49 protein-coding genes, 3 pseudogenes and 1 riboswitch (2 of these 53 cut by a window edge) are annotated in these 56,332 nt (G+C 73.0%); of the genes and pseudogenes, 28 read left to right on the top strand and 24 right to left on the bottom strand.

The features are described from left to right. Positions 1 to 1,062 carry the 3' portion of a glucose-6-phosphate isomerase gene (pgi, locus tag OHA81_RS08590; RefSeq protein WP_329202102.1) on the top strand. The gene continues 597 nt to the left of window position 1, outside the view, so 1,062 of the gene's 1,659 nt are visible here — the last part of the coding sequence; its start codon lies beyond the left edge, outside the window; its stop codon occupies positions 1,060 to 1,062. A 76-nt stretch (positions 1,063 to 1,138) separates the two neighbouring features. Here pgi and pgl read toward each other — a convergent pair whose 3' ends face one another. From pgl to tkt, 5 genes are all read right to left on the bottom strand, one after another. Next, positions 1,139 to 1,915 carry a 6-phosphogluconolactonase gene (pgl, locus tag OHA81_RS08585; protein ID WP_329194286.1) on the bottom strand — a complete coding sequence of 259 codons (777 nt, stop codon included), beginning with the start codon at positions 1,913 to 1,915 and terminating at the stop codon, positions 1,139 to 1,141. Positions 1,916 to 2,030: 115 nt separating this feature from the next. After that, positions 2,031 to 3,080: a glucose-6-phosphate dehydrogenase assembly protein OpcA gene (opcA, locus tag OHA81_RS08580; protein ID WP_329194284.1), complete on the bottom strand. Its 1,050-nt coding sequence runs from the start codon at positions 3,078 to 3,080 to the stop codon at positions 2,031 to 2,033. Continuing rightward, a complete protein-coding gene (gene zwf, locus OHA81_RS08575; RefSeq protein ID WP_329202100.1) occupies positions 3,077 to 4,606 on the bottom strand; it encodes a glucose-6-phosphate dehydrogenase in 1,530 nt (509 codons plus the stop codon). Before zwf ends, opcA begins: the two co-directional genes overlap by 4 nt. Positions 4,607 to 4,608: 2 nt before the next feature. Then, positions 4,609 to 5,727 (bottom strand): transaldolase, encoded by a 1,119-nt coding sequence (gene tal, locus OHA81_RS08570; protein WP_329194282.1) that lies wholly within the window; start codon positions 5,725 to 5,727, stop codon positions 4,609 to 4,611. Positions 5,728 to 5,761: 34 nt separating this feature from the next. Next, positions 5,762 to 7,864 (bottom strand): transketolase, encoded by a 2,103-nt coding sequence (tkt, locus tag OHA81_RS08565; RefSeq protein ID WP_329194281.1) that lies wholly within the window; start codon positions 7,862 to 7,864, stop codon positions 5,762 to 5,764. Between the two features lie 276 nt (positions 7,865 to 8,140). Here tkt and OHA81_RS08560 point away from each other — a divergent pair, with 276 nt between their 5' ends. The 3 genes from OHA81_RS08560 (at position 8,141) to OHA81_RS08550 (ending at position 10,706) form a co-directional block, all read left to right on the top strand. Continuing rightward, positions 8,141 to 9,082, top strand: coding sequence for a heme o synthase (locus OHA81_RS08560; RefSeq protein ID WP_329194279.1), 942 nt, complete (start codon positions 8,141 to 8,143; stop codon positions 9,080 to 9,082). 39 nt (positions 9,083 to 9,121) lie between these two features. Continuing rightward, complete coding sequence (locus tag OHA81_RS08555) at positions 9,122 to 9,436, top strand: hypothetical protein (RefSeq protein ID WP_329194277.1); 315 nt, start codon at positions 9,122 to 9,124, stop codon at positions 9,434 to 9,436. Positions 9,437 to 9,584: 148 nt separating this feature from the next. Then, positions 9,585 to 10,706, top strand: a complete 1,122-nt coding sequence (locus OHA81_RS08550; protein ID WP_329194275.1) for an amidohydrolase family protein — start codon at positions 9,585 to 9,587, stop codon at positions 10,704 to 10,706. 11 nt (positions 10,707 to 10,717) lie between these two features. Here the strand turns inward: OHA81_RS08550 and OHA81_RS08545 are convergent, their stop codons facing one another. The 4 genes from OHA81_RS08545 to OHA81_RS08530 form a co-directional block, all read right to left on the bottom strand. After that, positions 10,718 to 11,707, bottom strand: a complete 990-nt coding sequence (locus OHA81_RS08545) for a COX15/CtaA family protein (protein ID WP_329194273.1) — start codon at positions 11,705 to 11,707, stop codon at positions 10,718 to 10,720. A 4-nt stretch (positions 11,708 to 11,711) separates the two neighbouring features. Next, positions 11,712 to 12,848: a hypothetical protein gene (locus tag OHA81_RS08540; RefSeq protein ID WP_329194271.1), complete on the bottom strand. Its 1,137-nt coding sequence runs from the start codon at positions 12,846 to 12,848 to the stop codon at positions 11,712 to 11,714. A gap of 84 nt (positions 12,849 to 12,932) precedes the next feature. Then, a complete protein-coding gene (locus OHA81_RS08535; RefSeq protein WP_329194269.1) occupies positions 12,933 to 13,700 on the bottom strand; it encodes an ABC transporter permease in 768 nt (255 codons plus the stop codon). Beyond that, positions 13,697 to 14,623, bottom strand: coding sequence for an ABC transporter ATP-binding protein (locus tag OHA81_RS08530; protein ID WP_329194267.1), 927 nt, complete (start codon positions 14,621 to 14,623; stop codon positions 13,697 to 13,699). Before OHA81_RS08530 ends, OHA81_RS08535 begins: the two co-directional genes overlap by 4 nt. A 204-nt stretch (positions 14,624 to 14,827) precedes the next feature. On the opposite strand from OHA81_RS08530, the gene OHA81_RS08525 reads away from it, so the two are divergent. The 9 genes from OHA81_RS08525 to OHA81_RS08485 all read left to right on the top strand — a co-directional run bounded on the left by OHA81_RS08525 (position 14,828) and on the right by OHA81_RS08485 (position 23,020). Next, complete coding sequence (locus OHA81_RS08525) at positions 14,828 to 15,586, top strand: helix-turn-helix transcriptional regulator (protein WP_329194266.1); 759 nt, start codon at positions 14,828 to 14,830, stop codon at positions 15,584 to 15,586. Further along, positions 15,583 to 16,998 (top strand): Fe-S cluster assembly protein SufB, encoded by a 1,416-nt coding sequence (gene sufB, locus OHA81_RS08520; RefSeq protein ID WP_329194265.1) that lies wholly within the window; start codon positions 15,583 to 15,585, stop codon positions 16,996 to 16,998. The genes OHA81_RS08525 and sufB overlap by 4 nt, the downstream gene beginning before the upstream one ends. A gap of 80 nt (positions 16,999 to 17,078) precedes the next feature. Beyond that, positions 17,079 to 18,257, top strand: coding sequence for a Fe-S cluster assembly protein SufD (sufD, locus tag OHA81_RS08515; protein WP_329194263.1), 1,179 nt, complete (start codon positions 17,079 to 17,081; stop codon positions 18,255 to 18,257). Beyond that, a complete protein-coding gene (locus OHA81_RS08510; RefSeq protein WP_329194261.1) occupies positions 18,257 to 18,574 on the top strand; it encodes a bifunctional 3-phenylpropionate/cinnamic acid dioxygenase ferredoxin subunit in 318 nt (105 codons plus the stop codon). The genes sufD and OHA81_RS08510 overlap by 1 nt, the downstream gene beginning before the upstream one ends. 7 nt (positions 18,575 to 18,581) lie before the next feature. Further along, positions 18,582 to 19,346, top strand: a complete 765-nt coding sequence (gene sufC, locus OHA81_RS08505; protein ID WP_329194259.1) for a Fe-S cluster assembly ATPase SufC — start codon at positions 18,582 to 18,584, stop codon at positions 19,344 to 19,346. Continuing rightward, positions 19,343 to 20,614 carry a cysteine desulfurase gene (locus tag OHA81_RS08500; RefSeq protein WP_329194258.1) on the top strand — a complete coding sequence of 424 codons (1,272 nt, stop codon included), beginning with the start codon at positions 19,343 to 19,345 and terminating at the stop codon, positions 20,612 to 20,614. Before sufC ends, OHA81_RS08500 begins: the two co-directional genes overlap by 4 nt. 52 nt (positions 20,615 to 20,666) lie before the next feature. Then, positions 20,667 to 21,128: a Fe-S cluster assembly sulfur transfer protein SufU gene (gene sufU, locus OHA81_RS08495; protein ID WP_329194256.1), complete on the top strand. Its 462-nt coding sequence runs from the start codon at positions 20,667 to 20,669 to the stop codon at positions 21,126 to 21,128. Further along, on the top strand, positions 21,125 to 21,469 hold the full coding sequence (locus OHA81_RS08490; protein ID WP_030388904.1) for a metal-sulfur cluster assembly factor: 345 nt from the start codon (positions 21,125 to 21,127) through the stop codon (positions 21,467 to 21,469). Before sufU ends, OHA81_RS08490 begins: the two co-directional genes overlap by 4 nt. A gap of 186 nt (positions 21,470 to 21,655) precedes the next feature. Then, positions 21,656 to 23,020 (top strand): hypothetical protein, encoded by a 1,365-nt coding sequence (locus OHA81_RS08485; protein WP_329194254.1) that lies wholly within the window; start codon positions 21,656 to 21,658, stop codon positions 23,018 to 23,020. 37 nt (positions 23,021 to 23,057) lie between these two features. On the opposite strand, the gene OHA81_RS08480 is transcribed toward OHA81_RS08485, so the two are convergent. Next, positions 23,058 to 23,945 (bottom strand): winged helix-turn-helix transcriptional regulator, encoded by an 888-nt coding sequence (locus OHA81_RS08480; protein ID WP_329194252.1) that lies wholly within the window; start codon positions 23,943 to 23,945, stop codon positions 23,058 to 23,060. Positions 23,946 to 24,036: 91 nt separating this feature from the next. Between OHA81_RS08480 and OHA81_RS08475 the strand changes: the two genes are divergently transcribed. Then, on the top strand, positions 24,037 to 25,299 hold the full coding sequence (locus OHA81_RS08475) for an MFS transporter (protein ID WP_329202098.1): 1,263 nt from the start codon (positions 24,037 to 24,039) through the stop codon (positions 25,297 to 25,299). 9 nt (positions 25,300 to 25,308) lie between these two features. Further along, a complete protein-coding gene (gene dapD, locus OHA81_RS08470) occupies positions 25,309 to 26,289 on the top strand; it encodes a 2,3,4,5-tetrahydropyridine-2,6-dicarboxylate N-succinyltransferase (RefSeq protein ID WP_329194250.1) in 981 nt (326 codons plus the stop codon). Positions 26,290 to 26,395: 106 nt separating this feature from the next. Here the strand turns inward: dapD and OHA81_RS08465 are convergent, their stop codons facing one another. Together OHA81_RS08465 and OHA81_RS08460 are read right to left on the bottom strand one after the other, a co-directional pair. Next, a complete protein-coding gene (locus OHA81_RS08465) occupies positions 26,396 to 26,650 on the bottom strand; it encodes a hypothetical protein (protein ID WP_329194248.1) in 255 nt (84 codons plus the stop codon). 307 nt (positions 26,651 to 26,957) lie between these two features. Next, positions 26,958 to 28,799: an endonuclease/exonuclease/phosphatase family protein gene (locus OHA81_RS08460; protein ID WP_329194246.1), complete on the bottom strand. Its 1,842-nt coding sequence runs from the start codon at positions 28,797 to 28,799 to the stop codon at positions 26,958 to 26,960. A gap of 271 nt (positions 28,800 to 29,070) precedes the next feature. On the opposite strand from OHA81_RS08460, the gene OHA81_RS08455 reads away from it, so the two are divergent. Both OHA81_RS08455 and OHA81_RS08450 read left to right on the top strand, forming a co-directional pair. Next, on the top strand, positions 29,071 to 30,558 hold the full coding sequence (locus OHA81_RS08455) for a hypothetical protein (protein ID WP_329194244.1): 1,488 nt from the start codon (positions 29,071 to 29,073) through the stop codon (positions 30,556 to 30,558). Between the two features lie 299 nt (positions 30,559 to 30,857). After that, complete coding sequence (locus tag OHA81_RS08450; protein WP_329194243.1) at positions 30,858 to 32,297, top strand: alkaline phosphatase PhoX; 1,440 nt, start codon at positions 30,858 to 30,860, stop codon at positions 32,295 to 32,297. Positions 32,298 to 32,371: 74 nt separating this feature from the next. Here OHA81_RS08450 and OHA81_RS08445 read toward each other — a convergent pair whose 3' ends face one another. The 4 genes from OHA81_RS08445 to OHA81_RS08430 form a co-directional block, all read right to left on the bottom strand. Further along, on the bottom strand, positions 32,372 to 32,548 hold the full coding sequence (locus tag OHA81_RS08445; protein WP_329194241.1) for a hypothetical protein: 177 nt from the start codon (positions 32,546 to 32,548) through the stop codon (positions 32,372 to 32,374). A gap of 102 nt (positions 32,549 to 32,650) precedes the next feature. Then, positions 32,651 to 33,865 carry a TerD family protein gene (locus OHA81_RS08440; protein WP_329194239.1) on the bottom strand — a complete coding sequence of 405 codons (1,215 nt, stop codon included), beginning with the start codon at positions 33,863 to 33,865 and terminating at the stop codon, positions 32,651 to 32,653. A gap of 52 nt (positions 33,866 to 33,917) precedes the next feature. Beyond that, a complete protein-coding gene (locus OHA81_RS08435; protein ID WP_329194237.1) occupies positions 33,918 to 34,136 on the bottom strand; it encodes a hypothetical protein in 219 nt (72 codons plus the stop codon). A gap of 52 nt (positions 34,137 to 34,188) precedes the next feature. Continuing rightward, entirely contained in the window at positions 34,189 to 35,712 is a 1,524-nt protein-coding gene (locus OHA81_RS08430) for an aldehyde dehydrogenase (NADP(+)) (RefSeq protein WP_329194235.1), read from the bottom strand. A gap of 154 nt (positions 35,713 to 35,866) precedes the next feature. Between OHA81_RS08430 and OHA81_RS08425 the strand changes: the two genes are divergently transcribed. The 5 genes from OHA81_RS08425 to OHA81_RS08405 all read left to right on the top strand — a co-directional run bounded on the left by OHA81_RS08425 (position 35,867) and on the right by OHA81_RS08405 (position 40,747). Beyond that, positions 35,867 to 36,679: an IclR family transcriptional regulator gene (locus OHA81_RS08425; RefSeq protein WP_329194232.1), complete on the top strand. Its 813-nt coding sequence runs from the start codon at positions 35,867 to 35,869 to the stop codon at positions 36,677 to 36,679. Positions 36,680 to 36,781: 102 nt separating this feature from the next. Continuing rightward, positions 36,782 to 38,230, top strand: a complete 1,449-nt coding sequence (locus OHA81_RS08420) for a peptidoglycan D,D-transpeptidase FtsI family protein (protein WP_329194230.1) — start codon at positions 36,782 to 36,784, stop codon at positions 38,228 to 38,230. A 62-nt stretch (positions 38,231 to 38,292) separates the two neighbouring features. Next, entirely contained in the window at positions 38,293 to 38,784 is a 492-nt protein-coding gene (locus tag OHA81_RS08415) for a GNAT family N-acetyltransferase (protein ID WP_329194228.1), read from the top strand. Between the two features lie 74 nt (positions 38,785 to 38,858). Beyond that, on the top strand, positions 38,859 to 39,569 hold the full coding sequence (locus OHA81_RS08410; RefSeq protein WP_329194226.1) for a DsbA family oxidoreductase: 711 nt from the start codon (positions 38,859 to 38,861) through the stop codon (positions 39,567 to 39,569). Between the two features lie 128 nt (positions 39,570 to 39,697). After that, positions 39,698 to 40,747 carry an aminotransferase class V-fold PLP-dependent enzyme gene (locus tag OHA81_RS08405; RefSeq protein ID WP_329194224.1) on the top strand — a complete coding sequence of 350 codons (1,050 nt, stop codon included), beginning with the start codon at positions 39,698 to 39,700 and terminating at the stop codon, positions 40,745 to 40,747. A 30-nt stretch (positions 40,748 to 40,777) separates the two neighbouring features. On the opposite strand, the gene OHA81_RS08400 is transcribed toward OHA81_RS08405, so the two are convergent. After that, positions 40,778 to 41,845, bottom strand: a complete 1,068-nt coding sequence (locus OHA81_RS08400) for a pyridoxal-phosphate-dependent aminotransferase family protein (protein WP_329202096.1) — start codon at positions 41,843 to 41,845, stop codon at positions 40,778 to 40,780. 64 nt (positions 41,846 to 41,909) lie between these two features. Between OHA81_RS08400 and OHA81_RS08395 the strand changes: the two genes are divergently transcribed. After that, the gene (locus OHA81_RS08395) at positions 41,910 to 43,046 is read left to right on the top strand and encodes an amidohydrolase family protein (RefSeq protein ID WP_329194222.1); all 1,137 of its coding nucleotides are present in this window, start codon (positions 41,910 to 41,912) and stop codon (positions 43,044 to 43,046) included. 209 nt (positions 43,047 to 43,255) lie between these two features. Continuing rightward, on the top strand, positions 43,256 to 44,155 hold the full coding sequence (locus tag OHA81_RS08390; protein ID WP_329194220.1) for an SCO1860 family LAETG-anchored protein: 900 nt from the start codon (positions 43,256 to 43,258) through the stop codon (positions 44,153 to 44,155). Between the two features lie 40 nt (positions 44,156 to 44,195). On the opposite strand, the gene OHA81_RS08385 is transcribed toward OHA81_RS08390, so the two are convergent. Then, entirely contained in the window at positions 44,196 to 45,413 is a 1,218-nt protein-coding gene (locus OHA81_RS08385; protein ID WP_329194218.1) for a CapA family protein, read from the bottom strand. Positions 45,414 to 46,040: 627 nt separating this feature from the next. Between OHA81_RS08385 and OHA81_RS08380 the strand changes: the two are divergent. The 3 pseudogenes from OHA81_RS08380 to OHA81_RS08375 all read left to right on the top strand — a co-directional run. Beyond that, positions 46,041 to 46,249 (top strand): annotated as a pseudogene (locus OHA81_RS08380) (diaminopimelate epimerase); the annotation flags it as partial. Further along, positions 46,250 to 46,435 (top strand): annotated as a pseudogene (locus OHA81_RS34590) (hypothetical protein); the annotation flags it as partial. Positions 46,436 to 46,668: 233 nt separating this feature from the next. Next, a pseudogene (locus OHA81_RS08375) lies at positions 46,669 to 46,882 on the top strand (tyrosine-type recombinase/integrase); the annotation flags it as partial. A gap of 6 nt (positions 46,883 to 46,888) precedes the next feature. Here the strand turns inward: OHA81_RS08375 and cobC are convergent. After that, entirely contained in the window at positions 46,889 to 48,343 is a 1,455-nt protein-coding gene (cobC, locus tag OHA81_RS08370; protein WP_443056474.1) for an Rv2231c family pyridoxal phosphate-dependent protein CobC, read from the bottom strand. An 86-nt stretch (positions 48,344 to 48,429) separates the two neighbouring features. Here cobC and OHA81_RS08365 point away from each other — a divergent pair, with 86 nt between their 5' ends. After that, positions 48,430 to 49,221 carry a ZIP family metal transporter gene (locus tag OHA81_RS08365; protein WP_329194215.1) on the top strand — a complete coding sequence of 264 codons (792 nt, stop codon included), beginning with the start codon at positions 48,430 to 48,432 and terminating at the stop codon, positions 49,219 to 49,221. Between the two features lie 2 nt (positions 49,222 to 49,223). On the opposite strand, the gene OHA81_RS08360 is transcribed toward OHA81_RS08365, so the two are convergent. The 5 genes from OHA81_RS08360 to OHA81_RS08340 all read right to left on the bottom strand — a co-directional run bounded on the left by OHA81_RS08360 (position 49,224) and on the right by OHA81_RS08340 (position 56,232). Continuing rightward, positions 49,224 to 50,618 carry a cobyrinate a,c-diamide synthase gene (locus OHA81_RS08360; RefSeq protein WP_329202094.1) on the bottom strand — a complete coding sequence of 465 codons (1,395 nt, stop codon included), beginning with the start codon at positions 50,616 to 50,618 and terminating at the stop codon, positions 49,224 to 49,226. Between the two features lie 11 nt (positions 50,619 to 50,629). Further along, complete coding sequence (cobO, locus tag OHA81_RS08355; RefSeq protein ID WP_329194214.1) at positions 50,630 to 51,229, bottom strand: cob(I)yrinic acid a,c-diamide adenosyltransferase; 600 nt, start codon at positions 51,227 to 51,229, stop codon at positions 50,630 to 50,632. After that, positions 51,229 to 53,343 carry a putative cobaltochelatase gene (locus OHA81_RS08350; RefSeq protein ID WP_329194212.1) on the bottom strand — a complete coding sequence of 705 codons (2,115 nt, stop codon included), beginning with the start codon at positions 53,341 to 53,343 and terminating at the stop codon, positions 51,229 to 51,231. The genes cobO and OHA81_RS08350 overlap by 1 nt, the downstream gene beginning before the upstream one ends. A gap of 394 nt (positions 53,344 to 53,737) precedes the next feature. Beyond that, positions 53,738 to 55,261: a cobyric acid synthase gene (locus tag OHA81_RS08345; RefSeq protein ID WP_329194211.1), complete on the bottom strand. Its 1,524-nt coding sequence runs from the start codon at positions 55,259 to 55,261 to the stop codon at positions 53,738 to 53,740. Then, the gene (locus tag OHA81_RS08340; RefSeq protein ID WP_329194209.1) at positions 55,258 to 56,232 is read right to left on the bottom strand and encodes a cobalamin biosynthesis protein; all 975 of its coding nucleotides are present in this window, start codon (positions 56,230 to 56,232) and stop codon (positions 55,258 to 55,260) included. Before OHA81_RS08340 ends, OHA81_RS08345 begins: the two co-directional genes overlap by 4 nt. A gap of 36 nt (positions 56,233 to 56,268) precedes the next feature. After that, positions 56,269 to 56,332: riboswitch (cobalamin riboswitch) on the bottom strand; it runs 70 nt beyond the window's last position.

Here is a 56,332-nt window from a genome sequence, read left to right as displayed (position 1 = left end):
CTGGACCCCGCCGAGACGCTGTTCATCATCGCCTCCAAGACGTTCACGACCATCGAGACCATCACCAACGCCACTTCGGCGCGGACCTGGCTGCTGGCCGGGCTGGGCGGTGACGACGCGGCGGTGGCCCGGCACTTCGTGGCGCTGTCGACCAACACCGGGAAGGTGGAGGAGTTCGGCATCGACCCGGCCAACATGTTCGGGTTCTGGGACTGGGTCGGCGGCCGCTACTCCTTCGACTCCGCCATCGGCCTCTCGCTGATGATCGCGATCGGCCCGGACGCCTTCCGGGAGATGCTGGGCGGTTTCCACACCGTGGACGAGCACTTCCGTACGGCGCCGCCGGAGGAGAACGCGCCGCTGCTGATGGGCTTGCTCGGCGTCTGGTACGTGGGCTTCTTCGACGCGCAGTCGCACGCCGTGCTCCCCTACAGCCACTACCTCTCGCGCTTCACGGCGTACCTGCAACAGCTGGACATGGAGTCCAACGGCAAGTCCGTGGACCGGGACGGACAGCCGGTGGACTGGGACACCGGCCCGGTGGTCTGGGGCACGCCCGGCACCAACGGGCAGCACGCGTACTACCAGTTGCTCCACCAGGGCACCCGGATGATCCCGGCGGACTTCATCGGCTTCGCCCGCCCGGTGGCGGAACTGGAACCCGAACTGGCGGCGCAGCACGACCTGCTGATGGCCAACTTCTTCGCGCAGACCCAGGCACTGGCCTTCGGCAAGACGGCGGAGGAAGTGCGGGCGGAAGGCGTCGCCGAGGAGTTGGTCCCGCACAAGACGTTCCGCGGCAACCACCCGACCACGACGATCCTCGCGGACGAGCTGACGCCGGCGGTACTGGGTCAGCTGATCGCCCTCTACGAGCACAAGGTGTTCGTCCAGGGCGCGGTGTGGAACATCGACTCCTTCGACCAGTGGGGCGTGGAACTGGGGAAGGTGCTGGCCAAGCAGCTCGAGCCGGCCCTGGTCGACGGCTCCCACATGGAGGACCTCGACCCTTCCACCCGGGAGCTGGTCTCCACCTACCGCACGCTGCGCGGCCGGTCCTGATCCGGCGGCGGGTGCGGGGGCCGCGACAGGCCCCCGCACCCGTCCCCACCCGTCCGCGGACCGGCGGGTAGAGCCGTCAGACCGGCGGGTAGAGGCCCGCGGGCAGCTTCGCCGCCGCCGGGCGGTCCAGCAGCCACAGGGTCCGGCTGCGCCCGTACGCGGCCGCCGCCGGGGCCTGCACATCGCCCGCGCCGCCGAGCGCGATGGCCACCGCGCCCGCCTTGTCCTCGCCCGCCGCCAGCAGCCAGACCTCGCGCGCCGCGCGGATCGCCGGGAGGGTCAGCGAGACCCGGGTCGGCGGCGGCTTCGGCGCCCCGTGCACCCCGACCACCGTGCGGTCGCTCTCGCGCGCCGCCGGGTGCTCCGGGAACAGGGAGGCGACGTGCGTGTCCGGGCCGACGCCCAGCATCAGCACGTCGAAGGTGGGGACCGGGCCGTGGTCCTCGGGCCCCGAGGCCTTGCGCAGCTCCTCGGCGTAGGCCGCCGCCGCCGCGTCGACGTCCGTCCCGTACGGGCCGTCCGACGCCGGCATCACGTGGACGCGCGCCGGGTCGACGGGGACGGCGTCCAGGAGCGCCTCCCGGGCCTGGACGTGGTTGCGCTCGGGGTCGTCGGCGGGGACGTAGCGCTCGTCGCCCCACCACAGGTCCAGCCGGGACCAGTCGATCGCGTCCCGGGCCGGGGCCGCGGCGAGCGCGGCCAGCAGCCCGTTGCCGTTGCGGCCCCCGGTCAGCACCACCGAGGCGCTGCCGCGGGCCGCCTGCGCGTCCACGACCTTCGTGATGAGCCGGGCCGCCGTGGCCTGGGCCATCAGTTCCTTGTCCCGGTGGACGACGACCTGGGGAGTCGTCATACCCATGTGCGTGCCGCCTTCTTGCTCGTGCCGGACCGGTCCGGCGCCTGAGGGAAAGGGAACGGCCGCCGGCCGGACCCCCTCGGGAGGGGGTCCGGCCGGCGGCCGAGAAACGTCACTGCTTGGCCGTGGCCTTCTTCGCCGCGGTCTTGGCGGCCGGCTTGGCCGCGGGGGCCTTCGCCGGGGCTTCCGCGGGAGCTTCCGCGGGGGCTTCCGCGGGAGCGGCGGCCGGGGCACCGGCCGCCTCCAGCCGGTCCACGCCGAACTTCAGCGAGGCCTCGTACGTGTTGTCCGGGTCCAGCCGGCGCAGCTCCTCCGCGAGCAGCTCGGCCGTCTCACGCCGCTTGAGGGCCACCGCCCGGTCGGGCTGACCGGGCATGCACAGCGTCGCCAGGGAGCCGTCCGCGCGGTCCAGGACGATCGTGCCGTCCTTGGTCTCCATGCGTACGGCGGTCAGGCCCGGGCCCTGGGACAGCGTGCGCGTCACCGGCACGCCGAGGCGGTCCGCCAGCCACATGGCCAGCAGCTCGCAGCTGGGGTTCTCGTCCTCGCCCTCGACGGTGGCGGAGATGACCGACACCCTCTGCTGGTCCAGCGCGGCGGCCAGCATCGAGCGCCAGGGCGTGATCCGGGTCCACGACAGGTCCGTGTCACCCGGTGCGTACGCCTGCGCCCGGGCGCCGAGCGCACCGACGGGCTCCTCCGAGGAGTAGGTGTCCGTGATCCGGCGCTGACCGAGCGCACCCAGCGGGTCGCCCGCCAGGTCCATCGGAGCCCCCTCCGGCCACCAGACGACCACGGGGGCGTCGGGCAGGAGGAGCGGGAGAACCACCGACTGGGCGTGGTGGACCAGTTCACCGTGCAGGCGCAGCACCACCGTCTCGCCGGTACCGGCGTCCGTCCCGACGCGGATCTCCGCGTCGAGCCGGGCGTCGCGACGGCTGCGGGGGGAGCGGCTGACCCGCCTGACCACGACGATGATCCGCGAAGGGTGTTCGTGGGACGCGTCGTTAGCCGATTTGAGCGCGTCGTACGCGTTCTCCTCGTCGGTCACGATCACCAGCGTGAGGACCATGCCGATGGCGGGCGTGCCGAGCTCCCGGCGTGCCTGCACCAACGCGGCGTTGATCTTGCTGGAGGTGGTCTCCGTAAGGTCGATCTTCATGGCCGGCGCCAGCTCCGTCCGTCTCGTGCGAGCATCTCGTCCGCCTCGACCGGCCCCCAGGTGCCCGCCGGGTACTGCGCGGGCTTCCCGTGCTTGTCCCAGTACTCCTCGATCGGGTCGAGGATGTTCCAGGACAGTTCGACCTCCTGGTGGCGCGGGAAGAGGTTCGCGTCACCCAGCAGGACATCGAGGATCAGCCGCTCGTACGCCTCGGGGCTGGACTCGGTGAAGGACTCGCCGTAGGCGAAGTCCATCGTCACGTCGCGGACCTCCATGGAGGTGCCCGGAACCTTCGAGCCGAAACGCACCGTGATGCCCTCGTCCGGCTGGACCCGGATGACCAGGGCGTTCTGCCCCAGCTCCTCGGTCGCGCCCGACTCGAACGGCAGGTACGGGGCCCGCTTGAAGACGACCGCGATCTCGGTCACCCGACGGCCCAGGCGCTTGCCGGTCCGCAGGTAGAACGGGACGCCCGCCCAACGGCGGTTGTTGATCTCCAGCTTGATGGCCGCGTAGGTGTCGGTCTTCGACTTGGGGTCGATGCCGTCCTCTTCGAGGTACCCGACGACCTTCTCGCCGCCCTGCCACGCCGCCGAGTACTGGCCGCGCACGGTGTGCTTGCCCAGGTCCTCCGGCAGCTCCACGGCGGTCAGCACCTTGAGCTTCTCGGCCACCAGCGCCTTGGGGTGGAAGGAGCCGGGCTCCTCCATCGCGGTCAGCGCCAGCAGCTGGAGCAGGTGGTTCTGGATGACGTCACGGGCCGCGCCGATGCCGTCGTAGTAACCGGCCCGGCCGCCGATGCCGATGTCCTCGGCCATCGTGATCTGCACGTGGTCGACGTACGACCGGTTCCAGATCGGCTCGAACATGGTGTTGGCGAAGCGGAGCGCCAGGATGTTCTGGACGGTCTCCTTGCCGAGGTAGTGGTCGATCCGGAAGACCTCGTCACGGGGGAAGACCTCGTGGACGACCTTGTTGAGTTCCTCGGCGCTCTTGAGGTCGTGGCCGAAGGGCTTCTCGATGACGGCGCGCCGCCAGGAACCCTCCTTCTGCGCCAGACCGTGGTCCTTGAGCTGCTGGACCACCTTGGGGAAGAACTTGGGCGGGACCGACAGGTAGAAGGCGAAGTTGCCGCCCGTGCCCTGCGCCTTGTCGAGCTCTTCGATCGTTGCCTTGAGGGTTTCGAAGGCCGCGTCGTCGTCGAACTCGCCCTGGACGAAGCGGCAGCCCTGGACCAGCTGCTGCCAGACCTCCTCGCGGAAGGGGGTGCGCGAGTGCTGCTTGACGGCCTCGTACACCTCCTGGGCGAAGTCCTCGTCGTGCCACTCGCGGCGGGCGAACCCGATCAGCGAGAAGCCCGGGGGCAGCAGGCCGCGGTTGGCGAGGTCGTAGACGGCGGGCATCAGCTTCTTGCGCGACAGGTCACCCGTAACGCCGAAAATGACCAGGCCGGACGGCCCCGCGATACGCGGGAGCCGCCGGTCCTGTGCGTCACGAAGCGGGTTCGCTCCGTTCACCGACAAAATACTCAGTCCTCCGCGGGGGCGAGGCGCTCGAGCTCCGCCTGGGTCGACTTCAGCAGGTCGTTCCACGACGCCTCGAACTTCTCGACGCCTTCGTCTTCGAGCAGCTGGACCACTTCGTCGTACGAGATGCCCAGCGCGGCGATCGCGTCGAGCTCGGCGCGCGCCTGCGCGTACGTGCCGTGAATGGTGTCGCCGGTGACCTCACCGTGGTCGGCGGTGGCGTCCAGGGTGGCTTCCGGCATGGTGTTGACGGTGCCGGGGGCGACCAGGTCCACCACGTACAGGGTGTCCTTGTACGCCGGGTCCTTCACGCCGGTCGAGGCCCACAGCGGGCGCTGCTTGTTGGCGTGCGCCTTGTCCAGGGCGGCCCAGCGCTCGGAGGAGAAGACCTCCTCGTACGCCTCGTAGGCCAGGCGGGCGTTGGCGAGCGCCGCCTTGCCCTTGAGGGCCTTGGCCTCGTCGGTGCCGATGCCGTCCAGGCGCTTGTCGATCTCGGTGTCCACGCGGGACACGAAGAAGGAGGCCACCGAGTGGATCTTGGAGAGGTCCAGGCCCGCGGCCTTCGCCTTCTCCAGACCCGCCAGGTACGCGTCCATGACCTGGCGGTAGCGCTCCAGCGAGAAGATCAGGGTCACGTTGACGCTGATGCCCCGGCCGATGACCTCGGTGATCGCGGGCAGGCCGCCCATGGTCGCCGGGATCTTGATCAGGGTGTTCGGGCGGTCCACCAGCCAGGCCAGCTGCTTGGCCTCGGCGACGGTCGCCTTGGTGTTGTGGGCCAGGCGCGGGTCGACCTCGATCGAGACCCGGCCGTCCTGGCCCTCGGTCGCGTCGAAGACCGGCCGCAGGATGTCGGCGGCGTCGCGGACGTCCGCCGTGGTGATCATGCGGATGGCTTCCTCGACGGTCACCTTGCGGGCGGCGAGGTCCGAGAGCTGCCCGTCGTAGCCGTCTCCCTGGCTGATGGCCTTCTGGAAGATCGACGGGTTGGTGGTGACACCGACCACGTGCTGCTGGTCGATCAGCTCGGCGAGGTTGCCGGACGTGATGCGCTTGCGGGACAGGTCGTCCAGCCAGATCGCCACGCCCTCGTCGGAGAGGCGCTTGAGTGCGTCTGTCATGGGAATTGCATCTCCTACTGGTCGTGTAAGGGCGTCAGCGCGCGGCGGCGGCGAGCGATTCGCGGGCGGCTGCGGCAACGGCCTCGGGAGTGAAGCCGAACTCGCGGAAGAGCACCTTCGCGTCGGCCGAGGCACCGAAGTGCTCCAGGGACACGATGCGGCCGGCGTCACCGACGAAGCGGTGCCAGGTCAGGCCGATGCCCGCCTCGACGGCGACGCGCGCACGCACGGACGGCGGCAGGACGCTGTCCTTGTACGCCTGGTCCTGCTCCTCGAACCACTCGACGGACGGCATCGACACGACCCGGGTCGCGATGCCCTCGGCCTGCAGCGCCTCACGCGCAGCGACGGCCAGCTGGACCTCGGAACCGGTGCCGATGATGACGACCTGCGGCTCGGCCTTCGCGCCGTCCGCGCCGGCCGCCTCGAACAGCACGTACCCGCCCTTGGCGGCGTCGTCGTTGCGCTCGTACGTCGGCACGCCCTGACGGGTCAGCGCCAGACCGTGCGGGGCGCCCTTGCCGAACACCTTGGTGTGGCGGCGCAGGATCTCGCGCCAGGCGACGACGGTCTCGTTCGCGTCGGCCGGCCGGACCACGTTCAGGCCCGGGATGGCGCGCAGCGAGGCGAGGTGCTCGACCGGCTGGTGGGTCGGGCCGTCCTCACCCAGGCCGATGGAGTCGTGCGTCCACACGTAGGTGACCGGCAGGTGCATCAGGGCCGACAGGCGCACGGCGTTGCGCATGTAGTCGGAGAACACCAGGAAGGTGCCGCCGTAGATGCGGGTGTGGCCGTGCAGCGCGATGCCGTTCATGGACGCGGCCATGGCGTGCTCGCGGATGCCGAAGTGGATGGTGCGGCCGTACGGGTCGGCCTCCGGCAGCGGGTTGCCCTCCGGCAGGAACGAGGAGTTCTTGTCGATGGTGGTGTTGTTGGAGCCGGCCAGGTCGGCCGAGCCGCCCCACAGCTCCGGGATGACCGGGCCGAGCGCCTGGAGCACCTTGCCGGAGGCCGCGCGGGTGGCGACGCCCTTTCCGGGCTCGAAGACGGGGAGCTTGTCCTCCCAGCCCGCGGGCAGCTCGTTGGCCTCGATGCGGTCGAACTCGGCGGCGCGCTCCGGGTTGGCGGTGCGCCAGGCGGAGAAGTCCTTCTCCCAGGCGGCCTTGGCCTCGCGGCCGCGGTCCAGCGCCTTGCGGGTGTGCGCGATGACCTCGTCGGAGACCTCGAAGGTCTTCTCCGGGTCGAAGCCGAGGACGCGCTTGGTGGCGGCGACCTCGTCGTCACCGAGGGCCGAGCCGTGCGCGGCCTCGGTGCCCTGGGCGTCCGGGGCCGGCCAGGCGATGATCGAGCGCATGGCGATGAAGGACGGACGACCGGTCTCGGCCTTCGCCGCCTTGAGCGCCTCGAAGACCGCCTTCGGGTCGAGGTCGCCGTTCTCCTTCGGGGCGACGCGCTGGACGTGCCAGCCGTACGCCTCGTAGCGCTTGAGGGTGTCCTCGGAGACGGCAGTCTCCGTGTCGCCCTCGATGGAGATGTGGTTGTCGTCCCACAGCAGCACCAGGTTGCCGAGCTTCTGGTGGCCGGCCAGGGCCGACGCCTCGTGGGAGATGCCCTCCTGGAGGCAGCCGTCACCGGCGATCGCGTAGACCATGTGGTCGAACGGGGAGGTGCCCGGGGCGGCGTCCGGGTCGAACAGGCCGCGCTCGTAACGGGCGGCCATGGCCATGCCCACCGCGTTGGCGACGCCCTGGCCGAGCGGGCCGGTCGTGGTCTCCACGCCGGCCGTGTGGCCGTACTCCGGGTGACCGGGGGTCTTGGAACCCCAGGTGCGGAACGCCTTGAGGTCGTCCAGCTCCAGGCCGAAGCCGCCGAAGTAGAGCTGGGTGTAGAGGGTGAGGGACGAGTGGCCCGCGGAGAGCACGAAACGGTCGCGGCCGACCCACTGGGGGTCCGCCGGGTCGTGGCGCATGACCTTCTGGAACAAGGTGTACGCGGCGGGGGCCAGGCTCATCGCCGTTCCGGGGTGGCCGTTCCCGACCTTCTGGACCGCGTCCGCGGCCAGGATGCGGGCGGTGTCGACGGCCCGCTGGTCCAGTTCGGTCCACTCGAGCTCTGTGGTGGTCGGCTTGGTGCTCACCGTGAGTCAGGGCTCCTCTCCACATGTTGTTTCCCGGTGACGAACGGTGCACCGGCGCGATTCCGAGCCTACCCCCGAGACGGCGCGCCACTATTCGAGTGCCGGTAGTGCGTCGCCGGGTCGCCGACTGGTGTTCACCTGCGCCCGGACCGATCGGCCCAACACGAGGCGACCCCGGGGCCGGGCGGGGTGAGGGCAACGTCTAGAGTGGCGTAGTACGTGCAAGCCTTACGGGCCTCTTGCCCCGGCTTGCTGAATTCTCTGTCAGGGGTGTGCGTGACGGCCGTCGAATCCCGTCCAGCGGGGGTGCTGGGGACCCCTCCCGGTCATCGGCCGTTCGGGGCCAGGGTCATGGCTTTCGTGGCTTTGACCAAGCCGCGGATCATCGAACTTCTGCTGATCACCACAGTGCCGGTGATGTTCCTCGCCGAACAGGGCGTGCCGTCCTTGTGGCTGGTTCTCGCGACCTGCTTCGGCGGATACCTGTCGGCGGGCGGCGCCAACGCGCTGAACATGTACATCGACCGCGACATCGACGCGCTGATGGACCGTACGTCGCAGCGCCCGCTGGTGACCGGCATGGTGAGCCCGCGCGAGTGCCTGGTCTTCGGCATCTCGCTCGGGGTCCTCTCGACCCTGTTCTTCGGTCTGCTGATCAACTGGCTGTCCGCCGCGCTCTCGCTCGGCGCGCTCCTCTTCTACGTCGTCGTCTACACGATGCTGCTCAAGCGGCGCACCGCCCAGAACATCGTCTGGGGCGGCATCGCGGGCTGCATGCCGGTGCTCATCGGCTGGTCGGCGGTGAAGAACGAGGTCTCCTGGGCCGCGGTCATCCTCTTCCTCGTCATCTTCTTCTGGACGCCGCCGCACTACTGGCCGCTGTCGATGAAGGTCAAGGACGACTACGCCCGGGTCGGCGTACCGATGCTGCCGGTCGTCGCCGGCAACAAGGTCGTGGCCCGTCAGATCGTCCTCTACAGCTGGGTGATGGTGGCCGTCTCGCTGCTGCTGACCCCGCTGGGCTACACCGGCTGGTTCTACACCTCCGTCGCGCTGCTGGCGGGCGGCTGGTGGCTGTGGGAGGCGCACGCGCTGAACGCGCGGGCCAAAGCCGGGGTGACGGGCGCGAAGCTCAAGGAGATGCGGCTGTTCCACTGGTCGATCACCTACGTGTCGCTGCTCTTCGTCGCCGTGGCCGTGGACCCCTTCCTGCGCTGACGCTTCCTCCGTTCATTACCCGCCGGTAGCATGCCGTCCATGGCAGACACCACCGCAGACACGAAGAAGCAGGACCGGACGGCCGCGAAGCTGGCCAGGCAGATCGGCGCGTTCGCCAAGCGGCACGGCGGCGCCGAGGGGCAGCTCGCGCACATCGGGCAGGCCGGCACCCGGATCGTGCTCGTCGGCACGGACGGCGGCTGGGGCGACCTGGTGGCCCCGACCTACGCGGCGGCCGAGCAGGCCGCCGAGAAGGCCGGGCTGACCCTCCACGAGGAGTTCGACGGCGAGTTCGCCGCCCGCGTGAAGACCGGCCCGTACGAGTGGTCGCGCATGGCCGGGATCCAGATCTAGGGCGTGTCCCGAGAAGTCCCGCCCGGCCCGAGGGGCCGGTGGTCCTTTCGGGGGCGGCTCGGTCAACAGCGCGAGCAACACCTGTCACGCCGCTCACCCGTTAGGACGTGTGGAAGCCGCTTCCTCACGTCCGCAACGGGATGCCCGGATGATCGAAACGCCGCCCCTGGTGGACCAGTACTGCCAGGGAGTGCTCCGCACCGAGCTCGGCCTCGGCACCTTCGAGGCCGAGCTGGTCCGCTCGGCAGGCCCGCCCGCCGCGGGCACCACCTTCTTCGACACCCAGACCGGCTTCGCCGTACGCCGCTGGTGCCCGCCGCTGCTCGGGCTCGAACCCCACTGTCCGCCCGTCCGCTACCTCGCCCGGCGGCGCGAACTCGGCGTCACCGAGGCCGGGCGGCTGCTGCTGCGGGGCGCGGGGATCGGCGCCTACCTGGTCGACACGGGTGCGCCCGGCGACCTCACCGCCCCCAAGGAACTGGCCCGCGCCGGTGACGCCGAGGCGTTCGAGGCCGTCCGGCTGGAGCCGCTGGCCGAGCAGGTGGCCGATACCTCCGGGACCGTCGCCGCCTTCCTCGCCAACCTGGCCGAGGCCGTCCACCACGCCGCCGCCGGGGCCGTCGCCTTCACGTGCGGGGCGGGCGCGCGGTATCCCGCCGTCCTGGCCCAGGCGCCCGAACCGCCCGGACCGGGCGACGTACGGGGAGCCGCCGGACGGTGGCTGGCCGGCCGCGCCAAAGGGGACACCGTGCGCGACCCCGTCCTCCTGCGGCACCTGCTGTGGAGCGCCGTCGCGACCGGGCTGCCGATCCAGCTGCACACCGGTGCCGCGGAGCCCGGGCAGCGGCCCGAGCACGCCGATCCCGCGCTGCTGACCGGCTTCGTACGGGCCACCCGGGGCGCGGGGGTGCCGCTGGTGCTCCTCGGCGGTTATCCGCACCACCGCGCCGCCGCCGGGCTGGCCGAGGCGTTCCCGCACGTGTACGCCGACCTGGGGCCGCTCCTCGCGCGGACCGGCGCGGGAGCGGCGGCCGTACTGGCCGAGCTGCTGGAAGTCGCGCCGTTCGGGAAGCTGCTCTACTCCAGCGGCGGCCGGCGGCTGCCCGAGCTGCACGCGGTGGGCGCCCTGGTGTTCCGCGAGGCGCTGGGCCGGGTGCTGCTCGGCTGGGTCGGCGACGGGGCCTGGTCCTGGCGGGACGCGGACCGCGTCGCGGCGATGATCGCGGCGGGCAACGCCCGTCGCGTCTACCGGCTGGACGAGCGGGCCTGACCGCCCGCGGCTCAGACGGCGGAGAGCTGGCTGTCGCCCTGGGCGGGGATTCCCGCCCGCTCCACCGCCCGCTCGCGCAGGCTGAGCACCACGCGCACGACCGAGATCCACACCAGGCAGGAGCCCAGCATGTGCACGGCGACCAGCACCTCGGGCACGTGGGTGAAGTACTGGACGTAGCCGACGGCGCCCTGGGCGAGCAACACGACCAGCAGGTCGCGGGCGCGCGCCCGGGTGTCGGCGGGGGCGTCCGCCACCCGCAGCACCAGCCACACCGCCAGCGCGAGCGCGCACACCACCCAGGCGGACACGGCGTGGACGTGCGCGGTGGCCGCCCAGTCGAACGGCATCCGCTTGATCTCGCTGCTGTCACCCGCGTGCGGGCCGGAACCGGTGACCACCGTGCCCGCCGCGATCAGGACCAGGGTCGCCGCGACCAGGGCCCAGGAGAGCCTGCGCACGGGGGCAGGGACGCGGGGCCGGGGGGCGGTGTCGCCCTCGGCGGTGCGCTGCCAGGTGACGGTGGTGACCGTGAGCAGGGAGGTGGCGAGCAGGAAGTGCCCGGCCACGCTGTACGGGTTCAGCCCGGTGAGCACGGTGATGCCGCCGAGGACCGCGTTGCCCATCACGAGGGCGAACTGGAGCCAGCCGAGCCTGGTGAGCGAACGGCGCCACGGCTTGGCGGAGCGGGCGGCGAGGATGCACCAGCCGACGGCCGCGCACAGCACGTACGTCAGCATGCGGTTGCCGAACTCGACCGCACCGTGGAATCCCTGTTCCTGGGTGACGATCAGGCTGTCGCCGGTGCACTTGGGCCAGGTATCGCAGCCGAGACCGGATCCGGTCAGCCGCACCGCGCCGCCGGTGACGACGATGGCCACGCTCATGAGGAGCGCGGCGAACGCGGCCCGCCGGACGGTCCGGGGTGACGGTGTCCAGCGGCTGGCGAGGAAGGCGAGGGGGTTCAACACGGCCCCTATCGTAGGCCGCGCCTTGTGCAAACTTTCACGAGGGGGTACCCCCGGGTGCGTCGGGGCCGATGACCAGGCGGAACTTGGCGCCCGCCGGGTCGCCTTCCTCGTGCCACCACACCCGCACGCGCCACAAGCCCTCGTCGCCCGGGTACTGCGCCGACGCCATGAAGGCGCGGATCAGCTCGGCCGCCACCTCCTCGGCCGTCCGGTCGCGGACCTCCGCCGCGCCCTGCCAGAGCCGGTCCGGTACCGTCCACAGCCCATCGGCGCCGCGCACCTCGATGCGCCACACCGCGAGCCAGGGCGTGACCTCCAGCTTCGTGGCGACCTGCTCGGGCTCCAGGCCCAGCCGGGCGGCGATCTCCGCTTCCGGGGCGCCCTGGATCCGGGCGGCCACCACGGCCCGGGGCAGCAGCCGCTCGGGCAGCAGGCCCTGGGCGCGCAGACCGGCGAGGGAGTCGAAGGACAGGTGGCGCAGCCGCAGTTCCAGCTGGCGGCCGATGTGGTCGAGGGCGCCCTCCGCCTCCTGCGCCTCCTCCTCGTCCGGCCCGGACAGCAGGATCCGGCGGAACCCGGCCTCCGCGTCCACCGCCCAGGCCACCGCGTCGTCGGCGAAGCCCAGTTCGGCGAGGCGGTCCCCGAGGAACACCTTGGCCTGCGCCAGGCCGCGCCGGTTGACCGGATCGTGCTGGTCGAGGCCGGCCCAGACCTCGACGGCGGCCCGGGTCACCTCACGCGCCCGCTCGCCGGCCGCCCGCTCCATGGGGCTCGGGCCGCTCTCCCCGGCCGCGCCGAGGGGATAGCGGGGCAGCCGGTCGGCGTCGCTCAGCGGCCAGGCCAGCCAGACGCCCTGGTTGATCAGCGACCGGGCGTACCAGCGGGCGTACTCGGGGTCGTGCCCGGCCGCCTGCCCGGCGTGCCGGAGTGCTTCCTCGATGGCGGACAGGGCCCCCGCCCGGTCCCCGGCGGCGAAGCGACGGGCCGCGAGGTCACCCAGGCGCAGGCCCAGCCGCGCGGCGCACTCGGCGTCGGTGCGGGCGGGCTCGCGCAGCGCGCCGATCAGCTCGGCGAGCAGCCGGTCGGCCTCTTCGGGCCCGGCGTGCGCCGCCCCCGAACGGACCCTCGCCCACTGCTGGTCCAGCCGTAGAACGGCTTCCCGCTGCCCCATGCCGCGCCCCCGGTGTCCTGGTGTGCGTCGCCGATGTGTGGCGGTGCCCATCCTCGTGCCCGGACAACGAACGGGGGAAGGGATTCACTCCCAGCGGAAGAACCGGGCCGCGGCGCCGAGCCCCAGGACCGACCAGCAGGCCAGGACGGCCGTGTCGCCCCAGGGCAGCGCCGCCCCGTTGCGGAGCACCTCGCGCAGCCCGTCCGACAGCGCCGATATGGGCAGCAGTTCCAGTACGGAGCGCACCGCGTCCGGGAACTTCTCCAGCGGCACGATCACCCCGCCGCCGACCAGCAGCAGCAGGAAGACCAGGTTCGCGGCGGCCAGGGTCACCTCGGCCTTGAGCGTGCCCGCCATCAGCAGCCCGAGCCCCGAGAAGGCGGCGGTGCCCAGCAGGAGCAGTACGGCGACCGCGAGCGGGTTCCCGTGCGGCGACCAGCCCAGCGCCAGGGCGATCACCGTGAGCAGGGCGACCTGGAGCACCTCGGTGACCAGCACCGACAGGGTCTTGGCGGCCATCAGGGCCCGGCGCGGCAGCGGAGAGGCGCCGAGCCGCTTGAGCACCCCGTAGCGCCGGTCGAATCCGGTGGCGATGGCCTGGCCGGTGAAGGCGGTGGACATCACGGCGAGCGCGAGGACGCCGGGCGCGAGGAAGTCGACGGACTTGCCGGCGCCGGTGTCGAGGATGTCCACGGACGAGAACAGCACCAGCAGCAGCGCCGGGATGATCACGGTCAGCAGCAGCTGTTCGCCGTTGCGCAGCAGCATCCGCGTCTCCAGCGCGGTCTGCGCCCGGATCATCCGCATCAGGGGCGCGGCCGCGGGCCGGGGGGTGAACGTACCGGCGCTCATGCGCGCAGCTCCTTGCCCGTGAGTTCCAAGAAGACGTCTTCGAGGGTGTGCCGCTCGACCGTGAGGCTGTCGGGCATCACCCCGTTCTGCGCGCACCAGGACGCGACGGTCGCCAGCAGCTGCGGGCCGACGTCACCGGTGACCCGGTAGACGCCCGCGGTGAGCTCGGCGGCCCGGGTGCCGTCGGGCAGGGCCTTGAGCAGCGAGGCCAGGTCCAGGGAGGGGCGGCCGGTGAAGCGCAGGGTGTTCTCGGCGCCGCCGCGGCACAGCAGCTCGGGGCTGCCGTGGGCGATCACCTTGCCGGCGTCCACGATGGCGACCTCGTCGGCGAGCTGTTCGGCCTCGTCCATGTGGTGCGTGGTGAGGACGACGCTGACGCCGTCGGCGCGCAGTTCGCGTACGAGGTCCCAGGTCGCGCGGCGGGCCTGGGGGTCGAGGCCGGCGGTCGGCTCGTCCAGGAAGACCAGCTCGGGGCGGCCCACGACGGCCATGGCCAGGGCCAGGCGCTGCTGCTGGCCGCCGGAGAGCCGGCGGTAGGGGGTGCGTCCGCAGCTGCCGAGTCCGAGGCGTTCCACCAGGGCGGGCACGTCGAGGGGGTCGGCGTAGAGGCCGGCCATGTGGCGCAGCATCTCCACGGCGCGGGCGCCGGAGTAGACGCCGCCGGACTGGAGCATCACGCCGATCCGCGGGCGCAGGGCCGGGCCCTGGGCGAGCGGGTCGAGACCGAGGACGCGTACCGTGCCGGCGTCGGGGCGGAGGTAGCCCTCGCAGGTCTCCACGGTGGTGGTCTTGCCCGCGCCGTTGGGGCCGAGGACGGCGGTGACCGAGGCCCTGCGGACGGTGAGGTCGAGGCCGTCCACCGCGGTTTTCGGCCCGTACCGCTTCACCAGTCCGCGGATCTCCACGGCGGGGTCGTTACTCATGCGGGTGAGTCTACGGAGGGCCGGACGGCCGTCCGGGCCGTGGGGTGGAGGGGGCCGGAACTCGCCCTCACGTGCGGCTTTGAGTGATCTTTAGACAAAATTAGGTAACCCTTAGTGACGGAGGACACCAGGAGTGGCGTCCGTCACCGCTTGTACGGCTCGGAGTAATTACGCAACAATGGCGTTGTGAAATACGGCGCACGGATGATCGAGACCCCTCAGGGGGAGCTCGCAACCGGGGAGCGGTCAACCCGCGACCGGGTCGCGCGCTCCATCCTGGACCACGGTCCGTCCACCGTCGCCGACCTGGCGCAGCGCCTCGGCCTCACCCAGGCCGCCGTACGCCGTCACCTCGACGCACTCGTCGCCGACGACGTGGTCGCACCCCGCGAGCAGCGCGTCTACGGAGCCCGCACCCGGGGCCGGCCCGCCAAGGTCTTCGCGCTCACCGACTGCGGCCGCGACGCCTTCGACCAGTCCTACGACTCGCTCGCCGTGGACGCCATGCGCTGGATCGCGCAGGCCGCCGGCGGGGGCGAGCAGGGAGAGGCGGCCGTCGCCGCCTTCGCGAGGGCGCGCATGGCCGCACAGGCGGAGGCCTACCGGGAATCCCTCGAGGCGGCCGCTCCTGCGGAGCGCACGGAGGCCCTGGCCAAGGCGTTGACCGCGGACGGGTACGCTGCTACGGCGAAGAGCGCTCCCGGTCCGCACAGCGGTGAACAGCTCTGCCAGCACCACTGCCCGGTGGCTCACGTAGCCGAGCAGTTCCCGCAGCTCTGCGAGGCGGAGACCGAGGTCTTCTCCCGCCTGCTGGGGACACACGTGCAGCGACTCGCCACGATCGCCCACGGCGACGGGGTGTGCACGACGTTCATTCCGCGAAGCGGAAGCGCCGGCCCCACAGGCGCCGCACAGACCGACACATCAGTATCTGCAAGCACGGCCGGGAGGAACCCCGCATGACCACGGAGACTGCTCACCCTGAGCTCGATGGCCTGGGCACCTACGAATACGGCTGGGCCGACTCCGACGCGGCCGGTGCCGCTGCCAAGCGGGGTCTGTCCGAAGAGGTCGTCCGCGACATCTCCGCCAAGAAGTCCGAGCCGGAGTGGATGCTGAACCTCCGCCTCAAGGGCCTCAAGCTGTTCGCCAAGAAGCCCATGCCGAACTGGGGCTCCGACCTCTCCGGCATCGACTTCGACAACATCAAGTACTTCGTGCGCTCCACCGAGAAGCAGGCCGCTTCCTGGGAGGACCTGCCGCAGGACATCAAGAACACCTACGACAAGCTCGGCATCCCCGAGGCGGAGAAGCAGCGCCTCGTCGCCGGTGTCGCGGCCCAGTACGAGTCCGAGGTCGTCTACCACCAGATCCGCGAGGACCTGGAGGAGCAGGGCGTCATCTTCCTCGACACGGACACCGCGCTCAAGGAGCACCCGGAGCTCTTCCAGGAGTACTTCGGCACGGTCATCCCGGTCGGCGACAACAAGTTCGCCTCGCTGAACACCGCCGTGTGGTCGGGCGGCTCGTTCATCTACGTCCCCAAGGGCGTCAAGGTCGACATCCCGCTCCAGGCCTACTTCCGCATCAACACGGAGAACATGGGCCAGTTCGAGCGGACGCTGATCATCGTCGACGAGGACGCGTACGTCCACTACGTCGAGGGCTGCACCGCCCCGATCTACTCCTCGGACTCGCTGCACAGCGCCGTGGTCGAGATCATCGTCAAGAAGGGCGGCCGCTGCCGCTACACGACCATCCAGAACTGGTCGAACAACGTCTACAACCTGGTCACCAAGCGCGCCGTGGCGTACGAGGGCGCGACCATGGAGTGGATCGACGGCAACATCGGCTCCAAGGTCACCATGAAGTACCCGGCCGTCTACCTGATGGGCGAGCACGCCAAGGGCGAGACCCTGTCCATCGCCTTCGCGGGCGAGGGCCAGCACCAGGACGCCGGCTCCAAGATGGTCCACATGGCGCCGCACACCTCCTCCAACATCGTCTCCAAGTCGGTGGCACGGGGCGGCGGCCGCACCTCGTACCGCGGCCTGGTCGAGATCGGCGAGGGCGCGCACGGCTCGAAGTCCAACGTGCTGTGCGACGCGCTGCTGGTCGACACGATCTCCCGCTCGGACACGTACCCGTACGTGGACGTGCGCGAGGACGACGTCTCCATGGGCCACGAGGCCACGGTCTCCAAGGTCTCCGATGACCAGCTCTTCTACCTGATGAGCCGCGGTCTGACGGAGTTCGAGGCCATGGCCATGATCGTGCGCGGCTTCGTCGAGCCCATCGCGCGTGAGCTGCCCATGGAGTACGCGCTGGAGCTGAACCGGCTGATCGAGCTGCAGATGGAGGGCTCGGTCGGTTAGTCCCGACCGGCCGTCCGGCCATCCCAGCACAATCTTCGACGTAGGCAGCGCTTCAAAAGAGAGTGAGCAACACGACAGCCATGGCTGAGGCTCAGAACATCCCGGCGGGCTCGACCACCGCCGGCGCGATCGCGGTGGCCGCAGAGTCCACCGTCGCCACCCGGATGAGTGCACCCCCGTCCTTCGACGTGGCGGACTTCCCCGTCCCCCACGGCCGCGAGGAGGAGTGGCGCTTCACCCCGCTGGCGCGCCTGCGTGGTCTGCACGACGGCACCGCGGTCGCAGAAGGCACGATGAAGGCCCAGATCGACGCCCCCGACGTCGTCACGATCGAGTCGGTCGAGCGCGATGACGCCCGCATCGGCAAGGCGGGCGCCCCCGTGGACCGCGTCGCCGCCCAGGCGTTCTCGTCCTTCACCAAGGCCACGGTCGTCACCGTGCCCAAGGAAGCCGTCCTGGACGAGCCGGTGCGCGTCTCGCTGCACGGCGAGGGTGGCACCACCTTCGGCCACACCGTCTTCGACGTGCAGGCCTTCGCCGAGGCCGTCATCGTCATCGACCACACCGGTGACGGCGTACGCGCCGCCAACGTCGAGTTCCTCGTCGGCGACGGCGCGAAGCTCACCGTCGTGTCCGTGCAGGACTGGGACGACACCGCCGTCCACTGCTCGCAGCACAACACGCTGGTCGGCCGGGACGCGAGCTACAAGTCGATCGTCGTCACCTTCGGCGGCGACGTCGTACGCCTGCACCCGCGGGTCAGCTACGCCGGCCCCGGCGGTGAGGCCGAGCTGTTCGGCCTGTACTTCACGGACGCCGGCCAGCACCAGGAGCACCGCCTCCTGGTCACGCACGACGCCCCGCACTGCAAGTCGAACGTGGTCTACAAGGGCGCGCTCCAGGGCGAGGACGCCCACGCCGTCTGGATCGGTGACGTGCTCATCCAGAAGAGCGCCGAGGGCACCGACACGTACGAGATGAACCGCAACCTCGTCCTCACGGACGGCGCCCGGGTCGACTCGGTGCCGAACCTGGAGATCGAGACCGGCGAGATCGTCGGCGCCGGCCACGCCTCCGCGACCGGCCGGTTCGACGACGAACAGCTCTTCTACCTCCAGGCCCGGGGCATCCCGGCCGACGAGGCCCGGCGCCTGGTCGTGCGCGGCTTCTTCGCCGAGCTCGTCCAGCAGATCGGTGTCCCCGACATCGAGGAGCGCCTGCTCACCAAGATCGAAGCCGAGCTCCAGGGTTCCGTCTGATGACCTACGTCAAGGCCTGCGCCCTGAGCGAGCTGGAGGACAACACCCCGAAGAGGGTGGAGCTCGACGGCACGCCGGTGTCCCTCGTCCGCGCCGAAGGGGAGGTGTTCGCGATCAACGACATCTGCTCGCACGCGAACGTCTCGCTCTCGGAGGGCGAGGTCGAGGACTGCATGATCGAGTGCTGGCTGCACGGCTCGTCCTTCGACCTGCGCACCGGAAAGCCGTCCGGCCTGCCCGCGACGCGCCCCGTCCCCGTATACCCCGTAAAGATCGAAGGGGACGACGTGCTCGTCTCCCTCACCCAGGAGTCCTGAGGTATCCATGGCAACGCTTGAAATCCACGACCTGCGCGTCTCCGTCGAGGCCGAAAACGGCGCCCGCGAGATCCTCAAGGGCGTCGACCTCACCGTCAAGCAGGGTGAGACGCACGCCATCATGGGTCCCAACGGCTCCGGCAAGTCCACGCTGGCGTACTCGCTGGCCGGTCACCCGAAGTACACCATCACCGGTGGCACCGTGACCCTCGACGGCGAAGACGTCCTGGAGATGTCCGTCGACGAGCGCGCCCGCGCCGGCGTCTTCCTCGCCATGCAGTACCCGGTCGAGGTCCCCGGCGTCTCGGTCTCCAACTTCCTGCGCACCTCCGCCACCGCGATCCGCGGCGAGGCGCCGAAGCTGCGCACCTGGGTGAAGGAGGTCAAGTCCGCCATGGAGCAGCTCCAGATGGACCCCGCCTTCGCCGAGCGCAACGTCAACGAGGGCTTCTCCGGCGGTGAGAAGAAGCGCCACGAGATCCTCCAGCTGGAGCTCCTCAAGCCGAAGATCGCCATCCTCGACGAGACCGACTCCGGCCTCGACGTCGACGCCCTGCGCATCGTCTCCGAGGGCGTCAACCGGGTCCGCGAGACCGGCGAGGTCGGCACCCTGCTGATCACCCACTACACGCGCATCCTGCGCTACATCAAGCCCGACTTCGTGCACGTGTTCGCGAACGGCCGCATCGCCGAGTCCGGTGGCGCCGAGCTCGCCGACCAGCTGGAGGCCGAGGGCTACGACAAGTACGTGAAGGGTGGCGCGACCGCGTGACACAGCTGCCTGGCCTCCTCACCGGCACTCATCTGCTTGACGAGGCGATCCGCAAGGACTTCCCCCTGCTGGATCGTGTGGTCCACGACGGGAAGAAGATCGTCTACCTGGACAACGCGGCGACCTCACAGAAGCCCCGCCAGGTCCTCGACGCGTTGAACGAGTACTACGAGCGGCACAACGCCAACGTCCACCGTGGCGTGCACGTGCTCGCAGAGGAGGCCACGGCGCTGTACGAGGGCGCCCGCGACAAGGTCGCCGCCTTCATCAACGCACCGAGCCGCGACGAGGTGATCTTCACCAAGAACGCCTCCGAGTCGCTCAACCTGGTCGCGAACATGCTCGGCTGGGCCGACGAGCCCTACCGGGTCGACAGCGACACCGAGATCGCCATCACCGAGATGGAGCACCACTCCAACATCGTGCCGTGGCAGCTGCTCTCGCAGCGCACCGGCGCGAAGCTCAAGTGGTTCGGCCTGACCGACGACGGCCGGCTCGACCTCTCGAACATGGAAGAGGTCATCACGGAGAAGACGAAGATCGTCTCCTTCACGCTGGTCTCCAACATCATGGGCACGGTCAACCCGGTCGACCAGATCGTCCGGCGCGCGCAGGAAGTCGGCGCGCTCGTGCTGATCGACGCCTCGCAGGCCGCCCCGCACATGCCGCTGGACGTGCAGGCGCTCGGCGCCGACTTCGTGGCCTTCACCGGCCACAAGATGTGCGGCCCGACCGGCATCGGCGTCCTGTGGGGCCGCCAGGAGCTCCTGGAGGACCTGCCCCCGTTCCTCGGCGGCGGCGAGATGATCGAGACGGTGTCGATGCACGCCTCGACGTACGCTCCCGCGCCGCACAAGTTCGAGGCGGGTACGCCCCCGATCGCCCAGGCCGTCGGCCTCGGCGCGGCCGTGGACTACCTGACCGCGATCGGCATGGACAAGATCGCCGCTCATGAGCACGCGCTCACCGAGTACGCGGTCAAGCGCCTCGCCGAGGTGCCCGACCTGCGGATCATCGGCCCCACCACGGCCGAGGACCGCGGCGCCGCGATTTCCTTCGTCCTCGGGGACATCCACCCGCACGATGTCGGGCAGGTGCTGGACGAGCAGGGCATCGCCGTCCGCGTGGGGCACCACTGCGCGCGCCCGGTCTGCCTGCGCTACGGAATTCCCGCGACGACGCGAGCGTCTTTCTACCTGTACTCCACTCCCGCCGACGTCGACGCGCTGATCGACGGGCTGGAGCACGTACGGAACTTCTTCGGGTGACGAAAAGTCGGACGACGAAGAGGCGGACGACGATGAGGCGGACGAGGACGCTGTGAAGCTGGATTCGATGTACCAGGAACTGATCCTGGACCACTACAAGCACCCGCACGGGCGTGGCCTGCGCGACGGCGACGCCGAGGTGCACCACGTCAATCCCACCTGTGGCGATGAGATCACGCTGCGTGTGAAGTACGACGGCGAGACGCTCACCGACGTCTCGTACGAGGGCCAGGGCTGTTCGATCAGCCAGGCCAGCGCGTCCGTACTGAACGAGCTGCTCGTCGGCAAGGAGCTGGCCGACGCGCGGAAGATCCAGGAAATGTTCCTGGAGATGATGCAGTCCAAGGGCAAGATCGAGCCCGACGAGGCCATGGAGGAGGTGCTGGAGGACGCGGTCGCGTTCGTCGGCGTCTCCAAGTATCCGGCGCGGGTGAAGTGTGCTCTGCTGAGTTGGATGGCGTGGAAGGACGCGACCGCCCAGGCCCTGGGCGACGCCGAGAGGAAGACGGCATGACCGAGAACGCGACGCCCGAGGCGTCGATCAAGCCGGCCACCGAGGAAGAGGTCCGTGAGGCCCTCTACGACGTGGTCGACCCCGAGCTGGGCATCGACGTCGTCAACCTGGGCCTGATCTACGGCATCCACATCGACGACGCCAACATCGCCACCCTCGACATGACGCTGACGTCGGCGGCCTGCCCGCTGACGGACGTCATCGAGGACCAGGCGAAGTCGGCGACGGACGGCATCGTCAACGAGCTCCGGATCAACTGGGTCTGGATGCCGCCGTGGGGCCCCGACAAGATCACTGACGACGGTCGTGAGCAGCTGCGCGCGCTCGGCTTCAACGTCTGAGTCCCGTCTGCGTTCCGCGTACGCGGGAGGGCCCCCGGCACCATCGTGCCGGGGGCCCTCCGCGTCCGTGCGGGCGGTCCGTGTTCTTCCCGTGGTCGGCCCGCGTGCACCGGGAGTTGGCCGCGGTGGCCGAACCTTCGCGACGGACGTCACGAGGTGGCGGACGCACACGAGAGGACCCTTCGGATGAAGAAGCAGCTGGGCACCGCCGCGATCGCGGCGCTGGTCGTCGCCGGGGCGGCCCTGCCCGCGCACGCGGTGACGTACGGTACGCCGACCCTCACCCTTTCCTCGTCCTACCTGTCCGGCGCCGTCGGCGGGGTCGGTGACCAGACCGTCTCCGTGACCGTTGGGCAGAGCGGCGCCGACGTGTCCGCGCTGACCGTCAGCGCCTCCGCGTCCAGCAGGGCCTCCGTCGCCGGCCCCGGTGACGTCACGGTCACCGGGGCCGGCGCGGTGCGGCAGCTCGCCGTCACCGCGCGGGGCCGCGGCTACACCGACCTGACCGTCAAGGTGACCGGACTCGGCGGCAAGACCGCCACCAAGACCCTGTCCTACGCGGCCTCCGCCGCGGTGCAGGATCCCGCCGACGCCCGCTACCTCAGCGGCGCCTCGGACTCCTCGGCCGCCGTGGACGTCGGCGGCGGGTACACCGTCGTCGCCGACGACGAGAACAACGTGCTGCGCCTGTACGACCGCGCCCGCTCCGCCGCGCCGGTGCGGACCTGGGACTTCAGCTCCCAGCTCGGTGTCACCAAGGAGGTGGACATCGAGGGGGCGACCCGGATCGGCAACACCGTCTACTGGACCGGCTCGCTCGGCAACAACAAGGACGGCGAGTACAAGGCGCCCCGGAACACGGTCTTCACCACCACCGTCAGCGGCTCGGGCTCCGGCACGCAACTGGCGTACGGACGCTCGTACAAGAAGCTCCGCGACGACCTGGTGGCCTGGGACGAGGCGAACGGGAACCGGTACGGCTTCGCCGCCGGCACCGCGGCCGGCGAGGCGCCCAAGCAGATCGACGGTTTCAACGCCGAGGGGCTGGAGTTCGCGCCCGGCTCCACGACCACCGCCTACCTGGGGTTCCGGGCCCCGCTGGCGCCCGCCGTGCCGGGCGGCAAGGCGCTGCTCGTGCCGGTGACCAACTTCGACGAGGTGCTCTCCAGCGGCGCCAAGGCGGTCTTCGGCAGCGGCGTCGAGCTCGACCTGGGTGGGCTCGCCGTCCGGGACATCCGCAAGAACGCGGCGGACCAGTACCTGATCCTGGCCGGCTCCTGGGCCGCCGACGACAACTCCGACCCGTACGCCCTCTACCAGTGGGACGGGGTCGCCGGCCACGCCCCGGTCAAGCGCGCCGACCTGCCGACGACCGACCCCGGCGGCTGGGAGGCCATCGTGGAGGTGCCGGACCTGTCGCTCCCGGGCGCACGGGTGCAGCTGATCACGGACAGCGGGTCGGCGGACCTGTACGGCGACGGGGTCGAGGCCAAGGACCTGACGCACCCGGAGTGGAAGAAGGCGCGCACGGCCTGGTTCACGCTGAACTAGCCTCGTGCTGCGTACGACGGGCCGGGCCGGCCGGGACTCAGGCCGGCCCGGGACCTGTTGAGCGCACCGCGGCGAGGGCCGCCCGGACGCTCGCCTCGATGTCCCGGATCGGGTAGAACACCTCGCGTACCGTGCGCTCCCGGTCCACCACCAGGGTCAGCCGCTTCATCCGGCTCACCCCCGCCGCCCGGAAGGTCGGCAGCCGAAGGGCCGCCACCAGCTCCAGCCCGGCGTCTGAGAGCAGCGGGAACCGCAGCCGCTCCGCCTCCGCGAACTCCCGCTGCTCGTCGGGGCGCTGGGTGGACACCCCGTGGACCGTCGCCCCCGCCGCGGTGAACTCCGCCAGCTGGTCGCGGTACGTGCACGACTCCAGCGTGCAGCCCTTCGCCCCCGGGATCCCCGCCCAGCCCGGAGGGTAGGACTCCGCGCGGGCGTACGCGCCCGGGAAGCAGTACAGGACGGTGAACGGCGTGTCGGCCACCGGGTCGCGCAGCTCCCCGAAGCGGTCCGGCAGCAGCAGGTCCGGCAGTCGCGTGCCGCGCAGCGCGTGCACCCGTACCGCCTCGCGCGAGGCTTCGTCGGTCGTCGCCGTCATCTCTCCCTCTCCGAGGATCCAGGTGTCGCCCCAGTCCTGGAGGGCGACCAGTACCGGCAGCAGGCCCCGCCCCCGCGGGGTCAGCCGGTACTCGTGCCGTACCGGGCGTTCCTGGTACGGCACGCGCACCAGCACCCCGGCTTCCACGAGCAGTTTCAGCCGCTCGGCGAGCACCTTGCGGGACATGCCCAGCTCGCGTTGGAACTCCTCGAAGCGGTGCACGCCGCGCGCGGCGTCGCGCACGATCAGCAGCGTCCACCAGTCCCCGACGACGTCGAGGGCCTGGGCGATGGAGCAGTCCGCGTCGCCGAGGGCGGTGCGCTGGGCCATGGGAACTCCTTTGTCCGTTGACCCGAGGCTGCCATGCTGACATAGTCCGTTCCCAAAAGGAACTGACTCGGGGGTGGCTGTGCCGCAGGGGATCAAAGACGTGCCGAGAACGGTCTGGCTGCTGGCCGCGGGGGTGTTCGTCAACGCCGTCGTCAGCTTCACGTTCGTCTTCGTCTTCCTGTACCTGTCCGGCCCGCGCGGTCTGGGCGCGGCCCAGGCGGGGATCGTCGTCGGCATCGCAGGCGTCGGCATGGTCGCCGGGAACTTCACCGGAGGCTGGTACGGCGACCGCTTCGGCCACCGCCGGGTCCTCTTGGCCGCGGCATGTCTCGGCGGCCTCACCCTCATGGCCTTCCCGCTGCTGTCCACACCGCTGCTGTACGCCGCCCTGCCCGTGGCCCAGTACGCCTCAGGCGTGATCCGCGCCGCCAACTCCGCGCTGGTCGCCGTCACCGTGCCCGAGGGGGCCCGCCGGCAGGCCTTCGCCGTGGTGCGCTGCGTCTCCAACGGGGGCTTCACCGTCGGGCCGCCGCTGGGGGCCCTCGTCGCGAGCGCCTTCTCCTACGACTGGCTCTTCGTCGCCGACGGGATCGGCACCCTCCTCTTCGCCGTCTGGACCGCCCGCGTCGTCCCGGCCCGCGGCGCCTCCTCCCGGGCTGCCGCGGCCCCGCACGGGGGTGGGGGCCGCGGCATCAGGGGCGAGTTGCGGGCGAGGCCGGCCGTGCTCGTCCTGCTCGTGGCGATCTTCGTCACCGACCTCGTCTACCGCCAGCAGTACGGCACCTTCCCGGTCTTCCTCGCCGACCACGGCCTCGACGTCAGCGCGTTCGGGCTGGTCATCGCCCTCAACGGGGGAGTCGTCCTGTTGCTGGAACTGCCCGCCGCGCTCGCCCTGCGCAACCGGCCGCCGCTGCCCGTCATCGCCGCCGGGCTGCTGTTGGTCGGCGCCGGGTACGCCGCGCTGATGGCCGGGGCGGGCGCGGCGAGTGCCGTCACCATGATGGTGCTGGTGAGCCTCGGGGAGATCCTCTACAAGACCACCGCCACCGCCTACGTCGCCGACCAGGCGCCCGAGCACGCGGCCGGGCGCTTCCAGAGCCTGTACGCCGGGGTCTCGGTCAGCGGGGTCGTCCTCGGCGCACCGTTGGGCGGAGCGCTGTACTCCGCCGCGCCCGGCCTGCTCTGGCCCCTGTGCGCGGCGCTGGCGGCGGGCGCCGGAGCCGCGGTGTTCCGGGCGTCGGCGCGGCAGGTGCGACGGGAGGGCGCGGGCCGGGGCGACGGCCGCGGCGCCGGGGGCGACACAGCGCGCCCGGCACATGAGACCGGTTCGCAACCGCAGGCCCTGGCCGGTTAGGTTTCGGATATGACTGCTACGCGTACCACCGGCGCCGTCGCCGCCGGACTTGCCACCTTCGCCGCCGACGGCACCGTCCTCGACACCTGGTTCCCCGCCCCCGAGCTGGTCGCCGAGCCCGGCCCGGCCGGCACCGAGCGCCTCACCGCCGAGCGGGCCGTGGAGCTCCTGGGCGAGGCCGCGGCCAAGGCCATCGGGCCGGACGCGCGCCGCGGCGTCGAGGTCGTAGCCGTCCGCACCGTGATCGCCTCGCTCGACGACAAGCCGCTGGACGCGCACGACGCGTACCTGCGCCTGCACCTGCTCAGCCACCGCCTGGTCAAGCCGCACGGCCAGAACCTGGACGGCCTCTTCGGCCTGCTCGCCAACGTCGCGTGGACCTCCCTGGGCCCGGTCGCCGTCGACCAGGTGGAGACCGTCCGGCTGAACGCCCGCGCCGAAGGCCTGCACCTCCAGGTCACCTCGATCGACAAGTTCCCGCGGATGACGGACTACGTCGCCCCCAAGGGCGTGCGCATCGCCGACGCCGACCGGGTCCGCCTCGGCGCGCACCTCGCCGAGGGCACCACCGTCATGCACGAGGGCTTCGTCAACTTCAACGCCGGCACGCTCGGCACCTCCATGGTCGAAGGCCGCATCTCGGCGGGCGTCGTGATCGGCGACGGCTCCGACATCGGCGGCGGCGCCTCCACCATGGGCACCCTCTCCGGCGGCGGCAAGCAGATCATCTCGATCGGCGAGCGCTGCCTGGTCGGCGCGGAGGCGGGCGTCGGCATCGCGCTGGGCGACGAGTGCATCGTCGAGGCCGGCCTCTACGTGACCGCGGGCACCCGCGTCACCCTCCCGGACGGCCAGATCGTCAAGGCGCTGGAGCTCTCGGGCGCCAGCAACATCCTCTTCCGCCGCAACTCGGTCACCGGCGCCGTCGAGGCCCGCCCGAACAACGCGGTCTGGGGCGGCCTGAACGAGGTCCTGCACAGCCACAACTGATCCGGCACCACTGATCGGCACAACCGGTCCGGTTCCGGCCGGTACGCGCGAACGCCCTCCCACACCCCCGAGCGGGGTGGGAGGGCGTTCGCGCGTGACCGGGTGGTCAGTGGAGGGCGATGGTGCGGACCAGGCCCGCGAAGGCCCGTTCCTCCTCCTCGGTCAGCTCGACCGTCTCCAGCGGGTGGCCGGCCGGGCCGCGCTGGCCCGGGATGGCCGCGAGGCCCTCGCGCACGCCCGGCTCCGGCGGGTGGAACCGGCCGTCCCACAGCATGCGGCCGAGGCCCATGACCCAGACCAGCGCGGCCACCAGGAGTACGGCCAGGCCGATTTCCCGGGCGAGGGAGAGGGAGGGGAGCACGCGGTCCTCCGGGGGTGCGGGCGGACGGGATCGGGCGTGGGCCGGGCGTCTGCCCGGCGCGGGTGGAGCGGCCTGGCGGTGGTCACCCTTGCGTCAGGCGTGGGGACACTCAACACCACAACCCGCCCCGAACGGGTACGGATGTGGCGAGCGTCACGCCAGGGGTGAAAGTCCCCATCTCGCCGCCCGCCCGCCCGGTCCGCCGGCCGGGAGAACGGGCGGACGGGCCCGGCACGTCGCGATCCGGCCCCCGTGCGGGGCGGGCGGCCCGGGCGGGAGAGCACACCCGGCCGCCCGCGGTCCGCGGTTACGGGCGGAAGCGCAGCACCTGCGGGTCGTGGTCGCTGTTCTGGGCGGAGAACTCGGCGTTGATGTGCACGCTGTCGTACCAGAAGTTCTTGACCGCCGGGCTCGTCAGGATCTGGTCCAGCACCTGGGCGTTGCCCTGGTAGACGTAGGAGTAACGTTCCGCCTTCGGCAGCGACTTGATCGCCGAGTACAGCACGCCGCCGTCCTCCAGCGCCTTTGCCGTACCCGAGAACTCGAAGTCGTTGATGTCGCCGACCGCGAGGACCTCGGCGTTCTTCTCCGTCGCCAGGATCTCCTTGACGAAGCCGTTCACCGCCTGCGCCTGGAGCAGCCGCTTGGTCTCCGAGGACCGCACCGGCGGCTGGTGCACCGAGGTCAGACCCTCGTCGCCGCCCTTCGAGGCGAAGTGGTTGGCGATCACGAAGACCGTCCTGCCGCGGAAGACGAACTCGCCCGCCAGCGGCTTGCGGCTGTCGGCCCACGCCGGGTTCGCCGGGTCGATCCGGCCGGGGGAGTGGGTCAGGGCGGCGTGGCCCTTCTCCGACATCACGCCGGTCGCGGTCGTGGAGTCGCCCGCCGCGCGGTCGGTGAAGGAGACGCGGGCCGGGTTGAAGAGGAACACCTGGCGGATGTTGCCGCCGGGCTCGCCGCCGTCCTTGTTGTTCTCCGGGTTGATGGTCCGCCACTGGTAGGCCGGGCCGCCCGCCGCCGTGATGGCGGCGGTGAACTTGGTCAGCGTCTGCTCCGCAGAGACGGTGCCGTCGTTCTTGGCGCCGTTGTCGTCCTGGATCTCCTCCAGCGCCACGATGTCGGGGGAGGCGAGGTTCTCGACGACCGCCTTCGCCAGGTTGTCGAACTTCGTCTGCGGGTCGGACGGGTCGAGGTTCTCGACGTTGTACGTCGCCACCGCCAGCTCGCCCGGCGCCTGCGCCTTGGTCTTCTCGGGGGCCAGCGTGCCCGGCCGCACCTGCCCGAGGGTGCGCGCGACCAGCGTGTAGCCGCCGAACTGGTTGAAGTCGAGCGGGCCTTCGGTGGTGCCGGTCAGCTTGTCGCCGACGTTCGCCACCGGGAAGGGCTGCTGGGCGAGGGGCGCCAGCTGCTGGATCTGGAGCCGGCCGGTGTTCTGGGACTCGTAGGAGCCGTAGAGCGTGCCGCCGCGCTTGGCGGTGTTCTCCCAGCCCTTCACCGTCACCCACAGCTCTGCGTAGGGGTCGGTGGCGCCGACGACGCGCGAGGTGCCGATGGCGACGTTCATGCCCTCAAGGGACTCGTAGTAGTCCAGGGCGTACCGCGAGGGGTCCAGCGCCAGGCCGTTGATGCTGCCGCCGGCGGCCGCGTCACCCGCCGGGGCGTACTCGGCGGGGACGCTGTACTCGTTGATCGCGACGGCCTCGGGCAGCGCGTTGCCGGAGGACACCACGGTGACGGCCGGCTTGGAGATCTGGGTGACCGACTGGTTGCCGGAGGAGACCCCGCCCGGGACGTACTCGCCGACCGTGCCGTTGACCTTGACGGCGTCGCCGACCGCGACGGTCGGCACCGAGCTCGTGAAGACGAAGACGCCCTCGCTGGTGGCGGCGTTGTCGTCGGCGTCCGGGTCCTGCATCCAGAAGCCGCGCGAGCCGTACGTGCGCACGCCGGTGACGATGCCCTCGACGCCGGTGACCTGCTTGCCGGCGAGCGGGGATATCCGGGTGGTGCCCTGGATGTCGTGGATGCGTACCGGATCGGCGGACGCGGCGCCCTCGGCCGCGTCGGCGGAACCCGCGAGCAGGCCGGTGGCCAGGGCCGTGGCGACGAGGGCCGCGATGGCGGCGGAACGGGGGTGCGTGGAGCGCATGGGCAGGAACTCCGGTGTGTGGAGGAGGGGGAACCCGGGGAATCCGGGGGCTCCCGGAATCGTGTGGAGGGGTGGTGCTCAGGTCTTCGCTACATCTACGCGCGTCAATTTCCTGCGTGAGGCGTGAAGTTGTCAAGGTCTCCAGGGAAGACGGCACCTGACTGTGGGATGAACCAAAGGCGTTGGCCCCCTGGCCGTGCCCGATATGCGTCTACGCTGGGCGTCGCCGTCCGGCCGACGGTCCCACCGCGTCCACGAGGAGAACCGCCCCATGTCCGCAGAGCCGCACCCCACGCTGCCGCCGGTACGGCTGCACTCCGATGCGGAACTGGCCCGCGACGCCCTCGTCGCACCCCTGTTCGCCCGGGCCGTACGCCTCGCGCGCTGGGCCGGCCCCGACACGCGCGTCGAGGTCGGCGGCGAACTGGCCGCCGACCAGCTGCCGCAGGCCGCGGCCGCACTCGGACTCGACCCGGGCGACCCGGACGGCCCGGTGCACGCGAGCCAGGCCTGGCGGGTCGCCGTGGACACCGGCCTGGTGGACGTGACCGAACCCGAAGAGGACGCGGACGGGACCGGTCCCGTGACCGGTCACGGGACCGCCGAGCCCGGCGAGGACCTCGCGCTGATCACCGGGGGCGCGCCCGGCGACGTACTCGACCTGTGGCTGGCCGCCCTGGACACCGTCCTCGCGGACGCGGCCGTCCCCGACCTGGACGACCTCGTCGACGCCCTGGACGACGGCGGGGACATCGACTTCGACCGCCTCGACTGGAACCCGGCGCGCGAGGCGGACTTCCTCGACGGGGTCCTCGCCAACCTCTACCTGCTCACCGCCTCCGAGGGCGGCGCCGGGGAAGGCCCGGTGCCGCTGCCCGTCCTCGCCGCTTCGATGGTCGTCCCGGACGACATGGGCGACCCCACCGACGCCGTACTGGAACAGGTCTCCGACGCGATGATGCGCCTGGACGACCAGTTCCGGCAGCTGGAGCCCATCGGACTGGTCGAGTTCCGGCCCGTGGACGAGGAGCTGATGGCCGAGGCGGGCGACGAGGAGATGCTCCCGGACCCGGCCGGGGCGGACGAGGAGGACATCGCGCGCTACGGGATGGTACGGCTGACCGCCCTCGGCCTGTACGGCGTCCGCGCCCGCATGCGCGAAGCGGGGGTGGAGGCGCCCGCCATCGGTGAACTGGCCGACAAGGGTGCGGACGCGCTGCTGGCGGCCGTCTCCCACTACCCGGAGCACGCGGCGCAGGCGGAGATCGAGCAGTGGCTGGCCGGGCGCGAGCCGGCGACGGCGGTGGCCGAACTGCTGGAGGCGGCCCGGGGCGACGACGAAGGGGCCCCGCTGCGCCGGCTGCGCTGCCAGCAGGCCCTCGCCCCGGCCGGACCCGAGGCGGAACCCGCGGTCCGGGCGGTGCTGGACGATCCGCGCCTGGGCGGGCTCGCGCGGGTGTGGCTGGCCGAGCGCGGGGCGAAGGACGTACCGGCACCGGACGGGGCGATGGTGTTCTGGCTGACGGTCGACACGATCGCGGCGCAGCTGGCGGCGGACGGTGAGGCGGAGGAACTGCCGCTGCTGATGCAGAGCCTGACGGGCCACCACGCGGGGTTCTTCGACGAGGTCTGGCGGGTGGAGCACCCGGCGACGGCGGAGGTCCTGGAGGCGATGGGCCGGCTGCACCCCGACAAGAAGGCGGCCAAGGAAGCCAAGAAGGCGGCGTTCAAGGCCCGCTCCCGCCCCCGCCGCCGGTGACGCGCCGCGCGGGCGACGGGCCCCGGTCCTGACGGCCCCGGTTCTGACGGGCCCCGTTCTGACGGGCCGGGGGCGACCCGGCGCCCGGGTCGCCCCCGCTCCGGCGTTCCAGGCGGGGCCCCGCCCCGCCGCCGAGGGGCCTACAACACGCCGATCACCGGCCGGAGTTCGCCATTCCGGGCTGTGGCCAAGGGTCAGTCGGTTTTCGGGGGTAGTTCAGCCGCCGTTCACGTGCGGGCGGGAGCGTGTGCGCCGACGACCGTACGACAGGCGCACCACCGCCCACCCCTGGAGCCACGATGTCCCTCAGCCGTAGAGACTTCACCGCCCGCACCGTCATCGCCGGCGCGGGAGTCGCACTCACCGGGACCGTCGGCGCCCTCGCCACCGCCCCCGGGGCGCTGGCGGCCGACGACACCGCCCGGCAGGACGAGCACGGCCGCCCGCACGAACCCGGCTACGGCCCGCTCGTCTCCGACCCGGCCGGGATCCTGGCCCTTCCGGCCGGGTTCGCCTACCGCGTCATCACCCACAGCGGCGTGACGAAGCTCGACTCCGGCGAGATCACCCCCTCCAACCACGACGGCACGGCCGCCTTCGAGGGCCACCGCGGGGTCACCCTCCTCGTCAACAACCACGAGCTGAAGGGCCCCCGCTCGGGCTGGGCCCACCCGGTCCCCCTGACCGAGGGCCTCGTCTACGACCCGGCGGCCTCCGGCGGCTGCACGGTCGTCGAGGTCCGCCGCGGCGGCGAGGTCGCCGAATGGGTCGGCATCGCCGGTACGTCCACCAACTGCGCGGGCGGTGCCACCCCCTGGGACACCTGGCTGACCTGCGAGGAGACCGAGGACCTGGCCGGCAAGAACGGGATGACCAAGGACCACGGCTACGTCTTCGAGGTCGACCCGCACGACCGCCGCGCCAACCGCGACCCCGAGCCGGTCAAGGCGTTCGGCCGGTACGCCCACGAGGCGGTCGTCATCGACCCCCGCCAGGGGCACGCCTACCTGACCGAGGACGCCTCCGGCCCCAACGGGCTGCTCTACCGCTGGACCCCGCCGAAGGGCTTCCACCACGGGCGCGGCAAGCTCCGTACGCTCGCCCCCGACGCCGGCGTGCTCGCGGCGGCCAAGTGCTTCGACAGCACCGGGCGGTTCGTGGACGACCTCTCGCGGGCGACGCAGACCGGCACCGTGTACGGGGTCGACTGGGTGGAGGTGCCGGACCGGGACGCGCGCACGACGTCGGTCCGCAAGCAGTTCGGGGCGGACGCCGTGACCCGGGCGCGCAAGTTGGAGGGCATGTGGTGGGCCGACGGGGGCGCGTACTTCGTCTCCTCCTACGCGCGCTCCGAGAGCCCGGGCGCCGCGCACGACGGCCAGGTGTGGTTCTACGACCCGAAGCGGCGCACGATCCGGCTGATGGTCCTGCTCGGGGTGAACGCGGACCCGTCCAAGGACGGCGCCTTCGACGGGCCCGACAACATCACGGTGTCCCCGTACGGCGGACTGGTCATCGCGGAGGACGGCCAGGGCGTCCAGCACCTGCTCGGTGCGACGGAGTCCGGCCGCACCTACCCGCTCGCCCGCAACGAGATGAACATGGGGACGGCCGAAAGCCCCGAGTACTCGGAGTTCACCGGCGTCTGCTTCTCACCGGACGGGCGCACCCTGTACGCGAACATCCAGGAGCCGGGGATCATGCTGGCGATCACCGGGCCCTGGCGGCGCACCCGCTGACAGGCGCGCCCCGGACGCCGGGCGGCGACGCCGGCGGACGGCCGGGCCCTTGCGGCCCGGCCGGCTACCGGCCCCTACAGGGCCGGGGCGGCCTCCGCGCCGGAGGCCGCGGCCCATTCCTCAAGCAGGAATTCGTATGCCTCGGAGGGCCACTCGTCGTCCACCCGGGTCTCGACGAGGTGCCGGATCGCCGCGTTCGCCTCTGCGGCGGACGGGCGGGCCGGACCCGCGGGCTCAAGTGTCTTCTGCATGAGTACAAGGCTACGGGCGGCCACTGACAGTCACCCCCCATTTAGGGGTGGCATCCCTCACCCGGCCCGGCCGCCGGTTGCGCAATGTGGCCGCCCACCTGCTCAGAGTGCCTCAGCGGCCGGTTTGACCATGCCCCGCACTGTGCGGGACTTCACAAAGTCACCCATGGCCGTCATCTCCCACTCGCCGCTGAACTGCTTGATCAACTTGGCCATCATGACGCCCGTCTGCGGCTCCGCGCCGGTGAGGTCGAAGCGGACCAGCTCCTCGTCACTCGCCGCATCGATGAGGCGGCAGTAGGCCTTCGCCACCTCGGTGAACTTCTGGCCCGAGAAGGAGTTGACGGTGAAGACCAGGCCGGTGGCCTCGGCGGGCAGCCGGCCGAGGTCCACGACGATGACCTCGTCGTCCCCGGCACCCTCGCCGGTCAGGTTGTCGCCCGAGTGCTTGACGGCTCCGCCGAGGATCGAGAGCTTGCCGAAGTAGCAACTGTCGATGTGGTTGCGCTGCGGGCCGTAGGCGATGACGGACGCGTCGAGGTCGATGGCCCGGCCGCCGAACGCCGGCTCCCAGCCGAGGCCCATCTTCACCTGGGAAAGCAGCGGGCGGCCCCCCTTGACGAGGGAGACGGTCTGGTTCTTCTGGAGGCTGACCCGCCCCTTGTCGAGGTTGATCTTCCCGGTACCGGCGGGTGCGGCTGCCGGCGCCGGCGGCGTCAGGGGCGCCGCGGGCGCCGCCGCGGGCATCGGCGGGGCGACGGCGGGGGCCGCGGCGACCGGCGGGGCGGTCGCGGCGGGGGCGGCCGCGGGGGGCTCCTCGTCCACCGAGACCCCGAAGTCCGTGGCGATGCCGGCGAGGCCGTTGGCGTACCCCTGGCCCACGGCGCGCACCTTCCACACGCCGCCGCGCTGGTACACCTCCACCACCACGAGGGCGGTCTCCGCGCCGAGCTGCGGCGGTGTGAACGTGGCGATCACAGCGCCGCTCGCCGCGTCCCGCACGGTGGCGGTGGGTTCGATGCCCTGGAAGGTCTGCCCGGCGGCGTCCGGGCTCGCCGTCACCACGATCCGCTCGATGCCCGGGGGCAGGGCGGCGGTGTCGACGGTGATCGAGTCCGGCGCCGAGCCGCCGCCGGACCGGTAGTCCACGCCCGGTCCGGACGGCTGGTTGTAGAAGATGAAATCGGCGTCGGAGCGCACCTTGCCGTCCGCCGTGAGGAGGAGCCCCGAGACGTCGAGACGCACCGGGGCAGCCACGTCGACCGTCACGCGGACGGTGTGGAGCGGCAGGTTGGAACCAGGGGTCATAGCGGTCATGCCCGGAGAACGACCGGCACCGCTTTGCCGTTCCCTTACCCTCGCAGGATTCTCAGCCCCGGTTGCGCGGGTGGTCGCGGGCCGCGCGCTCGTTGCCGAACTTGTAGGAGCCGGTCCAGCGGGCCATGACCAGCTGGGCGTCGCCCGACTCCACCTCGGCGAGGAACTTCTCGGCCCGGGCCCCCCGCAGGGTGCCCGCGGCCCGGCCCCGGTGCGTGACGACGACGCGGTCGCCCTGTCTCTCGTACGTGAACCCGTGCGGCTTCGGCATGGGCGGCAGCCTGCCGGGCCCCGGGGCGGGGCGGCAACGCATTTGTCCGCCGTCAGGCCCCCGTGACCCGGCGCGGAAGTCCCAGCGGGTCGTCCTCGCGCAGCTCCGGCGGGAGCAGGGCGTCCGGCACCGACTGGTACGCCACCGGCCGCAGCCACCTCTCGATGGCGGTGGCGCCGACCGAGGTGGAGTGCGAGGTCGCCGCCGGGTACGGCCCCCCGTGGTGCTGGGCCGGCGCCACCGCGACCCCGGTCGGCCAGCCGTTCACCACGATCCGCCCGGCCAACGCGGTGACCTGTCCGATCAGTTCGCCGGCCGGCCCGGCCGCGCCCCCGGTCTCGGCCGCCGAGAGCTGGAGGGTGGCGCTCAGGTTGCCGCCGAGCCGCCCCAGCACCTCGGCCGCCTCGGGTCCGGCGTACCGGACGACGACGCCCACCGGGCCGAAGCACTCCTCCAGGAGCACCTCGTAGGACGGGCCGCCGTCGAGGAGGGTCCGGGCCGGCACGGTCAGGTACCCGGCCGCGACGCGGTGTTCCCCGTCCGGGCCCGGCGGGACGGGCGCCTCGACCCCGGGCAGGGCCGACCGCTCCCGGACCCCGGCGACGAAGGCGTCCCGCATCCGGTGGTCCAGCAGCACCCCCGGACCGGTCTCGCCGAGCGCCTTGCCGAGCGCCGCGGTGAGGCGGTCGCCGTCCGGACCCTCCGGGACGAGGGCGAGACCCGGCTTGACGCAGAACTGGCCGACCCCGAGCGTGAGCGAGCCCGCGAGCCCCGTACCGATCTCCTCGGCCCGCTCGGCGGCCGCCGCCGGGGTGACCACGACGGGGTTGAGGGAGCCCAGTTCGCCGTGGAAGGGGATCGGCACGGGCCGGGCGGCGGCCGCGTCGAACAGGGCCCGCCCGCCCCGGATCGAACCGGTGAACCCGGCCGCCGTGACGAGCGGGTGGCGGATCAGCTCCAGCCCCGCCCCGAACCCGTGGACGACGGAGACGACCTCGGCCGGCAGCCCGGCCCGCACCGCCGCCCGGCGCAGCAACGCCGCGCACAGCTCGGAGGTCGCCGGGTGGTCCGGGTGCGCCTTGACGACCACGGGGCAGCCGGCGGCCAGGGCGCTGGCGGTGTCCCCGCCGGGGACGGAGAAGGCGAGCGGGAAGTTGGAGGCGGCGTAGACGGCGACCACGCCCAGCGGCACCTTGTAGCGGCGCAGTTCGGGGCGCGGCGGGCTCAGCGACGGATCGGCGCGGTCGATGCGGATGTCGAGGTAGGAGCCCTCGTCGACGGCGTCGGCGAAGGCCCGCAGCTGGCCGGTGGTGCGGGCCAGCTCCCCGGTGAGGCGGCCGGACCCGAGCGCGGTCTCGGCGTCGGCGGCTTCGGCGACCTCGTCCGCGGCCCCGTCCAGCAGCTCGGCGGCCCCGCGCAGGAACGCGGTGCGGGCGGCGCGGTCGGCCAGTGCCCCACGGGCGGCGTGCGCGGCGCGTACGGCCTCGTCCACGTCCCGGGGTGTGGCCTCCACCGCAACCCGGCCGAGCTGCTTCCCGGTGCGGGGGTCCACACTCCAGACTGGTGTTGCTGCCATGGCGCACTGCCTCCTGGATCTACGCCGACCCGAGCGGTGTCGTTCAGTATTCTGAACACCGTTCCGATGGATGAATGATCACATCCAGCGTGGACTCTATTTCCGCGTCTTCCCGGTTGACAAGGGAAACGAGACAAGAGGGGCACGAACGCCGATGACCACAGGTGGGCCCGGGGCGCCGGGGGACGGAGTGGCGCAAGCGGTCGGTCCGGGAGCTCCGGCGGCCGTCAAGTCGGCCGTGCGCACGGTCATGTTGCTCGAGCACTTCGCGGCGAGGCCCGGGCTGCACAGTCTCGCCGACATCCAGCACGACCTCTCGCTCCCCAAGTCCAGCCTGTACATGCTGCTGCGCACGCTGGTGAACCTGGGCTGGGTCGAGACCGACGCCACCGGCACCCGGTACGGCATCGGCGTGCGCGCCCTGCTCGTCGGCAGCTCCTACATCGACGGCGACGAGGTCGTCGCCGCGGCCCGGCCCACCCTGGACCGGCTCTCCGACGACACGACGGAGACGATCCACCTGGCCCGGATGGACGGGACGAGCGTGGTCTACCTCGCGACCCGGCAGTCCCAGCACTACCTGCGGCCCTTCACCCGGGTCGGGCGCCGGCTCCCCGTGCACTCCACGGCCCTCGGCAAGGCGCTGCTGGCCACCCACACCGACGACGAGGTGCGCGCACTGCTGCCGCGGCGGCTGGAGGCGGTCACCGAGCACACCCTCACCGACCGGGAGCGGCTCGTGGACGAGCTGGCGCTGGTGCGGGAGCAGGGGTACGCGGTCGACCGGGAGGAGAACACCCTCGGACTGCGCTGCTTCGGCGTGGCGGTGCCCTACCGGACCCCGGCGCGCGACGCGGTCAGCTGCTCGGTGCCGGTCGCCCGGCTGACCCCGCAGCACGAGCAGACCATCAAGGCGGCCCTGTTCGAGGCCCGCGACCGGCTGTCGGTGGTGACGCGCCGGATGTGAGGCGCGCCCCCGCGGCCGGCGAATCATGAGGAAAGGCTGAGAACCCGGCCACAATCGGGGCAGAGCGGAACGCCCGAGGCCGCTCGTACGTCTTTCCGGGGGATGAACAAGACGATCAGGCGCGCGTCGGTCTTCTGTCTGCTTCTGGTGGCGGCCCTCTTGGTACGGGTCACCTGGGTGCAGGCGTACCAAGGCCAGGCGCTCGCAGACGACAAGCACAACCGGCGCAACCTCATCGGGCAGTACGAGAACCCGCTGGGGAACATCATCGTGGGCGGCGAGGCGATCACCGGCTCGGTGAAGACCGGCGGCAAGGACTTCCAGTACAAGCGCACCTACGTCGACGGCCCGCTGTACGCGCCGATCACCGGCTACAGCTCCCAGGCCTACGGCGTGAGCATGCTGGAGGGCGTCTACAAGAACGTCCTCAACGGCTCCGACAGCCGGCTCAAGACGCCGATGGACATCCTCACCAACAAGCGCGCCTCCCGGGGCAACGTGCTGACCACCATCGACAAGGGCGTCCAGAAGGCGGCCTACGACGCGCTGCAGGGCAAGCAGGGCTCCGCCGTGGCCATCGACCCGGCGACCGGCCAGATCCTCGCGATGGTCAACAACCCGTCCTTCGACCCGGGCCGGATCACGGGCGCCACCGACGAGCAGGCCTGGAAGGAGCTCTCCGCCGACCAGGGCAAGGCGATGGAGAACGTGGCGCTGCGCAAGCCGCAGGCCCCCGGCTCCACCTTCAAGCTCGTCACCATGGCGGCGGCCATCGAGAACGGCCTGGTCTCCGACATCGACGCGCCCACCGGCATCCCCGGCGCGTACACGATCCCGGGCACCCGCACCGCCCTGCCCAGCGAGGCCGGCAACGACGGCTGCAACAACGTGTCCGTGCGCACCGCGCTCCGGCTGTCCTGCAACAACGTCTTCGCCGAACTGGCCTCCAAGCTCGGCCAGGACAAGATGCGGGCGATGGCGGAGAAGCTGGGCTTCAACAAGGAGACCGCCACCCCCGTCACCGCCCGGCCCGCCAGCAAGTACCCGTCGCAGAAGATGTCGGTCGACCAGGTCGCACAGGCCGGTATCGGCCAGTTCGACGTCCAGGCCACGCCCCTCCAGATGGCCATGGTGACGTCGGCGATCGAGAACGGCGGCAAGCTCGTCGCCCCGCACGTGGTCTCGGAGGTCACCGACTCCGGCGGCAACGTGCTGGAGAGCTTCAAGGACCCCAAGTCGGACCAGGTGATGAGCGCCAAGACCGCCTCGATGCTCCAGGACGCCATGCGCACCGTCGCCACGCAAGGCGGCGGCAAGCCGGCGCAGGTGGCGGGCGCCGAGGTCGGCGGCAAGACGGGTACCGCGCAGCGCGGCGTGAACAACAGCCTGCCGCCGCTCGCCTGGTTCACCTCGTACGGGAAGCTCGACGGCAAGCAGATCGCCGTGGCCGTCGTGATCGAGAACTCGGACACCGACCGCTCCGAGATCGGCGGCGGCAGGCTGGCCGCCCCCATCGCCCAGAAGATGATGGCGGCGTGGCTCAAGAAGTAGCCCCCTGCCGTGCGGGGAGCCGCGCCGGGAACCGCCACGGTTCCCGGCGCGTTTCCTTTTTCATGATCAGGACCGCACACGTCGACGATCTCGACGCCATCGCCGCCCTGCACACCCGGGCACGGGCCACCTACTACCAGGGCCACATCCCCGAGGAGGAGTACGGGGGTCAGGCCGAGCTCGCGCGCACCCGCGAGGGCTGGTGCCGTGCCCTCGCCCGGACCGCCTCCGAGGGCGGGATGTTCTGCGCCGAACAGGACGGCGTCCTCACCGGCGTCGCGGCGTTCCGCACCGACGAGGGGGAAAGCGTCCTCACCCAGTTGCACGTGGACCCCGCCCACTGGCGCCGCGGCACCGGCGCGGCGCTGCACGCCGCGTGCCTGGACGCCTGGCGCCGGGCGGGCATACGCCGGGCCCGGCTGGAGGTCTACGGGCACAACCTGCGCGCGCAGTCCTTCTACGCCGCCCACGGCTGGCGCCCGGACCCCGGGGTCCCCCGGTCCGGCACGCACGTCACGCTGTGGCTGAGCGTGGGAGCCCCGTCCGGGGAATGAGACGTTCCGGCAGATGGTTGAAGGGGAAACCGTCCGGTCCCGCCGACCGGGAGGCTCCCGAGAGAAGAAGGATCATGCGCGTAGAGATATGGGCCGATGTCGCGTGCCCGTGGTGTTATGTCGGAAAGGCCCGCTTTACCAAGGGGCTGGCGGGATTCGCGCACCGCGACGAGGTGGAGGTCGTCTTCCGGTCCTTCGAGCTCGACCCGAACGGTCCCAAGGGCGTGACCGTGCCCGTCGTGGAGATGCTGGCCGAGAAGTACGGCCGGACCCTCGACGAGGCCCGCGGCATGGAGGAGCACGGCGCCGCCAGTGCGCGCGGCGAGGGACTGGAATACCGGGTGGAGGGCCGCGACAACGGCAACACCTTCGACATCCACCGCCTGCTGCACCTGGCCGCAGCCCGGGGCCGCCAGGAGGAACTGCTCGACCTGGTCTACCGCGCCAACTTCGCCGACGAGCGCAGCGTCTTCGACCCCGAGGTGCTGGTGGCGCTCGCCGTCGAGGCCGGGCTGGAGGAGGCGCAGGCCCGTACGGTCCTCGCCGACGACCACGCCTACGCCGAGGACGTGCGCGCCGACGAGCGGGAGGCGGCCGAACTGGGCGCGAACGCCGTACCGTTCTTCGTCCTGGACCGCCGTTACGGCATCTCCGGCGGGCAGCCCGCCGAGGTGTTCACCCAGGCGCTGGAGCAGGCGTGGGCCGGCCGCGAGGTCACCCCGCCCGAGGCGGAGGGCGGCGAGGCCTGCGAGCCCGACGGGGAGTGCGCCGTCCCCCGGGCGTGAGCCGTCCGGGCGTGCGCCGTCCGGGCGTGAGCCGTCCTCCACACGTGGGCCGTCGGGTTCAGGCGTAGGCCGTTCTCCCGGCGTACCGGGCATGGACGCCGGCCCAGCCCTGGCGCAGAGTGGAGGGCATGGACCTCCCCGCCCTCAGCGCCGAGTTCGCACACTCCACCACCTACCTCAACACGGCGAGCTGCGGGGTGCTCCCGCGCTCCGCCGTCGCCGCGGTCCGGGCCCTGGCCGAGGCGGCCGGGGCCGGGGACCCGGCCGGATTCGGGGACTTCGACCGGGTGGGCCGGGTGCGGGCCGCCTTCGCCCGGCTCGTCGGCGTGCCCGTCGAGCGGGTGGCGCTCGGTTCCTCCGTGGCGACGCACGTCGGCCTCGTCGCGGCCGCACTCCCCGCCGGAGCCGAAGTCCTCTGTCCCGAAGGGGACTTCGCCTCGGTGATGAACCCCTTCGTGGTGCGCGACGACCTCAAGGTCCGGTTCGCCCCGCTGGAGTCGCTCGCCGAAGCCGTCGGCCCCGGCACCGCGCTCGTCTCGCTGTCCGCCGTACAGTCCGCCGACGGCCGCAGCGCCGACCTCGCGGCGGTACGGGCCGCGACCGCCGCCCACGGCGCGCGGATGCTCGTCGACGCGACCCAGGCCGCGGGCTGCGTGCCCTTCGACGCCGCGCCCTACGACTTCACCGTCACCGCGGGCTACAAGTGGCTGCTCGGTGCACGAGGGGCCTCGTACCTCACCGTGTCGGAGGAGGCCGAGGACACCCTCACCCCGCTGCACGCCGGCTGGGTGGCGGCGGAGTCCGTCTGGGACGCCACCTACGGGCCGATGCCCCGACTGGCCGCAGGGGCCCGGCGCTTCGACGAGTCCCCGGCCTTCCTCGGCTACCACGCCGCCGAGCCCTCGCTGGCGCTGCTGGAGCGGATCGGCGTCGCCGCCGTCCACGCGCACGACACCGCCCTGGCCGACCGCTACCGGGCCGGCCTCGCGCGCCTGGGCCACGAACCGGTCGCGGGCACGACCCCGATCGTCACCGTCCCCGGCCTGGCCCACCGCCAGCCCGCGCTGGAGGCCGCGGGCATCGTCACATCGGCCCGCGCGGGCGGCCTGCGGGCCTCGTTCCACCTCTACAACACCGAAGCGGACGTCGACCGGCTGCTGGACGTCCTCGACGGCTGACCCGCCCGCCGCGGCCGGCCAACGGGCCGCCTACCAGGCCCCGGCCGCCGCGGCGAGCGCCGGGGCGGGGTCGACCGACAGGGCCGAGGCCAGGGCGGTCAGGGCCGCCCGCACCGCGTCCGGCGAGGCCGCCGGACCGTAGTGGTTGACCCGGACCATCTCCCGGGCCAGCGCCCCGCCGCCCGCCGCGAGCGGGGCCGCCGGGTCCGCCGCCAGCGCCTTCGCCACCACGGAGGAGGCGTCCGCCACCCGCAGGGTCGTCGCCACCGGCGCCGCCTCCACCGCCACCGGGACGTACGGGGCCACGCCCAGCGCCGTCGCACCCGCACGGGTCGCGGCGGCCGCGGCCGCGTGCCGGCCCGTCACCGCGGGCAGCCCCTCGGCGGCGATCCGGTCCAGGCAGGCCTCCAGCGCCAGCATCTCCAACTGCGCGGGAGCGTGCAGCAACGTCGTGCGGCCGGCGTCGATCCATCGCTCCTTCCAGTCCAGCAGCGACAGGTACGAGCGCCGGGGCGCGGCCGGGTTCTCCGCGAAACGGGCCCAGGCGCGCTCCGAGACCGACACCGCCGAGACGCCCGCCGGGCCGCCCATCGCCTTCTGCGCGCCGATCACGCACAGGTCCACGCCCCACGCGTCGGGGAGCAGCGGCTCCGCCCCCACCGACGCCACCGCGTCCAGCATGAAGAGCGCGCCGTGGGCCCTCACGGCCTCGCCGATCTCCGCGACCGGGTTGGTGTTGCCCGTCGCGGCCTCGGCGTGCACCAGCGACACGAAGTCGGTCCCGGGGTGCGCGGCCAGCGCCTCGGCGACCTGCTCCCCGGTGACGGCGGTGTGGAACGGCACCGCCAGGTCCACCACCGTCGCCCCGCAGTCGCGCAGCCAGTTGCCGAACGTGGTCCCGTACGGGCCCGTCACGATGTTCAGCGCGGTCGAACCGGGACGGGCCCCCGAGCGGATGCACGCCTCCAGCGGCAGCAGCGCCTCGCCCTGCGTGACGACCACGTCCTGGCGGGTGCCGAGCAGCTCGGCCACCCCGCGCTCGATCGACGCGAAACGGTCGGCGGTCAGCGGCGGGAGGCCGAGCAGGGGGTGGGTCACGGCGGTGCTCTCTTCGTCCGGGGTCACCGGCCGAGCCTACCCAGCACGGACGTAAGGTGCCGCCATGAGCGATGCGCGTGAGGTGGGCGGAGCGGGCCGGGCCGGCGGCGGGTCCGAGGGCGAAGTGCTGCACGTCAAGGGGCGGGTGCTGGTCGGACCCGACGACGTACGCGACGAACTGTGGGTGATCGGCGGCCGGATCTCCTACGAGCGGCCGCGCGCCGCCCGCGAGATCACCACGGTCACCGGCTGGACCCTGCCGGGCCTGGTCGACGCGCACTGCCACGTGGGCCTCGACGCCCAAGGCCCCGTCGACGCCGAGACCGCCGAACTCCAGGCGCTCGCCGACCGCGACGCCGGCACGCTCCTGATCCGCGACGCCGGATCACCCTCGGACACCCGCTGGATCGACGACCGCGAAGACCTGCCGAAGATCATCCGGGCGGGCCGGCACATCGCCCGGACCCGCCGGTACATCCGCAACTACGCGCACGAGATCGAACCGGCCGACCTCGTGGAGTACGTGGGGCGCGAGGCGCGGCGCGGCGACGGCTGGGTCAAGCTGGTCGGCGACTGGATCGACCGCGACGCCGGGGACCTGACCGCGTGCTGGCCGCGCGCGGAGGTCGAGGCGGCCATCGCCGAGGCGCACCGCCTGGGCGCACGCGTCACCGCACACTGCTTCGCCGAGGACTCGCTGCGCGACCTGGTCGAGGCGGGCATCGACTGCATCGAGCACGCCACCGGACTCACCGAGGACACCATCCCGTTGTTCGCGGAGCGCGGCGTGGCCATCGTCCCGACCCTGGTGAACATCGCGACGTTCCCCAAGCTGGCGGCCGGCGGCGAGGCGAAGTTCCCGGCCTGGTCGGCGCACATGCGGCGGCTGCACGAGCGCCGGTACGACACCGTGCGCGCCGCCTACGACGCGGGGGTCCCGGTCTACGTCGGCACCGACGCGGGCGGCTCCCTGCCGCACGGCCTGGTCGCCGCCGAGGTCGCGGAGCTGGTGAAGGCCGGGATCCCGGCGTCGGACGCCCTCTCGGCCACCGCCTGGGCGGCCCGCGAATGGCTCGGCAGGCCCGGCCTGACCGAGGGCGCGCCGGCGGACCTCGTGGTCTACGGCTCGGACCCGCGGGCCGACGTCGGGACGCTGGCGCAGCCGCTGCGGGTGGTGGTCGACGGGGGCATCCGGGCGTGAGACCGGGGTGTGCCAGGGGGAACTCCCGTTCTCCCCGGGGCCGATGATTCGCACCCTTGCTCGGAAACCACCCTTTGGGGTGAAGTCGCGTCAGGTGTGCCTTCGTTCACCCACACTGCTTAAAGAATCCGGGAGTCGAAGCCGTCGGCGTGCGCGATGTCCCCCATTGGCCGCGCGGCGGCACCCAACTCCCCGGGGGTTCCACCACCTTGAACAGCAACACCTTCCGCATGCCCGCGGCCGCCCTGCTCGCCACGGGGGCGGTGGCCCTGCTCACCGCGCCGCCCGCCTCCGCCACCGGCGGTTCCGGGACCGGCCCGGCGAGCGAGGGCAGGGCCGGCGCCGTCGTCCTGCGCGCCGGACTCGACGTCGGCCTGCTGGGCAAGGCCGTGCACGTTCCGCTCCGGGCCACCCTCAACGAGGTCAGCGCCCCCGCGGCGACGGCCGAGAAGACCGCCCTCACGGTGACCGTCGACGGGGCCGAGCAGGGCAGGCCCGTCAGCGTCCTGCGGGCGGACGCGGCCACCGCCGAGGCCGGCGCGGACTCCCGGAGCGCGCAGGCGCGGTCCCACCTCGCCAAAGCCGAGGTACACGTGCCCGGACTGCCGCTGCTCTCGCTGATCCAGGTCGAGAACGTCACCTCCAAGGCCGTGTGCGAGGCCGGCCGCAAGCCGGTGGCCACCTCGAACGTGCTCGGCGCCGTCACCGTCCTCGGCAAGAAGGTGACCCTGTCGGCGGGCGGCCCCACCAAGGTCGAGGTCCCCGGGGTCGGCCTGGTCAACCTGGAGCTGTCCGGTACGCAGACCACCTCCACCACGGCCGCGGCGGCCGCGCTCCGCCTCAAGGTGTCGGTCAACCCGCTGAAACTGAACGTGGCACAGGTCGACGGCGAGATCGTCCTGGCGGAGGCGCACTGCGAAGCCCCGGCGCCGGGCGCCCCCGCCGACGTCAAGACCCAGACGGTGCCCGGCGCCACGACGCCCGTGAAGGCCGGTCTCGCCGCAACGGGCGGCAGTTCGGCGACGCCCTACGTGGCGGGCGGGGCGATGCTGCTGCTCGGCGTCGGCGCGGGCGCGCTGGTCCTCACCCGGCGCCGCAAGACCTCGTAGCCCCGCATCCGTCGGCCGGCGGCCCGTCAGCGGGGATCCGTCAGCGGGTGGCGTGCTCCAGCCCCTGGGCGCTCGCGCCGCGGGAGGTCACGGCGGCGGTGACCTGCTGGTCGACCCGGGCGTATTCGCTCCGCTTGTCGGCGGTGAGCGAGCCGTCGGCGGCGGCGCAGGAGGTGCACACGACGCGGAACGGAGGCCCCATGTCCGAGTACTGCGTGAGGTATTCGGCCTTCACCACCTCCCAGCGGCCCGGGTGCGCGGCGGCCGGGGCGAAGGTGAAGCGGGGCACCGAGGACATGTTGCCGCGCAGCTGGGCGGGCTCGTAGAAGCTGGCGATCTGGTCGCCCATGCCGTAGACCACCCATGTACCGTTGATCTTCTCGTAGGGCTGCGGCACGTGGTTGTGCGTTCCGATGATCAGGTCGATGTCGGGGAGCCCGTCGGGGGCGCGGGAGGCGGTGAGGGCCTGGGCCAGGTCGCTCTGCTGCCGGTCGGGCGCGGTCTGCCACTCCGTGCCCCAGTGGACGCTGAGGACGACGACGTTCGCGCCGGCCGCGCGGGCGGCCCGGGCGTCGGCGATGATCCGGTTCTGGTCGATCAGGTTGACGGACCAGGGCTTGCCGGACGGGAGCGGTATCCCGTTCGTCCCGTAGGTGTAGTCCAGCTGGGCGACCTTCGCGCCGCCCGCCGTGAGGACGGCGGGCGTCTTGGCCTCGTCGGCCGTGCGGGCCGAGCCGACGTGCTTGACGCCGACGCGGTCGAGGTGGTCCAGGGTGCGGGCCAGGCCGTCGTAGCCGGCGTCGAGGGTGTGGTTCGAGGCGGTGGAGCAGCTGTCGTACCCGGCGTCCTTGAGGGCGTCGGCCAGCTGGTGCGGGGCCTTGAAGGCGGGGTAGCCGGTGTAGGGGCCGCCGGGCGGCCCGTATGGTATCTCGTGGTGGCATATCGCCAGGTCGGCGGCCAAGACGAGGGGCTTGACGCCGGCCAGTATCTTGCGGAAGTCGTGGCTCTGGCCGGTGCCGTGGGCGTCGTCCGCCGCGCGCTGGATGATCGAGGGGTACGGGATCAGGTCCCCGGTCGCCACCAGGGTGAACGGCTTGCCCCCGACCGCGGCCGGCGCGTCCCGCCGGGGCTCGGCCCCGAGCCGCTGCTCGGTGGCGCCCCCGCCGCCCTTGCCCATCACCACGGGCACGGCCCACACGGCCCCGCCCACCAGGACCAACCCGCCCAGTCCCGCGCCTATCTTCCCGAACGCCTTCACCCTCGCACCCCCGTGATCACTACTCCTGCCCCGTGATCCTCCCGCACCCGGCCGCAGCCCGCCATGCGACCCCCGCCGCACCGGCCCTCCGCGGCGGCCCCGGACGGGCGAAGCGGTTACCGCCGAGGGACCTCCGGCCCGCCGGCGCCGTTCGGCGTGGGGCGAGCGGGCGGCCCGGTTCCGACCGGCGGGCGCAATGCACGGCGCTGCCCCCCGTCGACGGGCGGGGCCGGTGTCGGGCCGCCCGGCGGCGCCGACGGATGCGACCCGGCACCGGCCGGCCCTACCGCCCTCAACGGCAGCGGCCGGGCGCCGTTCGGCACGTGGCATGCACCCTGACGCCGGGCCGGTTGCCCCGGCCGGGTGAGGCAGGGCCGGCCCTGCTGCGGAGTCGCCGGCCGCCCGGCGCCGAGGGCCGTGCACCAGCCTCCGCTCCGGCTGCGCGGGCGTGGCCCACGAGCGCGGTGCGGCGCGCAGCGGGCCCGCGGCAAGCGGGCCGGCTGCCCGGCCGACGGGGCGGGCCGAGCCACCTCGGTGGTCCGGGTGGCGCGGATCGGCGGGGCGGGACGACCGCCCCGAATGGCCCGCCGGGGGGCGTCCCCGGTACGGGGGCGCGCTGCCCGGTCCGGCCGCGTCGAACTGCCCGAGGGTGAGGTCACGTCTCGGTCGGCGAGCGCACCTGGCCCGCGCGGAACGTGAACATGAGGAACCCGCACGCCGTGGCGTTCGTCGAAAGCCTCGACGACGCCGGAAGCCTGTTCACCGCCCCGCCGTTCAGCCCGGCGTCCGCCTACCCCACCGGGGTCAACGTCGAGTTCGTCGTCGACCGGGGCCCCGGCAACCCGTACACCACCGGCGGAGCCGCCGACTGCGACGAGGAACGCGTCGACCCCACCCGGCCCGGCTGGCTGTCGCGGCTGCTCGACTGGCAGCAGTCCGCGCCCGACCCCGACACCTTCTGGACCGTCCTGCGCGCCGAACTCGCCCAGGACCGGGAAGTCACCGTCTTCGCGGTGGACGGAGCCGCCGCCCCGCGCACCGGCCGGTCCGGTCGGGTCAGTTGGCCCCGCCGTTGAGGTGGACGCCGCCGAGCATCCGGCCGAGGGGCAGGTGGGCGGCGCGGGCCGCAGGGCGGGGACGGTCCGGTCCGGCGCCCCGCCCGACGGCGCGACCGGGGAGGCGCCGAGGCCCTGTCCGGACCCGGTCGGGTGGCGTCGGCCCCGGTGCGGGGCGCCGTGCCCGGTGGGGCGCCACCCTCAAGGCGATCATGGAGACCGCTGCCGACGACGAGTCGATCCGACCCCTGCCGGATCAAGGGCGCGGGCAAGGAGTCGCCCGCCGAGCGGCAGACCGCCACCTTGGACCAGGTCGACGCGCTCGCCCGGCAGCCGGGCCGGCGCCGGCGGCTGCTCGTCCACATCGCCGCCTACGGTCCCGCCCGGCCCGAGGAGCAAGCGGCGCTGCGGCGTGCCCTGTCAGTGCGCGGACAGCGCAAGGGCGTGGTCGAGGGCCTGCAGGAGGCGGCCCGTCGTGGGGCGGTCGCGGACTGCCAGGCGGAGCCAGGAGGCGTCCAGGCCCGGGAAGGTGTCCCCGCGGCGGACCGCGAAGCCCAGCGCGCGCAGGCGGGCGCGGATCTGTTCGGCGCCCGGGACCCGGATCAGGACGAACGGCCCCTCGGCCACCCCCGACACCGAGATCTCCTCGAACTCCGCGAGTCCCGCGAGCAGATGCGCCCGGTCCACCGCGATCTGCCGCGCCACCGCCTCGGCCTCCGCCAGCGCCTGCGGCGTCATGCACGCCTGCGCCGCCACCAGGGCCGGCGTGGACACCGGCCACAGCGGCTGCGCCGCCGCCAGCTTCGCGATCACCTCCGGCTCGGCCAGCACGTACCCGATCCGCAGCCCCGCCAGCCCCCAGGTCTTCGTCAGGCTCCGCAGCACGACCAGCCCCGGCACGTCCGTCCGCCCGGCCAGCGCCTCCCGTTCGCCCGGGACCGCGTCCATGAACGCCTCGTCCACGACCAGGATGCGGCCCGGGCGGGCCAGCGCCGCCACAGTGGCCGCAGGGTGGAGCACCGACGTCGGGTTGGTCGGGTTCCCGACCACCACCAGGTCGGCCTCCTCCGGCACCGCCGCCGGGTCCAGCCGGAACCCGTCCGCCGCCCGCAGCACCACCCGCTCCACCCGGTGGCCGGCGTCCCGCAGGGCCGACTCCGGCTCGGTGAACTGCGGGTGCACCACCACCGGCCGTACGGCGCCCAGGGCCCGCGCGATCAGCACGAACGCCTCCGCCGCCCCCGCCGTCAACAGCACCCGCCCGGCCGGCAGCCCGTGCCGCTGCGCCACCGCCGCGCGGGCCGCCCGGCCGTCCGGGTACGCGGCGAGATCCCCGAGCGAGGCGGCGATCCGCTGCTTGAGCCACTCCGGGGGCGTGTCCGCCCGTACGTTGACCGCCAGGTCGACCAGCTCCCCGTCCGCGTCCCGCACCTCCGCGTCCCCGTGATGGCGCAGGTCGTGCCCCTGCGCGGTGGCGACGGCGCAGGTCGCAGCCACCGACCGGCGCTTGGGTACGAGGAGTTCCCCGCCCCCCGCGAGCGCCGCGGCCTCCGCCACCGAGGCGGTGCCGGCGGCGTCGCGCGCGGCGTCCGAGGGGTGCGGAACCGGGATACCGGCCAGCTTCTCCGCGGAGTAGCCGAGCAACGGCACGCCGAAACGTTTCGCCGCGCCCGCGATACCCGCCTCCTTCGTCTTCGGCTCCACCGTGGCCAGGGCCGTCACCGCGTCCGTGGCCAGCCCCGCGCCCCGCAGCGTCTCCTCGACCAGCGCACAGACCTCCGCCACGGAGACCCCCGCACGTCCGCCCACCCCTACCACCAGCCGGGTCGCGTACTCGCCCACCGGGGCACTCCCTCCGTCGTCCTGTCGGGTCATTGTCGGCCCGCCGTCGTCAATACGTCTGCGTCCCCGGCCCGCGCGGGGAAGTGCGCGCGGCGCCGACAATCGGTATTCAGGGGCACATGGCCGTGATCGTGGCGTTGGGCGCGTTCCTGATGACCCTGGCGGGCGGATGGACGGCGCAGCGCGTGACCGACCGGCGCCACCTCGTGCTGGGCCTGGCCGGCGGGCTGATGCTCGGCGTCGTGGGCCTGGACCTGCTGCCCGAGGCGATGCGGGCGGCGGGCGACGAGGTGCTCGGCGTCCCGCTCGCCCTGCTGCTCTTCGTCACCGGCTTCCTGCTCGCGCACGTCGGTGAACGCCTGCTCGCCGTGCGGCAGGCCGCGCACGGGGCGGAGAACGGGGGCCCGCACGCGGCCCACGACGGGGCCCCGCGCGGCGCGGGAGGCGAGGCCCCGCGCGAGCACGCGCACCGCGCCCCCGAGGTCGGGCTCACCGCGGCCGCCGCCATGGTCGGCCACAGCCTCGCCGACGGGGTGGCCCTGGGCGCCGCGTTCCAGGTCGGCGGCGGGATGGGCGTGGCCGTCGCCCTCGCCGTCGTCACGCACGACTTCGCCGACGGCTTCAACACGTACACGCTCACCAGCCTGTACGGCAACGCCCGCCGCAAGGCGCAGACGATGCTCTTCGCGGACGCCCTCGCGCCGGTCGTGGGCGCCGCCTCCACTTTGCTGTTCACTCTTCCGGAGGAACCGCTCGGGGCGTACCTCGGCTTCTTCGCCGGCGTCCTGCTCTACCTGGCCGCCGCCGAGATCCTGCCCGAGGCGCACCACCGGCACCCCGCCCTGTCCACGCTGCTGTGCACGGTGGGCGGGGTGGCCGGGATCTGGCTCGTGGTCGGCCTCGCGGACTGAGCTCACCGCCGGGCCGCTGCGGCGCGTGCGAACCGCCGGGCGACGGACGGCTGCGCCGCCCAGTGCGTGTGCAGGTAGCTGGCGTGCACACCGTCCCGGACGAAGCCCTCGACGCGGCGTTCGGGATGCGTGAAGCCCCAGGCGGGGGCCGCTCCGGCACCCGGCTCGATCACCGTCCGGTGGAACTCGTGCCCCCGCAGCCGGGTTCCGGCCGCGGCGAGCGCGCTGTCGGACACCGCCACCGCCTCGCGGTAGCCGAGCGTCAGCCGCTCCGACATCCGCGCGTCGGCGTCGAGCACCCCGCACATCGGCTTCCCGTCCAGCGACCGGGCCAGGTACAGCAGGCCGGCGCACTCGGCCGCCACGGGGCCGCCGGCTGCGGCGAAGTCGGCGACGGCGCGGCGGAGGGAGGCGTTGGCGGAGAGCTCGGGGGCGTAGACCTCGGGGAATCCGCCGCCGATCACCAGTCCGGTGGTGCCGTCGGGCAGGGCCTCGTCCCGGAGCGGGTCGAAGGTGACGACGTCCGCGCCGGCGGCGCTGAGGAGTTCGGCGTGCTCGGCGTAGGAGAACGTGAAGGCGGGGCCGCCGGCGACCGCGACCACCGGCCGGCGGCCGGGGTCCTGTCCCGGGTCCTGCCCCCCGGACGCCGACGGGGCCGGATCATGCCGCGCCAGAGCCCCTTCCGGGGACCAGGCCTCGCAGTCCAGGGGCGGGGCCGTGCGGGCCAGGGCCATCAGGGCGTCGAGGTCGCAGCCGGCGCGGACCTGGGCCGCCAGGGCGGCGACCGAGGAGACGGCGTCCGCCCGGCGCTCCGCGACCGGGACCAGCCCCAGGTGCCGCGACGGAGCCGCCACCTGCGGGGCACGCCGCAGGACGCCCAGGACCGGCATCCCGGCCTCCTCCAGCGCCTCCCGCAGCATCGCCTCGTGCCGGTCGGAGCCGACCTTGTTGAGGATCACCCCGCCCAGGCGCACCTGGGGGTCGAAGGACGCGAAACCGTGCACCAGCGCGGCCACCGACCGGGACTGCGACGAGGCGTCCACCACCAGCACCACCGGCGCCCGCACCAACTTCGCGACCTGCGCCGTCGACGCGAGCTCACCCCGCCCCGCGGCGCCGTCGTACAGGCCCATCACGCCTTCGACGATCGCCAGGTCGCACCCCGCCGCCCCGTGCGCGAACAGCGGCGCGACCAGATCCGTCCCGCACATGAAGGCGTCGAGGTTCCGCCCCGGCCGGCCGGTGGCCAGCGCGTGGTAGCCGGGGTCGATGTAGTCGGGCCCGGCCTTGTGCGGGGACACGGCGAGGCCGCGCTCCGCGAAGGCCGCCATCAGGCCCGTCGCCACGGTGGTCTTGCCGCTCCCGGAGGACGGCGCGGCGATCACCAGCCGCGGCATGTGGAGCGAGGTCACCACTCGATGCCCTTCTGGCCCTTCTGGCCGGCGTCCATGGGGTGCTTGACCTTGGTCATCTCGGTGACCAGGTCGGCGAACTCCAGGAGCTTGTCCGGCGCGTTGCGGCCGGTGATGACCACGTGCTGGGTGCCGGGACGGTCCCGCAGCACCTCGATCACCTCGTCCACGTCGATCCAGCCCCAGTGCATGGGGTACGCGAACTCGTCCAGCACGTACAGCCGGTGGGTCTCTGCGGCCAGGTCCCGCTTGACCTGCTCCCAGCCCTCTTTCGCCGCCTGCTCGTTGTCGAGCTGCGCGTCGCGCTGCACCCAGGACCAGCCCTCGCCCATCTTGTGCCAGACGACCGGGCCGCCCTCACCGGAGGCGCCGAGCACCTTGAGCGCGTTCTCCTCGCCGACCTTCCACTTGGCCGACTTGACGAACTGGAACACCCCGATCGACCAGCCCTGGTTCCAGGCGCGCAGCGCCAGTCCGAAGGCGGCCGTCGACTTGCCCTTGCCCGGGCCGGTGTGGACGAAGACGAGCGGACGGTTGCGACGCTGGCGCGTCGTGAGTCCGTCGTCCGGAACGACGGTCGGCTGTCCCTGCGGCATTACGCGGCCCTCCTGGAGCTGTCCGATGCGGTACGTACGTTCTTCACGAGGCCGGCCAGCGAGTCGGCCCGCAGCCCGTCGAGGGTGACGGCCGGCCCGCCGAGGTCGGCGGCCAGCGCCCCGGCCAGTCCCAGCCGGACCGGGCCCGTCTCACAGTCCACGACCACCGAGGTCAGCCCCTGCGCGGCCAGCATCCGGGCACTGCGCCCCGACAGCTCGCGCGGGTCCCCGCCGAGCGCGCCGGCCGACGTGGCCCGCCCGTCGGTGACGACCACGAGCAGCGGCCGGCGCGAGGGGTCCCGCAACCGCTCGATCCGCAGCACCTCGTGGGCTTTGAGCAGTCCGGCCGCGAGCGGCGTCCGGCCGCCGGTGGGCAGCTGCTCCAGCCGGGCCGCCGCCGCGTCCACGGAGGAGGTCGGGGGCAGCGCCAGCTCGGCGGTCCGGCCGCGGAAGGTGATCAGACCGACTTTGTCGCGGCGCTGGTAGGCGTCCAGCAGCAGCGACAGCACGGCGCCCTTGACCGCGCCCATGCGCTGCCGGGCGGCCATCGACCCCGACGCGTCGACGAGGAACAGGACGAGGTTGCCCTCACGGCCCTCGCGGGTCGCCTGCCGCAGGTCGTCCTTGCGTACGACCAGCCCGCGCCCGCTGCGCCCGCGCGCCTTCTGGTGCGGCGCGGCCGCCTGGACGGTCGCGGCCAGGTGGAGCTTGGTCAGCTGCCCGCGGGGGCGCTGGGAGCCGGTGGTGCGGCCGTGCGCGGTCCTGGCGCGGGAGCGGCGGCCGGCCGCGCCCTCGCCGAGACCGGGCACGCTCAGCACCTTGGTCCGGAAGGGCTCGGCGGCCCGCACGGGCGCCTGTTCGGGCGCGCCGGAGGCGGGGGAGTCCGCCGGGGAGTCCGCCGGGGCGCCCGCCCGGGCCGGTTCCGGGGAGTCGGTGCCGGGCCGGGGCTCCGGCTCGGGCTCCGCCGGGGGCGCTTCGGCCGCCTGGTCGGGGGCGCCGTCCTGCGGGGGCCGCTGCCCGCCGCCGTCGGGTCCGTCGTCGGGGCCGTCACCCTCGTCGTCGGGGCCCCGGGGCTCCGGTTCCGGGTCGGGCTCCGGCTCGTCGTCGGGGAACCGGTCCAGGATCTCGTCCAGCTTGTCCTCGTCCAGGCCCGGCGCGTCGAACGGGTTGCGGCGGCGCCGGTGGGGGAGCGCGAGCAGCGCGGCCTGCCGCACGTCCTCCTTGCGCACCTCGGTCCGCCCGGCCCAGGCGGCCAGGGCCGTAGCGGTGCGGGCCATCACGATGTCGGCCCGCATGCCGTCGACCTCGAAGCCGGCGCAGGTGGCCGCGATCCGGAGCAGGGAGGTGTCGCCGAGCACCACCTTCGGCAGCAGCGCCCGCGCGGCCACCACCCGGGCGCGGACCTCGCGTTCGTCGTCGGCCCAGCGGCTCGCGAAGCCAGCGGGGTCGTCCTCGTAGGCGAGCCTGCGGCGCACCACCTCGACGCGCTGGGCGGGCTCGCGCGAGGCCGCGACCTCGACGGTCAGTCCGAACCGGTCCAGGAGCTGGGGGCGGAGCTCGCCCTCCTCGGGGTTCATCGTGCCGACGAGGAGGAAGCGGGCCGCGTGGCGGACGGAGACGCCCTCGCGCTCGACGTAGGAGGCGCCCATCGCGGCGGCGTCCAGGAGCAGGTCGATGAGGTGGTCGTGGAGGAGGTTGACCTCGTCGACGTAGAGGATGCCGCGGTGGGCGTCGGCGAGCAGGCCCGGCTCGAAGGCCTTCACGCCCTCGGCGAGGGCCCGTTCGATGTCGAGGGCGCCGACCAGGCGGTCCTCGGAGGCGCCGACGGGCAGCTCGACCATCCGCGCGGGGCGGGCGGCGCCCGGGCCTGGATCGTGGGGGCCGTCGGGGCACGCGGGATCGGGGGCGCCCGGTGCGCACGAGAACCGGCATCCGGGGACGACGTCCACCTGCGGCAGCAGCGCGGACAGCGCGCGGACGGCGGTGGACTTGGCGGTGCCCTTCTCACCGCGCACGAGCACGCCGCCGACCGCCGGGCTCACGGCGTTGAGCAGGAGCGCGAGGCGCAGGTCGCTCTGGCCGACCACTGCGGTGAACGGGTAGGGGGTGCTCATGCGGTGCCTTTCCTCGTACGGGTACGGGTTCGCGTGCGCGGGCGGTTGTGGGGGCGCGGGGCGCCGGCCGGGGGGCGGGGGCGCGCCGCTGCGGCGGGGCGGCTCCGGGCTGCCGGGCCGCCGCAGGCCGCCTGGCACCGGGTGCGGTGCGCGGGCGCGCTGCGGGGCGCCGCTGCGCGGGGCTGTCCCCCACCCGCCCTTCGCCCGTTCCCCGGGGCTCCGCCCCGGAGCCCGCGCCTCACACGCCGGCGGGGCTGAATGGCCGACGAGGGGGGCGCGGGGGCCAGGGGGCCGGCCCCCCACGGCGGCGCCGCACCGGCGACGGGTCCGGGGCGGAGCCCCGGGGAAGGGGGAACGGGCGGCGAGGGGAACCGCTCCCGCGGCGCCGCGGGCCTCACGGGGCACCCGGAGGGAGGAAGGGGAGGCCCGTCGGGGCGCCGCCCTCGATCAGACCCAGCAGCGCGGCGGTGTCGGCGTGCTCCTCGATCAGATCGCCCAGCAGGTCCAGCTGCCGCTCCCGCAGCGCGGCGAACGACGTGTCGGCCGCCGGGACGAACCGGCGCCCCGCGGCAGCCGCCACCTCCCGCAGGAACGCCCGGCGGAAGCCGTCCGACTCCAGCGAGCCGTGCCAGTGCGTACCCCACACCCCGCCGACGCGGCAGCCGTCCAGGAAGGGCGTCCCGCCCAGCACCTCGGCCACCCCGTGGTGGATCTCGTACCCCTCCACCGCCTCGCCCAGCGCCGAACCGACCGGCCGCGCCAGGGTCTTCTCCCGCTCGAAGCGGACGCGTACGGGCAGCAGTCCCAGGCCGTCGACGGTGCCCGCCCGGGACTCCACCTCGTCCTCGATCCGCTCGCCCAGCACCTGGAACCCGCCGCAGATCCCCAGCACCGGCCGGCCGGCCGCCGCCCGCGCGGCCAGGGCGTCGGCCAGACCGCGCTCGCGCAGCCACGCCAGAGCCCGCACCGTGCCCCGCGTACCCGGGACCACCACCAGGTCGGCGTCGGTCAGTTCCTCCGGCCGGTCCACGAACCGCACCACGACCCCGGGCTCCGCCGCCAGCGCGTCCACGTCGGTGAAGTTCGACATCAGCGGTACCGCGCACACCGCGACCCGCAGCACGTCCTCGCCGACCGGAGGGGCGACCACGGATTCCCGTACCGCCCCGCGCAGCGAGACCCTCAGGCCGTCCTCCTCGTCGATGCCCAACCCGTGCCGGTAGGGCAGCACGCCGTAGGTGGCCCGCCCCGTCAGCCCGCGGAGCATCTCCATGCCGGGCTCCAGCAGCGAGACGTCGCCGCGGAACTTGTTCACCAGGTAGCCGGCGATCAGCGACTGGTCCTCGGGCGACAGCAGCGCCGTCGTACCGAAGAAGGAGGCGAAGACGCCGCCCCGGTCGATGTCCCCGACCACCACCACCGGGAACCGCGCGGCGCGCGCGATGCCCATGTTCACGATGTCGGTCCGGCGCAGGTTGATCTCGGCCGGACTGCCCGCCCCCTCGCAGATCACGGCGTCATACGTGCCCCGCAGTTCCTCCAGGCAGTCCGTGACGATCCCCAGAAGCTGCTCCTGCCGCCCGCCGTGGTAGCCCCGCGCACTCATCTCGCCCACCGGCTTGCCCAGCAGCACCACCTGGCTGCTGCGGTCACTGCCGGGCTTGAGCAGCACCGGGTTCATCAGCGCGGTCGGCTCCACGCGTGCGGCCTGCGCCTGCATCGCCTGCGCCCGGCCGATCTCCGCGCCCTCGCGCGTGACGAACGAGTTCAGCGACATGTTCTGTGCCTTGAACGGCGCCACCTTCACGCCCTGCCGGGACAGCCAGCGGCAGATGCCCGCCGTCACCACGCTCTTGCCCGCGTCCGACGTGGTCCCGGCTACCAGCAGACCGCCGCCCCGCTTCACACCGTTGCTCATGCCCGCCCCTTCCTCGACCGGCGTACGACCGGCCACCGCGTCACCGCACACCGCAGTGCCACGCACGCCCCAAGCGCCACCCACGTCACCCGACGCGACAGCCGTACCGCCCGCTCGATGTCCGCCACTTCGACCGGCCGTCCTGCGGCGCCGTTCAGCACGGCCCGGTGTTCGACCCGTCCGCCGTACGCGAGGGTCCCGCCGAGGCGTACGCCCAGCGCCCCGGCGAACGAGGCCTCCACCGGACCGGCGTTGGGGCTCGGGTGCGCGGCGGCGTCGGCGCGCCAGGCGCGCACGGCTCCCCGCCGGTCGGGCCCGGACAGTACGGCGGCGAGCGCGGTCAGCCGGGCACCGGGCCAGCCCGCCAGGTCGTCGAGCCGGGCGGAGGCCCAGCCGTAGCGCAGGTAGCGAGGCGACTTGTGGCCGACCATCGCGTCCAGGGTGTTGACGGCACGGAACGCCAGCAGTCCGGGCACGCCCGCGAGGGCGCCCCAGACCAGCGCCCCGACCACGGCGTCGGAGGTGTTCTCGGCGACCGACTCCACGACGGCGCGGGCCAGCTGCTGCTCGTCCAGGGCCTGCGGGTCGCGCCCGCACAGGTGCGGCAGCCGCTCCCGGGCCACCTCGGCGTCCCCGGCGGCCAGCGCCCCGCCGATCGCGCGGGCCTCCCGGCCGAGCGAGGTACCGCCGACGACGGCCCAGGTGGCGGCCGCGGTCAGGGCGATACGGGCGGCAGCGGGCCGGGAGCGCACGGCGCGGGCGCCGAGCGCACCGACGGCGGCCGCGCCCCCGGCGCACACCAGGGTGTGGACCACGCCCCGTGCCCGGTCGTCCCGCCACAGGGCGCGTTCGAGGGCGGCGGCGGCTCGTCCGAAGGCGGCCACGGGGTGCCCGCGGCGCGGATCCCCGAGGATCCGGTCGCCGATCAGGCCGGCCGTGGCGCCGTACGCGAATACGCGATCGGCACGCATGGTGGCAGTTGTGTCCTCGCTCAGGGTCCGCGCCCTGGTTCGACGTGTCCGGCGGCGAGAGTTCCTGGCTCCCGGGACGCACGGACCGCGTGCGCTACCC

Source organism: Streptomyces sp. NBC_00667 (assembly GCF_036226825.1).
In the GTDB taxonomy this organism is placed as follows: domain Bacteria; phylum Actinomycetota; class Actinomycetes; order Streptomycetales; family Streptomycetaceae; genus Streptomyces.
Note: the sequence above shows the minus strand (reverse complement) of the source record. Positions and strands in the feature narration are given on the sequence as shown.

Coding starts and splice junctions, on each gene's coding strand:
- OHA81_RS08435 (WP_329194237.1), bottom strand. CDS start 34,136: ATGCCGAAGCCGCACGGGTTCACGTACGAGAGACAGGGCGACCGCGTC.
- OHA81_RS08510 (WP_329194261.1), top strand. CDS start 18,257: ATGACCTACGTCAAGGCCTGCGCCCTGAGCGAGCTGGAGGACAACACC.
- OHA81_RS08490 (WP_030388904.1), top strand. CDS start 21,125: ATGACCGAGAACGCGACGCCCGAGGCGTCGATCAAGCCGGCCACCGAG.
- OHA81_RS08450 (WP_329194243.1), top strand. CDS start 30,858: ATGTCCCTCAGCCGTAGAGACTTCACCGCCCGCACCGTCATCGCCGGC.
- OHA81_RS08555 (WP_329194277.1), top strand. CDS start 9,122: ATGGCAGACACCACCGCAGACACGAAGAAGCAGGACCGGACGGCCGCG.
- dapD (WP_329194250.1), top strand. CDS start 25,309: ATGACTGCTACGCGTACCACCGGCGCCGTCGCCGCCGGACTTGCCACC.
- sufD (WP_329194263.1), top strand. CDS start 17,079: ATGGCTGAGGCTCAGAACATCCCGGCGGGCTCGACCACCGCCGGCGCG.
- opcA (WP_329194284.1), bottom strand. CDS start 3,080: ATGAAGATCGACCTTACGGAGACCACCTCCAGCAAGATCAACGCCGCG.
- OHA81_RS08345 (WP_329194211.1), bottom strand. CDS start 55,261: ATGAGCAACGGTGTGAAGCGGGGCGGCGGTCTGCTGGTAGCCGGGACC.
- OHA81_RS08410 (WP_329194226.1), top strand. CDS start 38,859: ATGCGCGTAGAGATATGGGCCGATGTCGCGTGCCCGTGGTGTTATGTC.
- OHA81_RS08415 (WP_329194228.1), top strand. CDS start 38,293: ATGATCAGGACCGCACACGTCGACGATCTCGACGCCATCGCCGCCCTG.
- cobO (WP_329194214.1), bottom strand. CDS start 51,229: ATGCCGCAGGGACAGCCGACCGTCGTTCCGGACGACGGACTCACGACG.
- OHA81_RS08485 (WP_329194254.1), top strand. CDS start 21,656: ATGAAGAAGCAGCTGGGCACCGCCGCGATCGCGGCGCTGGTCGTCGCC.
- OHA81_RS08535 (WP_329194269.1), bottom strand. CDS start 13,700: ATGAGCGCCGGTACGTTCACCCCCCGGCCCGCGGCCGCGCCCCTGATG.
- OHA81_RS08540 (WP_329194271.1), bottom strand. CDS start 12,848: ATGGGGCAGCGGGAAGCCGTTCTACGGCTGGACCAGCAGTGGGCGAGG.
- OHA81_RS08350 (WP_329194212.1), bottom strand. CDS start 53,343: ATGAGCACCCCCTACCCGTTCACCGCAGTGGTCGGCCAGAGCGACCTG.
- cobC (WP_443056474.1), bottom strand. CDS start 48,343: ATGACCCGACAGGACGACGGAGGGAGTGCCCCGGTGGGCGAGTACGCG.
- OHA81_RS08530 (WP_329194267.1), bottom strand. CDS start 14,623: ATGAGTAACGACCCCGCCGTGGAGATCCGCGGACTGGTGAAGCGGTAC.
- sufB (WP_329194265.1), top strand. CDS start 15,583: ATGACCACGGAGACTGCTCACCCTGAGCTCGATGGCCTGGGCACCTAC.
- OHA81_RS08405 (WP_329194224.1), top strand. CDS start 39,698: ATGGACCTCCCCGCCCTCAGCGCCGAGTTCGCACACTCCACCACCTAC.
- OHA81_RS08480 (WP_329194252.1), bottom strand. CDS start 23,945: ATGGCCCAGCGCACCGCCCTCGGCGACGCGGACTGCTCCATCGCCCAG.
- OHA81_RS08420 (WP_329194230.1), top strand. CDS start 36,782: ATGAACAAGACGATCAGGCGCGCGTCGGTCTTCTGTCTGCTTCTGGTG.
- tal (WP_329194282.1), bottom strand. CDS start 5,727: ATGACAGACGCACTCAAGCGCCTCTCCGACGAGGGCGTGGCGATCTGG.
- OHA81_RS08525 (WP_329194266.1), top strand. CDS start 14,828: ATGATCGAGACCCCTCAGGGGGAGCTCGCAACCGGGGAGCGGTCAACC.
- OHA81_RS08340 (WP_329194209.1), bottom strand. CDS start 56,232: ATGCGTGCCGATCGCGTATTCGCGTACGGCGCCACGGCCGGCCTGATC.
- OHA81_RS08425 (WP_329194232.1), top strand. CDS start 35,867: ATGACCACAGGTGGGCCCGGGGCGCCGGGGGACGGAGTGGCGCAAGCG.
- OHA81_RS08395 (WP_329194222.1), top strand. CDS start 41,910: ATGAGCGATGCGCGTGAGGTGGGCGGAGCGGGCCGGGCCGGCGGCGGG.
- sufC (WP_329194259.1), top strand. CDS start 18,582: ATGGCAACGCTTGAAATCCACGACCTGCGCGTCTCCGTCGAGGCCGAA.
- OHA81_RS08440 (WP_329194239.1), bottom strand. CDS start 33,865: ATGACCGCTATGACCCCTGGTTCCAACCTGCCGCTCCACACCGTCCGC.
- OHA81_RS08460 (WP_329194246.1), bottom strand. CDS start 28,799: ATGCGCTCCACGCACCCCCGTTCCGCCGCCATCGCGGCCCTCGTCGCC.
- pgl (WP_329194286.1), bottom strand. CDS start 1,915: ATGACGACTCCCCAGGTCGTCGTCCACCGGGACAAGGAACTGATGGCC.
- OHA81_RS08445 (WP_329194241.1), bottom strand. CDS start 32,548: ATGCAGAAGACACTTGAGCCCGCGGGTCCGGCCCGCCCGTCCGCCGCA.
- OHA81_RS08455 (WP_329194244.1), top strand. CDS start 29,071: ATGTCCGCAGAGCCGCACCCCACGCTGCCGCCGGTACGGCTGCACTCC.
- OHA81_RS08430 (WP_329194235.1), bottom strand. CDS start 35,712: ATGGCAGCAACACCAGTCTGGAGTGTGGACCCCCGCACCGGGAAGCAG.
- OHA81_RS08550 (WP_329194275.1), top strand. CDS start 9,585: ATGATCGAAACGCCGCCCCTGGTGGACCAGTACTGCCAGGGAGTGCTC.
- OHA81_RS08365 (WP_329194215.1), top strand. CDS start 48,430: ATGGCCGTGATCGTGGCGTTGGGCGCGTTCCTGATGACCCTGGCGGGC.
- OHA81_RS08360 (WP_329202094.1), bottom strand. CDS start 50,618: ATGCCGCGGCTGGTGATCGCCGCGCCGTCCTCCGGGAGCGGCAAGACC.